48 protein-coding genes, 1 tRNA gene and 1 pseudogene are annotated in these 57671 nt (G+C 57.3%); 26 read left to right on the top strand and 24 right to left on the bottom strand.

Annotation, left to right across the window (positions count from 1 at the left end; all coding sequences use genetic code 11):
• Window positions 1-144: 144 nt before the first annotated feature.
• On the bottom strand, window positions 145-1128 hold the full coding sequence (locus tag AC3ZVB_RS13545) for an alpha/beta hydrolase fold domain-containing protein (protein ID WP_490146783.1): 984 nt from the start codon (window positions 1126-1128) through the stop codon (window positions 145-147).
• Window positions 1125-1568: a tryptophan-rich sensory protein TspO gene (tspO, locus tag AC3ZVB_RS13540; RefSeq protein ID WP_162438450.1), complete on the bottom strand. Its 444-nt coding sequence runs from the start codon at window positions 1566-1568 to the stop codon at window positions 1125-1127. The genes AC3ZVB_RS13545 and tspO overlap by 4 nt, the downstream gene beginning before the upstream one ends.
• A gap of 219 nt (window positions 1569-1787) precedes the next feature.
• Here tspO and AC3ZVB_RS13535 point away from each other — a divergent pair, with 219 nt between their 5' ends.
• Together AC3ZVB_RS13535 and AC3ZVB_RS13530 are read left to right on the top strand one after the other, a co-directional pair.
• Window positions 1788-2258 carry an NUDIX hydrolase gene (locus tag AC3ZVB_RS13535; protein ID WP_490146782.1) on the top strand — a complete coding sequence of 157 codons (471 nt, stop codon included), beginning with the start codon at window positions 1788-1790 and terminating at the stop codon, window positions 2256-2258.
• 297 nt (window positions 2259-2555) lie between these two features.
• Window positions 2556-4901, top strand: a complete 2346-nt coding sequence (locus tag AC3ZVB_RS13530) for a tetratricopeptide repeat protein (RefSeq protein ID WP_490146781.1) — start codon at window positions 2556-2558, stop codon at window positions 4899-4901.
• A gap of 238 nt (window positions 4902-5139) precedes the next feature.
• On the opposite strand, the gene AC3ZVB_RS13525 is transcribed toward AC3ZVB_RS13530, so the two are convergent.
• A complete protein-coding gene (locus AC3ZVB_RS13525; protein ID WP_490146780.1) occupies window positions 5140-7176 on the bottom strand; it encodes an alkyl/aryl-sulfatase in 2037 nt (678 codons plus the stop codon).
• Between the two features lie 169 nt (window positions 7177-7345).
• On the opposite strand from AC3ZVB_RS13525, the gene AC3ZVB_RS13520 reads away from it, so the two are divergent.
• The 4 genes from AC3ZVB_RS13520 (at window position 7346) to AC3ZVB_RS13505 (ending at window position 12100) form a co-directional block, all read left to right on the top strand.
• Window positions 7346-8305, top strand: coding sequence for a LysR family transcriptional regulator (locus AC3ZVB_RS13520; RefSeq protein ID WP_490146779.1), 960 nt, complete (start codon window positions 7346-7348; stop codon window positions 8303-8305).
• 214 nt (window positions 8306-8519) lie between these two features.
• A complete protein-coding gene (locus AC3ZVB_RS13515; RefSeq protein ID WP_162438455.1) occupies window positions 8520-8969 on the top strand; it encodes a hypothetical protein in 450 nt (149 codons plus the stop codon).
• A 325-nt stretch (window positions 8970-9294) separates the two neighbouring features.
• Complete coding sequence (locus tag AC3ZVB_RS13510; RefSeq protein ID WP_490146778.1) at window positions 9295-10953, top strand: arylsulfatase; 1659 nt, start codon at window positions 9295-9297, stop codon at window positions 10951-10953.
• 139 nt (window positions 10954-11092) lie between these two features.
• A complete protein-coding gene (locus tag AC3ZVB_RS13505; protein ID WP_490146777.1) occupies window positions 11093-12100 on the top strand; it encodes an HAD family hydrolase in 1008 nt (335 codons plus the stop codon).
• A gap of 272 nt (window positions 12101-12372) precedes the next feature.
• Here the strand turns inward: AC3ZVB_RS13505 and AC3ZVB_RS13500 are convergent.
• A tRNA-Ser gene (locus AC3ZVB_RS13500) sits at window positions 12373-12460 on the bottom strand.
• Window positions 12461-12582: 122 nt separating this feature from the next.
• Here AC3ZVB_RS13500 and AC3ZVB_RS13495 point away from each other — a divergent pair.
• Window positions 12583-13254: a Bax inhibitor-1/YccA family protein gene (locus AC3ZVB_RS13495; protein WP_008006561.1), complete on the top strand. Its 672-nt coding sequence runs from the start codon at window positions 12583-12585 to the stop codon at window positions 13252-13254.
• 62 nt (window positions 13255-13316) lie between these two features.
• On the opposite strand, the gene AC3ZVB_RS13490 is transcribed toward AC3ZVB_RS13495, so the two are convergent.
• Together AC3ZVB_RS13490 and AC3ZVB_RS13485 are read right to left on the bottom strand one after the other, a co-directional pair.
• Window positions 13317-13643, bottom strand: a complete 327-nt coding sequence (locus tag AC3ZVB_RS13490; RefSeq protein ID WP_162438458.1) for a YceK/YidQ family lipoprotein — start codon at window positions 13641-13643, stop codon at window positions 13317-13319.
• A gap of 57 nt (window positions 13644-13700) precedes the next feature.
• Complete coding sequence (locus AC3ZVB_RS13485; RefSeq protein WP_162438459.1) at window positions 13701-14138, bottom strand: Lrp/AsnC family transcriptional regulator; 438 nt, start codon at window positions 14136-14138, stop codon at window positions 13701-13703.
• Between the two features lie 135 nt (window positions 14139-14273).
• Here AC3ZVB_RS13485 and AC3ZVB_RS13480 point away from each other — a divergent pair, with 135 nt between their 5' ends.
• Window positions 14274-15164: a DMT family transporter gene (locus AC3ZVB_RS13480; protein WP_162438460.1), complete on the top strand. Its 891-nt coding sequence runs from the start codon at window positions 14274-14276 to the stop codon at window positions 15162-15164.
• Between the two features lie 41 nt (window positions 15165-15205).
• Here the strand turns inward: AC3ZVB_RS13480 and AC3ZVB_RS13475 are convergent, their stop codons facing one another.
• Window positions 15206-16276, bottom strand: coding sequence for an FUSC family protein (locus AC3ZVB_RS13475; RefSeq protein ID WP_490146776.1), 1071 nt, complete (start codon window positions 16274-16276; stop codon window positions 15206-15208).
• Window positions 16277-16293: 17 nt separating this feature from the next.
• A complete protein-coding gene (locus AC3ZVB_RS13470) occupies window positions 16294-17919 on the bottom strand; it encodes an NADP-dependent glyceraldehyde-3-phosphate dehydrogenase (RefSeq protein WP_490146775.1) in 1626 nt (541 codons plus the stop codon).
• A gap of 255 nt (window positions 17920-18174) precedes the next feature.
• Between AC3ZVB_RS13470 and AC3ZVB_RS13465 the strand changes: the two genes are divergently transcribed.
• The 3 genes from AC3ZVB_RS13465 to AC3ZVB_RS13455 all read left to right on the top strand — a co-directional run bounded on the left by AC3ZVB_RS13465 (window position 18175) and on the right by AC3ZVB_RS13455 (window position 21254).
• Window positions 18175-18564 carry a c-type cytochrome gene (locus AC3ZVB_RS13465; protein WP_490146774.1) on the top strand — a complete coding sequence of 130 codons (390 nt, stop codon included), beginning with the start codon at window positions 18175-18177 and terminating at the stop codon, window positions 18562-18564.
• 84 nt (window positions 18565-18648) lie between these two features.
• Window positions 18649-19980 (top strand): D-arabinono-1,4-lactone oxidase, encoded by a 1332-nt coding sequence (locus tag AC3ZVB_RS13460; RefSeq protein ID WP_490146852.1) that lies wholly within the window; start codon window positions 18649-18651, stop codon window positions 19978-19980.
• Window positions 19981-20045: 65 nt separating this feature from the next.
• The gene (locus tag AC3ZVB_RS13455; RefSeq protein WP_490146851.1) at window positions 20046-21254 is read left to right on the top strand and encodes a DSD1 family PLP-dependent enzyme; all 1209 of its coding nucleotides are present in this window, start codon (window positions 20046-20048) and stop codon (window positions 21252-21254) included.
• 58 nt (window positions 21255-21312) lie between these two features.
• Here AC3ZVB_RS13455 and AC3ZVB_RS13450 read toward each other — a convergent pair whose 3' ends face one another.
• Window positions 21313-22263 (bottom strand): SphA family protein, encoded by a 951-nt coding sequence (locus AC3ZVB_RS13450; protein ID WP_194693377.1) that lies wholly within the window; start codon window positions 22261-22263, stop codon window positions 21313-21315.
• 221 nt (window positions 22264-22484) lie between these two features.
• Between AC3ZVB_RS13450 and AC3ZVB_RS13445 the strand changes: the two genes are divergently transcribed.
• Together AC3ZVB_RS13445 and AC3ZVB_RS13440 are read left to right on the top strand one after the other, a co-directional pair.
• Window positions 22485-23525, top strand: a complete 1041-nt coding sequence (locus AC3ZVB_RS13445; RefSeq protein ID WP_490146773.1) for an AraC family transcriptional regulator — start codon at window positions 22485-22487, stop codon at window positions 23523-23525.
• A gap of 121 nt (window positions 23526-23646) precedes the next feature.
• Window positions 23647-24684 (top strand): GGDEF domain-containing protein, encoded by a 1038-nt coding sequence (locus tag AC3ZVB_RS13440; protein ID WP_490146772.1) that lies wholly within the window; start codon window positions 23647-23649, stop codon window positions 24682-24684.
• Between the two features lie 142 nt (window positions 24685-24826).
• Here AC3ZVB_RS13440 and AC3ZVB_RS13435 read toward each other — a convergent pair whose 3' ends face one another.
• Entirely contained in the window at window positions 24827-26236 is a 1410-nt protein-coding gene (locus tag AC3ZVB_RS13435) for an MFS transporter (protein WP_490146771.1), read from the bottom strand.
• A 134-nt stretch (window positions 26237-26370) separates the two neighbouring features.
• Here AC3ZVB_RS13435 and AC3ZVB_RS13430 point away from each other — a divergent pair, with 134 nt between their 5' ends.
• Entirely contained in the window at window positions 26371-27261 is an 891-nt protein-coding gene (locus AC3ZVB_RS13430; RefSeq protein ID WP_490146770.1) for a LysR family transcriptional regulator, read from the top strand.
• A 175-nt stretch (window positions 27262-27436) separates the two neighbouring features.
• On the top strand, window positions 27437-28081 hold the full coding sequence (locus tag AC3ZVB_RS13425; protein ID WP_490146769.1) for a peptidoglycan-binding domain-containing protein: 645 nt from the start codon (window positions 27437-27439) through the stop codon (window positions 28079-28081).
• Between the two features lie 14 nt (window positions 28082-28095).
• Here AC3ZVB_RS13425 and AC3ZVB_RS13420 read toward each other — a convergent pair whose 3' ends face one another.
• Window positions 28096-28356, bottom strand: coding sequence for a hypothetical protein (locus tag AC3ZVB_RS13420; RefSeq protein WP_490146768.1), 261 nt, complete (start codon window positions 28354-28356; stop codon window positions 28096-28098).
• A 503-nt stretch (window positions 28357-28859) separates the two neighbouring features.
• Between AC3ZVB_RS13420 and AC3ZVB_RS13415 the strand changes: the two genes are divergently transcribed.
• Both AC3ZVB_RS13415 and AC3ZVB_RS13410 read left to right on the top strand, forming a co-directional pair.
• Window positions 28860-29942 carry a hypothetical protein gene (locus tag AC3ZVB_RS13415; protein ID WP_490146767.1) on the top strand — a complete coding sequence of 361 codons (1083 nt, stop codon included), beginning with the start codon at window positions 28860-28862 and terminating at the stop codon, window positions 29940-29942.
• 2 nt (window positions 29943-29944) lie between these two features.
• A complete protein-coding gene (locus tag AC3ZVB_RS13410) occupies window positions 29945-30298 on the top strand; it encodes a DUF1428 domain-containing protein (RefSeq protein WP_194693373.1) in 354 nt (117 codons plus the stop codon).
• 14 nt (window positions 30299-30312) lie between these two features.
• Here AC3ZVB_RS13410 and AC3ZVB_RS13405 read toward each other — a convergent pair whose 3' ends face one another.
• Window positions 30313-30507, bottom strand: coding sequence for a hypothetical protein (locus AC3ZVB_RS13405; protein WP_194693372.1), 195 nt, complete (start codon window positions 30505-30507; stop codon window positions 30313-30315).
• Between the two features lie 60 nt (window positions 30508-30567).
• Between AC3ZVB_RS13405 and thpR the strand changes: the two genes are divergently transcribed.
• The gene (gene thpR, locus AC3ZVB_RS13400; RefSeq protein WP_490146766.1) at window positions 30568-31104 is read left to right on the top strand and encodes an RNA 2',3'-cyclic phosphodiesterase; all 537 of its coding nucleotides are present in this window, start codon (window positions 30568-30570) and stop codon (window positions 31102-31104) included.
• A 245-nt stretch (window positions 31105-31349) separates the two neighbouring features.
• Here the strand turns inward: thpR and AC3ZVB_RS13395 are convergent, their stop codons facing one another.
• From AC3ZVB_RS13395 to AC3ZVB_RS13375, 5 genes are all read right to left on the bottom strand, one after another.
• Complete coding sequence (locus AC3ZVB_RS13395) at window positions 31350-32447, bottom strand: polyamine ABC transporter substrate-binding protein (RefSeq protein WP_490146765.1); 1098 nt, start codon at window positions 32445-32447, stop codon at window positions 31350-31352.
• Window positions 32448-32724: 277 nt separating this feature from the next.
• Window positions 32725-33606 carry an ABC transporter permease subunit gene (locus AC3ZVB_RS13390; protein ID WP_490146764.1) on the bottom strand — a complete coding sequence of 294 codons (882 nt, stop codon included), beginning with the start codon at window positions 33604-33606 and terminating at the stop codon, window positions 32725-32727.
• The gene (locus AC3ZVB_RS13385) at window positions 33603-34517 is read right to left on the bottom strand and encodes an ABC transporter permease subunit (RefSeq protein WP_162438474.1); all 915 of its coding nucleotides are present in this window, start codon (window positions 34515-34517) and stop codon (window positions 33603-33605) included. The genes AC3ZVB_RS13390 and AC3ZVB_RS13385 overlap by 4 nt, the downstream gene beginning before the upstream one ends.
• Complete coding sequence (gene potA / locus AC3ZVB_RS13380) at window positions 34514-35656, bottom strand: polyamine ABC transporter ATP-binding protein (RefSeq protein WP_194693369.1); 1143 nt, start codon at window positions 35654-35656, stop codon at window positions 34514-34516. Before potA ends, AC3ZVB_RS13385 begins: the two co-directional genes overlap by 4 nt.
• A 316-nt stretch (window positions 35657-35972) precedes the next feature.
• Window positions 35973-36734: a gamma-glutamyl-gamma-aminobutyrate hydrolase family protein gene (locus AC3ZVB_RS13375; protein ID WP_490146763.1), complete on the bottom strand. Its 762-nt coding sequence runs from the start codon at window positions 36732-36734 to the stop codon at window positions 35973-35975.
• Between the two features lie 280 nt (window positions 36735-37014).
• On the opposite strand from AC3ZVB_RS13375, the gene AC3ZVB_RS13370 reads away from it, so the two are divergent.
• From AC3ZVB_RS13370 to AC3ZVB_RS13350, 5 genes are all read left to right on the top strand, one after another.
• A complete protein-coding gene (locus tag AC3ZVB_RS13370) occupies window positions 37015-38391 on the top strand; it encodes a glutamine synthetase family protein (RefSeq protein ID WP_162438477.1) in 1377 nt (458 codons plus the stop codon).
• Between the two features lie 178 nt (window positions 38392-38569).
• Window positions 38570-40060, top strand: a complete 1491-nt coding sequence (locus AC3ZVB_RS13365) for an aldehyde dehydrogenase (protein ID WP_490146762.1) — start codon at window positions 38570-38572, stop codon at window positions 40058-40060.
• A gap of 50 nt (window positions 40061-40110) precedes the next feature.
• Window positions 40111-41394, top strand: a complete 1284-nt coding sequence (locus AC3ZVB_RS13360; protein WP_490146761.1) for an NAD(P)/FAD-dependent oxidoreductase — start codon at window positions 40111-40113, stop codon at window positions 41392-41394.
• Between the two features lie 380 nt (window positions 41395-41774).
• Complete coding sequence (locus tag AC3ZVB_RS13355; RefSeq protein WP_028623608.1) at window positions 41775-42323, top strand: cupin domain-containing protein; 549 nt, start codon at window positions 41775-41777, stop codon at window positions 42321-42323.
• 94 nt (window positions 42324-42417) lie between these two features.
• Window positions 42418-47058, top strand: coding sequence for a P-loop NTPase family protein (locus AC3ZVB_RS13350; RefSeq protein ID WP_490146760.1), 4641 nt, complete (start codon window positions 42418-42420; stop codon window positions 47056-47058).
• 230 nt (window positions 47059-47288) lie between these two features.
• Here AC3ZVB_RS13350 and AC3ZVB_RS13345 read toward each other — a convergent pair whose 3' ends face one another.
• The 3 genes from AC3ZVB_RS13345 to AC3ZVB_RS13335 all read right to left on the bottom strand — a co-directional run bounded on the left by AC3ZVB_RS13345 (window position 47289) and on the right by AC3ZVB_RS13335 (window position 48827).
• The gene (locus AC3ZVB_RS13345; protein ID WP_490146759.1) at window positions 47289-47582 is read right to left on the bottom strand and encodes a fructose-bisphosphate aldolase; all 294 of its coding nucleotides are present in this window, start codon (window positions 47580-47582) and stop codon (window positions 47289-47291) included.
• A 586-nt stretch (window positions 47583-48168) separates the two neighbouring features.
• On the bottom strand, window positions 48169-48387 hold the full coding sequence (locus tag AC3ZVB_RS13340) for a PLD nuclease N-terminal domain-containing protein (RefSeq protein ID WP_490146758.1): 219 nt from the start codon (window positions 48385-48387) through the stop codon (window positions 48169-48171).
• Window positions 48388-48437: 50 nt separating this feature from the next.
• Window positions 48438-48827 (bottom strand): VOC family protein, encoded by a 390-nt coding sequence (locus tag AC3ZVB_RS13335; RefSeq protein ID WP_490146757.1) that lies wholly within the window; start codon window positions 48825-48827, stop codon window positions 48438-48440.
• Between the two features lie 218 nt (window positions 48828-49045).
• Here AC3ZVB_RS13335 and AC3ZVB_RS13330 point away from each other — a divergent pair.
• Both AC3ZVB_RS13330 and AC3ZVB_RS13325 read left to right on the top strand, forming a co-directional pair.
• Window positions 49046-49535, top strand: a pseudogene (locus tag AC3ZVB_RS13330) (Hcp family type VI secretion system effector).
• A gap of 7 nt (window positions 49536-49542) precedes the next feature.
• On the top strand, window positions 49543-50520 hold the full coding sequence (locus tag AC3ZVB_RS13325) for a hypothetical protein (RefSeq protein ID WP_490146756.1): 978 nt from the start codon (window positions 49543-49545) through the stop codon (window positions 50518-50520).
• A gap of 412 nt (window positions 50521-50932) precedes the next feature.
• Here the strand turns inward: AC3ZVB_RS13325 and AC3ZVB_RS13320 are convergent, their stop codons facing one another.
• Window positions 50933-52255 (bottom strand): DUF1329 domain-containing protein, encoded by a 1323-nt coding sequence (locus AC3ZVB_RS13320; RefSeq protein ID WP_490146755.1) that lies wholly within the window; start codon window positions 52253-52255, stop codon window positions 50933-50935.
• Between the two features lie 461 nt (window positions 52256-52716).
• Here AC3ZVB_RS13320 and AC3ZVB_RS13315 point away from each other — a divergent pair, with 461 nt between their 5' ends.
• On the top strand, window positions 52717-53589 hold the full coding sequence (locus AC3ZVB_RS13315; RefSeq protein WP_490146754.1) for a DNA/RNA non-specific endonuclease: 873 nt from the start codon (window positions 52717-52719) through the stop codon (window positions 53587-53589).
• A gap of 304 nt (window positions 53590-53893) precedes the next feature.
• Here AC3ZVB_RS13315 and AC3ZVB_RS13310 read toward each other — a convergent pair whose 3' ends face one another.
• The 3 genes from AC3ZVB_RS13310 to AC3ZVB_RS13300 all read right to left on the bottom strand — a co-directional run bounded on the left by AC3ZVB_RS13310 (window position 53894) and on the right by AC3ZVB_RS13300 (window position 57503).
• Window positions 53894-55309 (bottom strand): purine-cytosine permease family protein, encoded by a 1416-nt coding sequence (locus AC3ZVB_RS13310; protein WP_194693361.1) that lies wholly within the window; start codon window positions 55307-55309, stop codon window positions 53894-53896.
• A 371-nt stretch (window positions 55310-55680) separates the two neighbouring features.
• Window positions 55681-56829 carry an acetylornithine deacetylase gene (gene argE, locus AC3ZVB_RS13305; RefSeq protein ID WP_490146753.1) on the bottom strand — a complete coding sequence of 383 codons (1149 nt, stop codon included), beginning with the start codon at window positions 56827-56829 and terminating at the stop codon, window positions 55681-55683.
• Window positions 56826-57503: a DUF1028 domain-containing protein gene (locus tag AC3ZVB_RS13300; protein ID WP_490146752.1), complete on the bottom strand. Its 678-nt coding sequence runs from the start codon at window positions 57501-57503 to the stop codon at window positions 56826-56828. Before AC3ZVB_RS13300 ends, argE begins: the two co-directional genes overlap by 4 nt.
• Between the last annotated feature and the right edge of the window lie 168 nt (window positions 57504-57671).

The following is a 57671-nucleotide window of genomic DNA, read 5'->3' as shown; positions in this document are numbered from 1 at the left end:
TGCTCCCCCGACTTTTTCTACTGCAGCGATTGGCCTTTCATCAAAAGCGTTCGTCGAATATTGCCGGCAAGGTGAGTTCCTTGACGAAGTTGGCTGAGGACAGACTCAAGACCTGCACGACGTCGTACACGGGATGTTCTTTGATTACTGCTGAGCAATTCGAGCCGAAATCCACTCCCGGCTGTAAGCAAGCACGCTGTCTGCTATGGCCGTCGGAAAGTGAATGAAGCCGTGGGGAGAAGAGGGCAATACGTGCACTTCCACGGGGGCCGATTTCATCCATCGATCAGCGAGTTCGAGCGTGTCGTCCCTCAGGGGATCCAGTTCGCCGGCAAACAATAGCGCGGGGGGGAAGTCCGTAAAGTCACCATACAGCGGTGACAAAGGAGGCTGCCGACGTTGCTGGTCATTGAGACCGGGCGTGAGCATGCGAAACGCTTCAACCATGCCAGGACCATCCAGTACGAGCGTTTCAGCGGACGCTGCCCGGACACTCGCGGTTCCCGTCAAATCGTAAACGCCGTAATACAGCAGCGCGCCGCTCACCCGTTGAAGCAAGTGGGGCCATTGTTTCAGCGCCAGTAACGTCGCCGCAGCAAGGTGCGCCCCGGCTGATTCGCCCACGACGATAACGGGCAGGTCAGCAAACTCATCACAGTCTTCACTCAGCAGCCAACGGGCAGCACACAGGCAGTCCTCCATCAGGCCTTCAATCGGCGTCGTGATGGCAAGCCGGTAGTCGACCGAGACGACGGTGACGTCGCAGGTATTGACCATGGCCACATTGAAGGCGTCATTCATCTGCGCATTGCCGATAACCCATCCACCTCCGTGGAAATCAAGCACGACACCTTTTGCCTTTCCTTTGGGCCTGATGATCCGCACGGGCACTGAAATGTCGCCGACACCTATCGTCTTCCGTTCAGCCTTGAGCCCATGCTTGAGCAATTGAGCGGCGCCGCCTAGTTGGCCGGCACGTAGCAGCGCCTGAATCACCCGAGGCGTAAAGCGATTACGGATTCGAAAGCGCGGCAACCAGGCGAGTTTCCTGTTGAAATCCCGAGCGTGCGCCAAGTCCCGTTCGCTGGCAGGCCAAGGTGTTTTCGTCTCCGCGTTGTAATTGATCATCCGCGGTTATTGCGCAGGATGGAAAAATTCAACGCGGCGGCGACGCACAGCCACACAAGGTAAGGGAACAGGATAAGCCCCGTGATCAGGTCGAGCCGCAACGCCATCACCACCATTGCCGCGACCACAAGCCAAAGCAGCGCCAGGATGATCATCGCGGCGAAAATGCGGTGCGCGCCGAAGAACACCGGTGTCCACAGCGTATTCAGTGCGATCTGCGCCGCCCACAAAGCCAACACCACTTGGCTTCCGGGTATCAGGGACAAGCGATACCCAGCCCAGGCGAGCAGCAGATAGATAATCGACCAGGCCACCGGAAACAGCCAATTGGGGGGTGTGAAGCCAGGTTTGACGAGCGATTCGTACCACTGGCCCGGCTTGAAAAGAAGGCCGGTGCTCGCTGCGGCACCGCAGGCCAGGAGAAAAATAAAAAAGGTCATTAGCTATCCTTGGCTGAAGCCAGCCGTCTGTGGGTGTAAAGCCATGTTGGCGTCGTTAAAGAAAGGACGCCCGGTGACACGAAAAGTTTGGATCGGGTGATGAGATTTTTTCTTTCGCGAAGGGATGCGGTCGCTCCATGACTGCCGCTCCCGCCCCCCGTTTCGCCAACGGCCCAACGCGTATGATGGCGGGCTTTCACTACCGATAAGGAAATCGCCATGCTTCCCGACAAGGCTTGCGCAGTCATTCTGTCTTCCGGGCCGCGCCCGAGGATCCTTTTGTTCCATCATCCTCAGGCAGGGGTGCAACTGGTGAAGGGCAGTATTGAAAGGGGAGAGACGCCAGATCGAGCAGCCCTGCGTGAACTGGCGGAAGAGTCGGGGATTAGCGCCGCCACAATCGAAGATGATCTGGGGTGTTGGAATTCCGGTCATCAGGACCAGATCTGGTCGTTTCAACTGTGCCGGGCGGTTGGCGCCCTGCCTGAACATTGGTCACATCAGACGCTCGATGATTTTGGTCACACCTTCGCGTTTTTCTGGGCTTCGCTCGACGATTTACCTTATGAGAAATGCCACCCGGTTTTTCGTCGTGCGCTGGTCTTTTTGTGCGAGGTTTTGGAAGCGCGTGGGTATTTGACGTTTGGTGAGTCAGCGGGTGCCACTCAGCAGAGTACCTCGACAGGTTGAATCCACAGCCAATAGCGGACGTTGGACCGCGTCCGCTGCCGGTGGAATCGGACATTCATAGGGACTACGCTTGGGCCGGACAGGGCCATGGCGAGACAGAGCTAGAGAAATTTTGGGGATCAATCCAAAGTCTCAGGATTAATCGCGGGAAGGAGTTGAAACTGAGTACGGCATCGCGATCAATAGGATTGATCCGACTATCACATGGATTTTTCACAGTCTCCGGCCATCCGGCAAGGCTGTACTGAACTTGAACGCCCGCTTGATAACAAACGCATCCGGGCTATGGAAGTCGTAATGCCGAAAAATAAAAATAAAACGGTTATCGATTCGCAACCGAAGACGATTAACAACTATCTGTTTCCCGTCACTATCGGCGTTCTGCTCATGGCCGTTGTGGGCATCGGGTGGTTCCTGTTCGGCAGCAAACCTGCTCCTGTGACTTATGCGCCGGTCGTCCAACCGGCCACGCCACAACCTGTTGCCGTAGTGCAGGAAAAAGCGCAGGCAAAAATGGTCGATGAGCAGCAATGTCAGGGTTGCCACAACGCCCAAGTCAAAGACTGGCAAGGCTCCCATCACCAACTGGCGATGCAGGTAGCCAATGCTGAAACCATGCTGGGCGACTTCAACAACGTCACCTTCCATGCGGAAAAAGAAACCACCCATTTCTCTCGCAAAGGTGATGAATTCTGGGTCAACACCCCCGGCATCGATGGCAAGAACGCGGACTTCCAAGTCGCTTACACCTTTGGAATCTCGCCGCTACAGCAATACCTGATCGAGGTTGGCGACGGTCGCTTGCAAGCTCTGGGCGTGGCTTGGGATACCGAAAAAAACCGTTGGTTTCACCTCTATCCAGGCCAGGGCGTGAGCTTCAAGAACCCGATCCACTGGAGCAAACCGAGCCAAAACGCCAATTTCATGTGCGTCGAATGCCACACCACGGGTTACAAGCGCAATTTCGATGCGGCAAAAAATACCTTCGACAGTCACTGGAACAGCCTCGGTGTCGGCTGCCAGGCGTGCCATGGCCCAGCCTCCAATCACCTGGAATGGACGGCGAAAAAAGGTGACTTGATCCACGCCGGGTTTGCCGTCGACCTCAAGGACAAGAATGCCAGCGTCGAAATCGAAACCTGCGCACGCTGCCACTCCCGGCGCGCGCCGCTGGGCGATGGTTTCACCGTCGGCAATCGCCTGATGGATGACTACCTACCGAGTCTTCTGACCCGTGAACTGTATGCCCTGGATGGCAAGATCAAGGATGAAGTATTCGAACATGGCTCCTTCGCCCAGAGCAAAATGTCCGACAAGGGTGTGCGTTGCAGCAATTGCCACAACCCCCATAGCAACGAACTCAAGGCGCCGGGTAACGGCGTATGCCTGCAATGCCACAACACTGCCGGCAGGACCTCGGTGGAAGGTGTTGATGGCAAGGGCCTGCAAGCGAAGAATTACGATTCCATCGAACACACCCGCCACACCATGGGCCAACCAGGCTCGCAGTGCGTGGATTGCCACATGCCCGGCAAGTTCTACATGGGCAACGACTTCCGGCATGACCACAGCTTCAGCATCCCTAACCCGGAACACGCAGCGAAACTCGGCACGCCGGACGCCTGCCTGACCTGTCATCAGGGCAAGGCCGGCAACAAGGTCACCGCACAGTTCAAGCTGTGGAACGTCTCAAACAGCCCGCAAGCGCCGCGCTACGATGAAAGCCTGTGGTTGATCCGCAACGGCCAGCCCGGCGCGGCACAAGCCTTGTACGAGCAACTGCAACGCAGCAACCTGCCGTCAATTCAACGGGCAACCTTGCTGGCGGAACTGGCGCTGTATCCCAGCAGACAAGCGATCAAACTGGCCACCAAGGACTTGAGCAATGCGGCACCGCAAGTACGCGAAAGCGCCGTTCGGGCGATCAGCGCGTTCCTGCCACCCCCGGACCGCGCGCCACTGTTGACGCCGTTGCTGGGTGATCCTGTAAAGGCCGTACGCATCGCCGCAGCCCGAGATTTGTTGAGCGTGGGTCGCACTGGTTTAGAGAGTGCACAGAACAAGTGGAATGCGGCCATTGCCGAATACGAAGCGGTACAAAAGAACCTGGCCGAACGCGCCGAAGCCAATCTCAACCTGGCCATGCTCTACCAGGCCAGCGGCCGTAGCGGCGAAGTCGAAGCTCTGCTGCGCACGGCACTTGAACGTGACCCGGATTTCTACCCGGCACTGGTGACGCTGGTGCAATGGCTGGAAGCGGGCGGACGCAGCCAAGAAGCTCAGACGCTGCTCGCGCAAAGCCTGAAAGAACACCCGACGGCGGCCCTGCTACACCATGCCAAGGGTTTGTCGCTGGTGCGTGCGGGTAAAACGGATCAAGCCATGCTGGCGCTGCGCAAAGCTGCGCAACTGGAGCCCGAGAACGCCCAATACGGCTACGTCCTCGCCGTGGCGCTGCATGACAGCGGCAAGGTTGAGGCGGCGTGTGAGGAATTGGAAAGGCTGTTGAAGGTGCAGCCCGCCAACCGCAATGCGCGGCAGGCGTTGATCCATTACTACCTCAAAGGTGGGCAGGAACCGAAGGCGCAGATGCTCTTGCAGGACTGGAAGAAAATCAACATGGATGATCCGGCGTTGAAATGATCCGTCGCGAAGTCGCAACAACCAATAGGCGACTGGTATGACCGCCAACTTTATTCCTGCATAAAGTTGAAGCAGCATCGAGGGTAATCCATCAATCATGACGCTGATTAAGCGACCAGGAAAAAGTCCACTGCAAAAAATGTTCATGACAGTCCTTCGCAGGTGTTGAATGGGCGCATCCAGATAACGGACGCGCCCAGGTTGCTGACTCTCAGGCGGAATCAAGTGCGCCGTCCCGTTACTGCCGGGTGCCCGGCAGCAGTTCAAAGTCCGTGGTAAACGGCGTCATGGCCGCCATTAGCCGTTTGAACGGTGTGTGATTACCTTCGAAGCGGGCCTTGCCGTCCTTGACGAGCTGATCGAAGCTGGTCTTTCTCGCCATCACGTCTTCAAGCGCAGAGCGATCGAGGGTGATGGTCAGGTCGGCGTTTTTGGCCTGCTGCCCCTTGATGCTGGTCAGTGTCGAGTTGCTCAACTCGACCACGAATTGCTCACCATTGTCCGGCGTCTGGAGATTCAGGATGAAGTGTTCACCCGCGACTTTGCTGCCATCCAGGCTGATGCCGAGGTACTCCAGCCACAATTCAGTGCTCATGGCGCGGATCATGTCAGGTCCACCGGTTTTTGGCGGTACGCCTTTGGGCACGCCGTGGCGCAGTTCGTACGCTGCGGCAAGGAAACTGTTGCGCACGCCGGCACTTTCCTTCTGATAGCCGACCTGCTCATAGACATCCGCCAGTAGGTCCTTGGCCTGGCTGTTTTGCGGTTCTGCATACACCAGTTTATTGAGGATCTCGTAGGCTTCGCGGTATTTGCCCTGGTCGAACAGGGATTTGCCCTTGGCCATGATCTTGTCCGCTCCCCCCATCATTTCGACATACAGCGGTGCCGAATCTTTCGGTGAAAGCGGCATCAGCGTTGCAGGGTTGGCATCCCAATAGCCCAGGTAGCGGTTGATCACGGCACGGCTATTGTGCTCTTCCGAGCCGTGGTAGCTGTGCGTCGCCCAATTGTTTTTCAGGCTTTCGGGCAGCTTGTAGACATTGTGAATCTCGTTGACGGTGACGCCCTGGTTAGCGGCGTGCAGCACGGCATTGTTCAAGTTGGCGTAGGCGTCGCGTTGCGCGCGCATGACGTCCTGAATTCGCTCATTGCCCCAGCGTGGCCAGCTGTGGGATGCAAACATGACATCGGCCTGCTGCCCGTAACGATAAAGAGCGTTGTTGATGTTCTTCGACCAGACAAGAGGATCTCGAACCAGGGCACCGCGCAGGGTATAGATGTTATGGATCGTGCCGGTGATGTTCTCGGCGGCCCAGAACGCTTTGAACTGCGGGAACCAGGTGTTCATTTCCGATGGCGCTTCGGTGCCCGGCGTGTTCTGGAACTCCATCACCACCCCGTCAACGGTCAGGGTCTCGAAATCTTTCTCGATATAGCGATTGGGCTCAATCAGCCCCATGGCGCCAATCGAGGCATTTTTCCCGATGGCCATGTCGACGTGGCCGTATGGGCTGTGCGGCAACATCACACCGTACTGCAAGAAGGCGCGGCGGGTCATGGCAGTACCGGCGTAGACGTTTTCAGCCACGGCATGCTCCATGAAACCTGTCGGTGCTATCAGCGGGACCTTACCGCTGCGCACATCGGCTTCATCGACCACTCCGCGGATACCACCGAAATGGTCGGCATGAGAGTGAGAGATCACTACCGCCACGACCGGGCGTTTGCCGAGTTTTTCATTAATGAAGTCCAGCGCGGCCTTGGCGGTTTCCTTCGACATCAGGGTATCGAACACAATCCAGCCGGTGTCGCCCTTGATAAAAGTGATGTTGGCCAGGTCGAACCCGCGCACTTGGTAAATCTTCTCCGGAACAACCTCATACAGACCGAAGGCCATGTTGAGTACCGCCTGGCGTTGCAGGGACGGATTGATACTGTCGTAGTCCTTACCTTCCAGCAGGAAGTTATAGCTGCCCATGTTCCAGGCGACATTCCCCGCATCGGCCATAATCTTGTGATAGGTCGGTGCAGCGATGAAGCCTCTTTTCGCTTCTTCAACGTCGCGTGTATCGGCAAATGGAAGCGCCTGGCGCACACCCTTTTGCAGCTCGATCGTATAAGGCGAAGGCGCTTTGCCTTTGCTGTCGAAATGCGCGTTTTGTGCTGAGACGAGATCAGAGCTCACAACGTTTGCATCGGTAGCAAAAATGGCCGGGCTGACGCTACCGCCAAGGGTAATTGCCAGTGCCAGATGAAGGGTCTTGTGGGACATAAAAGAGTTCCTGCGCCATAAGGTTTGCCAATGAGCGTCAATGCCGTCGAGTGCTTATAGCGCTTGTTCAGGTGCGTCGTCAGCTTGACCATTACGGCCATGAATAGCATATTCATTTCATTACGAAAAATTCCGTTTTGATGCTTTTCGATAACATAAAGGTTATGAGATGACGCCACGTCGCTTACGTCAATTTTTGGCGTTGATTGAACATGCGCACTTCGGTCGAGCGGCGAAAGCATTGGGGGTTTCACAGCCGGCACTGAGTAAAAGCATTCAGTTACTGGAAAGTGAATTAGGCGTCACGCTGTTCGATCGGCGCACCGAAGGCGTCGTATTGACTGCCTTTGGCCAATTACTTCGTGAAAAGAGTCAGCGCCTGTTGATGGCCGAGGAGGACCTGCGTCGAGACATCGCTTTGCTGGCGGTAGGCGATATTGGAGCACTGAGGGTTGCGTTGGGTCCCTACCCAAGCATCGCCAGCGGTTATGTCAGTCTCGCGCGATTGCATGCCCGGCATCCTCAAATCAAGGTCACTGCACATGTCGCCGGTTGGCGTGAAGTTGCTCATCAGGTCGCTACAGGGGCAGTGGATCTGGGGATAGCCGAAATCAGCACGTTGCAGGGCAGGGAAGAGTTCACCTGCGAGCTGTTGGGTGAGCATGAGGGTCGTCTGTTTTGCCGTCCGGGCCATCCGCTGCTGTCGCGACATCGTTCACTGACGTTGGCGCAAACACTCGATTACCCGTGGGTGGCCTCGCGCATTCCGCTGCGGCTGGCGACCCATTTGCTCCCGGCAACGTTGGGCTGTGCGGGCGCTTATGATGCGGTGACGGGTGATTTTGTGCCGGCGATCGAAATAGACGTGCCGATGCAAATCGTTAGATTCGTCGAGAACAGTAATGCCCTGGCCTTAGGGAATTTATCGACTTTTGAACAGGAAATCATGTCGGGAGAAATCGTACCGTTACCGATCCATAACCTCGCACTGCGCACCCGTTACGGCTTCATATACCTTAAAGAGCGCTCATTGCCGCCTGCGGTAGAGTTTTACATGAAGGAAGTGAGGGCGGTGGAAGAAGAAATCTGTCAGCGGGAAAGCCTTCTAGCGCAAATGAGGGGGGAGTGAATCCACTGCGCGAGCGTGGCCTCGTACAACACCACCCGCTTTACTTGCAGGTGCCCGGCTAGTGCGTATTCGGGTTTACATAGTTTTGTTGATAAATCGGAGGTTCCCGGGATTTTACGACTACAAAAAGTAGTCACTCAAGCGTGCAGCGCCGTACTAATGCGCTATACCCAATAGTCCCCCACCGCACTTCTTCCATTATTGGAGGTTGGCAATGAAATTCTGCGCACCCCTTGCAACGCTATTGATCACCGCAAGTCTCGTTGGCTGCACCAGCTCATCAAACCAATCAATGAACCTTCCTTTGGCAGCGACCCACAAAAACCCGGGTCATATTGCCAATACCACGCTGACCGGCGTGGGAAATCAAACCAATTTTGACTTTTCCATCACAGGCGTTCCGCTCGGAACAATCATGCCGCCGCGCCTGTACACGTTCATCAACAAAGGCAGTTGCAAGCAACCAGGCCCCGTTGCTTATGCAATGAACGACAAGGTCAATACTCAATCCGCCGCTGGCGCCGGTGGTTGGAGCTTCTACAGAAGCGCGCCGATCGCCATGGCAGATCTGCTCTCCGGCCAGTTTTCGGTTGTCGTGAGAACCTCCCCTGAAGATGGCAACGTCGATATTTTCTGCGGCGATATAGCGCAAGTAACCCGATGATGTTTGTTTAGTTCATTTGGAAATAGAGGTAATACCCTACCTGATGAATGGACCCCTGTTTGTCGGAATTATTAATGGGTGTACATACGGTTTGTAAGGCTGGCTTTACAAGACTTCCCAAAAATACTTCGAGCGACAGGTTTAATCGAATAAACCGCACTAAACTCATTTCGCGTCTTAACCCGTGCAAGGCTCAAACTATAAGAAAAAATGATTCTGTACGCACTAACTGGGCGAACACTCGGTGGTAAATGCACTAAGGATCGATGTTGACGTGCACTCATCAACCGGTTGCTAACACCATGAATCAACGAGGAATCCTGGTATGGAACAGCTATTGGATCGTTTCAAGCTATCAGTTGTATTTGCTGCACTTATGTCATTGAACGGACTGGCCCTCGCTGCTCAAACGGAGAAGACCAACATCCTGTTCATCGTCTCCGACGATACCGGCTACGGTGACCTTGGCCCCTACGGTGGTGGGGTCGGTCGAGGAATGCCTACGCCGAGCATTGATGAGCTGGCGGCAGAGGGGGTCACTTTTTATTCTTTTTATGCTCAGCCAAGCTGCACGCCTGGTCGGGCAGCCATGCAAACCGGACGTATCCCCAATCGTAGCGGCATGACCACGGTGGCCTTTCAAGGCCAGGGCGGTGGATTGCCGGCGGCGGAGTGGACGTTGGCCTCGGTTCTCAAAACCGGGGGGTATGACACCTATTTCACAGGTAAGTGGCACTTGGGCGAAGCCGATTATGCGCTGCCCAATGCGCAGGGTTACGACGTGATGAAATACGTCGGTCTGTACCACCTCAATGCCTATACCTACGCAGACCCGACCTGGTTCCCGGACATGGATCCGGAAACCCGTGAGATGTTCCAACGGGTCACCAAGGGTGCATTGTCCGGCAAGGCGGGGGAAAAACCGGTCGAAGAATTCAAGGTCAACGGCCAGTACGTGGACACGCCTGTCGTAGACGGCAAACCCGGCGTGGTCGGCATTCCATACTTTGATAACTACGTCGAAAAAGCCGCCCTGGAGTTTCTCGACACCGCGGCTAAATCGGACAAGCCGTTTTTCATAAACGTCAACTTCATGAAAGTGCACCAGCCCAACATGCCGGCACCGGAGTTCGTTCACAAGTCCATGTCCAAGTCCAAGTACGCCGACTCCGTGGTCGAACTGGACACCCACATTGGCCGGATCATGGACAAGCTCAAGGCGCTCGGCCTGGATAAGAACACCCTGGTGGTCTACACCACCGACAACGGGGCCTGGCAGGATGTTTATCCGGACGCTGGTTACACTCCGTTCCGCGGCACCAAAGGGACGGTGCGTGAGGGTGGCAACCGGGTACCGGCGATTGCCGTCTGGCCAGACAAGATCAAGCCCGACACCAAAAACCACGAAATGCTCGGTGGCCTCGACCTGATGGCAACGTTCGCGTCCGTGGCGGGAGTGAAGTTGCCGGAAAAAGATCGCGAAGGTCAGCCCATCATCTTCGACAGTTACGACATGACGCCCGTGCTCAAGGGCAGTGGCCCTTCACCGCGCAAAGAGTGGTTCTACTTTACCGAGAATGAACTGTCACCAGGCGCGGCCCGTGTCGGTAACTACAAGGCGGTGTTCAACCTGCGCGGTGACGATGGCGCGCAAACCGGCGGCTTGGCAGTGGACACCAATCTGGGTTGGAAAGGCGCCGAAAAATATGTGGCCACCGTTCCGCAAGTCTTCGACTTGTGGCAAGACCCGCAAGAGCGCTATGACCTCTTCATGAACAACTTCACCGAGCGCACCTGGACGATGGTACCGATCACGGGCGCGATCATGAAACTGATGAAAACCTACGTCGAATACCCACCGCGCAAACTGCAAAGTATGGGTTATGACGGACCTGTCACGCTGTCGCAGTACCAGAAATTTCAATCCGTGCGAGAGTCTCTGAAGCAAGAGGGCATCAACTTGCCGATGCCTGCTGGCAATTGATCAATCAGCCGAAAATTGGCGACCTCATCAGCGGTCGCCACTTCGCAAATTGAAGTTGGCGAGTATTCACCACGCTTTAAAGATAAGGCGGTGGATTTTCAAAGGTCCACCTTCTCGCGCGGTTCTAAGGGAGTAGTCCATGAAAGACATCTTGTTGGTTCGTCCGGCAATACGCTGGCTTTGGCTACTTTTATTGTGGCCGCTGCTTTTGCAAGCGGCTGAACCTTTACCCTCTTGGCGTGAGGGCCCTTCCAAACATGCCATCGTTGAATTCGTCCAGGCAGTGACAGCTGATGGTTCCAAGGATTTTGTGCCACCTGCTGAACGCGTTGCAGTGTTCGATAACGACGGCACGCTGTGGAGCGAACAGCCGATGTATTTTCAGATGCTGTTCGCCCTTGAAGAGGTCAAGCGCCTGGCACCACAGCATCCTGAATGGCAACAACAACAGCCGTTCAAGGCAGTCTTGGAAAACGACCAGAAAACGTTGGCCGGCAGCGGTATGGAGGGATTGATGAAGATCATCGATGCTACCCATACAGAGATCAGTACCCAAGAATTTTTGACCAATGTCCGAAAATGGCTCGCCAAGGCCGTGCATCCCACAACCCATAAACCCTACACCGAAATGGTCTACCAGCCGATGCTGGAATTACTCGCCTATCTACGAGCCAACGGGTTCAGAACCTACATCGTTTCCGGAGGCGAAGTGGAGTTCATGCGCGCCTGGGCAGAGGAAGTATATGGCGTTCCACCGGAGCAGGTGATCGGGACTACCTTCACCGCCGAGTATCAATATAACGCCGGCAAGCCGGTAATCATGCGCATGCCCAAGCTCGCTCATAACGACGATGGCCCGGGTAAACCCGTGAGTATTGACGCGGTTATAGGCCGACGACCGATCTTCGCTTTTGGTAACTCCGATGGCGATCAGCAAATGTTGCAATGGACTGCCGCAGGCGACGGCAAACGCTTCATGGGGCTTGTGCACCACACCGACGCGCAGCGTGAGTGGGCGTACGACCGGGAGTCGAAGATAGGCAAGCTGGACAAAGCGTTGGACGAAGCCCTGGCGCAGAACTGGACGGTAGTTGATATGGCTAAAGAGTGGGGGAAAATCTACCCTTTTGATACCGCGGCGCCATGAAACCTAATGATAGAGGCCAGCACGATTGACTGCTTCGCGGCGGCTGTCTGTTTTTAGATGGACCCTAATCTCGCTGATCCTTAGCGCACGACGAAGCCGCACAGGAAAGCGCGCACGAAAATGAGACGAATGAGCGAAAGGCGAGGGTGTCGTGACATGGCAGCAGCTGCGGAGGCTAGGGGCTGTGGTCAAAACTGCGCACACGGATGTGTGCTTCTTGAATTTCAGAAACGACAAAGCCCTGAATAATCAGGGCTTTGTCGTTACAAATATGGCGGAGGCGATGGGATTCGAACTCATGGACCTGTTACAGTCGACGGTTTTCAAGACCGTTGCCTTAAACCACTCGGCCACACCTCCGTTGCGTTGCGGGCGCCATAATACCTGAATGAAACACACTGTCAAACTCTCTGCGTAGCTTGTTACAGAGTGTCTGTTATGATCTTTGCGACTGAACGTTTCAAACCAACAGGAGTGTCGCCATGCGCGAACAGGATTACGCAGTTAATAACAGCGTGCAGGCTGAGCAGCTAGAGGTTAGCCGCGTCCTGCGCAACACTTACGGCTTGCTCGCTCTCACCCTCGCATTCAGCGGCGTGATGGCGTTTGTCGCTCAACAGATGCGTGTCGGTTACCCGAACATTTTCGTGGTTCTGATCGGTTTCTATGGCCTTTTCTTCCTTACCAACAAACTTCGTGATTCGGCGTGGGGTCTGGTGTCGGCTTTTGCCTTGACCGGTTTCATGGGTTTCCTGCTCGGCCCGATCCTCAACCGTTACCTGGGCATGCAGGGCGGTGCCGAGGTCGTCAGTTCGGCTTTCGCGATGACCGCACTGGTGTTCGGTGGCCTTTCGGCCTACGTACTGATCACCCGTAAGGACATGAGCTTCCTCGGTGGTTTCATCACAGCAGGTTTCTTCGTGCTGCTGGGTGCGACACTGGCAAGCTTCTTCTTCCAGATCAGCGGTTTGCAGTTGGCGATCAGCGCAGGTTTCGTGCTGTTCTCCTCGGTCTGCATCCTGTTCCAGACCAGCGCCATCATTCACGGCGGCGAGCGCAACTACATCATGGCGACCATCAGCCTGTATGTATCGATCTACAACTTGTTCGTCAGCCTGTTGCAGCTGTTCGGCATCATGAGCCGCGATGATTAATCGTCGGCCATAACTAAAAAACCCGCTCAGGCGGGTTTTTTATTGCCTGAAAATCCAGGGGGTCAGTTCACGATGATGCTGCCGTCGGCCTGCTGTCGATAAATAGTGTAGGGCAGCATCAAGGTATCGAGTGCGCCGGAAAGGACAATGTCGACCAACACAACAGCCGGCGCAGGACTGTGTTCCCCCGCATCCCGTCCTTTTTCCAGCGGTGCGTTCAAATAGCAGAAATCGTAGGTCACGCCACTGTAGATTCGCGGGACTGCGCCGCAATAGCTTTGCTGTTCCTTGAGGCTTTTGACGGCCACTTCATCGCTTCGCATGACCGTTTGAACCGTACCGCAACCCGCCAGCATCAGCGCCGCCAATGCCATTACCTGAATTTTCATGTTGCCAATCCTTAGCTGGGAAATAGTCAATCTACGGACTTTAAACCAAAACTTCACTCATTCCATTGGCGGCAACCTTCGCTTGACGGGCGTTTTCTTGACGATCGCAGTATTGGTTTCCGCATGTGTGTTTAGGCGGTCAAGCAACGTATCAAGCTGTTCCATGGAGCGCACGTGCAGTCTTGCAATAAAGCAGTCGTCTCCCGTGACCTTGTCGCACTCGGTGAACTGAGGGATCGCCTGAATCTGCCGTTCAACCTCTTGCAGCTGACCTGGCAGCGGGCGGATGCGCACGATGGCCTGCAGCTGATAACCAAAACATTTGGGGTCGATCTCGACGGTATAGCCTTTGAGCACGCCCCGTTCTTCAAGACGCCGCAAACGTTCGGCGACACTAGGCGAAGACAACCCACTGATGTTCGCCAGCGCCTTGAGTGATCGCCGGGAATCCTCCATCAATGCTGTTATCAGCACTTGATCAATATCGTCGGTCATGGCGAAACTTCTCTTAGGCAATTGATCAAATCCGCCTTTATAAAAAAGGCAGATTCGAATTCTAGCCTGCTTTTTGCGCTGGAGAAGCCTGTGGGCGAATAGGCATACTTTGGGCTCAAATACAGGAGTCTGAAGATGGACAAGTCAATCCGTCGCGGTTCATTTGAGATGACCGCCGCCATGCTGATTTCCGGGACCATCGGCTGGTTCGTGCTGGTGTCCGGGCAACCGGTGCTGGACGTGGTGTTCTGGCGTTGCGTGTTCGGTGCCGGCACCTTGCTGCTGATCTGTGCGGCATTCGGCTTTTTACGTCGCAGAATCCTGACCCGAACCACGTTCCTGCTCGCCGTACTCAGCGGTATGGCGATTGTCGGCAATTGGGTCTTGTTGTTTGCGTCGTATTCCCGGGCATCGATAGCCATCGGGACAGCGGTCTACAACGTCCAGCCGTTCATTCTGGTGGGGCTGGCCGCGCTTTTCCTCAACGAGAAAATCACCCTGCAGAAGTTGTTCTGGCTGGGTATCTCGTTTCTGGGAATGCTGGCCATTGTGAGTGCGCACGGCACGCAGGGCGAGAGTGGCAATGACTACTTGTTGGGTATCGCACTGGCGCTGGGCGCTGCGTTTCTCTACGCCATTGCAGCGTTGATCATCAAACGCCTGACCGGCACTGCGCCGCATTTGATTGCACTGATCCAGGTCTGCACCGGCGTACTGGTGCTCGCGCCGTTCGCACACTTTTCGGCGCTGCCACAAGCGCCAAGCGCCTGGGCCAGCCTAGTCACTCTGGGCATCGTCCATACCGGTGTGATGTACGTCTTGTTGTACGGCGCCATCCAGAAACTGCCGACAGCGCTGACCGGCGCGCTGTCATTCATCTACCCGATCGCCGCGATATTTGTGGACTGGTTCGCCTTCGGCCATCGCCTGGAGCTCCTGCAGTGGTTCGGTGTCGCGGCAATCCTGCTGGCTGCGGCCGGCATGCAGCAGGGCTGGAGCCTGAAATTTCGCCGAGTAGCCGCTTGATGCCTGCCTCCAGCGGCTACAGGCTGTGGTTCTACTCAGGATCAAATACTCCAGCGCGGCGCAGTTTTGGCCAGGCGCTGGCGCATTTCTTCAATGTTGGCGACCAGTTGCAAAATCAATAACCGGTAGCCATCCAGAGGGCTGTAAACCGGTGCTTCGAGGCTCGCCTCCCGCGTCGGCTCCACGGGCCGATTGAGTCGCTGGTAGGAACCGGTTTTCAACGCCCGCGCCATGCCCACCAGCTGTACCCGAATCAACCGATGCTCAGCTTTCAAGACCGATTGAAGTTGACCCATGGCTTGAGCGTCGCTGACGTCCGGCCGGGTGTTGGCCAGTATTTCCAGGGTGCTGACACACATCCGCAAGTTGCGTTGGAGGGCATCGAGTTCGGTCATGGAGATCTTCACCTCCTTGGACACCGACGGCATCAATGAACGCAATTGCACCATCACCGTATTCAGCCGGCCCATGAGTTTGAGGTGTTCATCATCGGTGACCGATTGGCCATTGATGATTCGCCCGTAAATCGTCGCGCAATCGCGCAACGAATCCGCCAGGTTGTAGCGCCAGGAAAATACTGCGTACAGCGGAAGGGCGAACGAAAACGCGAGCGCCAGGGCAATCCCGATCAGGATGTCCACCCCGCGCCACAAACCGTCGCTGAGCGGATTGTCGCCATGCCCCGCGACGATAAACACGGTGATACCCGCCAGCAGCGCGGTGTACCCCCCTTTGCCGATGGCGTGATACGAGAAAAACCCGCACACCACCGACATGACGAAATAGGTCAGCCACGGCATCCCGAGCCAGGTCTGTTGCAGCACCAGCAACAACCCGATACCGGCCCCGACCAGGGTGCCGATGGCGCGCTCGGCGGCTTTTTTGCCAATGTTGCCGTGATGCTGCAAGCCGCCGATGACCACCAGCATCGTCACCGACGCCCATTCACCATGGGGCAGGTTGATGCCGGTGGTCAGCATGATCGAAGCCAGTAATCCAAGCGACACACGCACCGCGTGGATCAGTTTGGCGTGTTGATAGCGCCGATACGGATCCAGCAATGGACGCAACAACCGGCGCAACAGCGGTGGCAGTCGATGGGCTTTGATCATGCTCAGACCTGATCTCCTCAGAAGATGTAATCAGTGGTCAGGAAACTGGAACTGCGGCCGCTGATGATCTCGCTGATCAGCTCTTTGTTGGTTTCCTGGAACTTGGTGGCCACCAGCGTGCGGATCGAAAAAACCCTCAGCGCATCATGTACCGACAACGTGCCTTCGGCGGAATTTTTGCGCCCGTTGAACGGGTAAGTGTCCGGGCCGCGCTGACACTGGGCGTTAAGGTTGATCCGGCCGACCTGGTTGGCAAAGGTGTCGACCAGCCTGCCGACTGCCACCGGATTGGTGCCGAAGATGCTCAGTTGCTGGCCGAAGTCAGACTCCAGCACGTAATCGATCACGGTATCCAGGTGACGGTACGGCACGATAGGAACGACCGGGCCGAACTGTTCTTCCTGATAGACACGCATTTGCGGCGTGACCGGGAACAGCACGGCAGGGTAGAAGAACGAGGCGCGGGTTTCACCGCCGTTGGGGTTGACCACCTTCGCACCTTTGCTCTCGGCATCGGCCACCAGCGCGTGCAGGTAATCGACTTTGCCCGACTCCGGCAAAGGCGTCAGGGCCACGCCGCTTTCCCATGGCATGCCCGGTTTGAGCGTGGCGAGCTTGGCGTTGAATTTCTCGATGAACGCGTCGACCACGTCTTCGTGAACAAAGAGGATTTTCAGCGCAGTGCAACGCTGACCATTGAAGGACAACGAGCCGGTGACGGCTTCGTTCACGGCGTTATCCAGATCGACTTCGGGCAACACGATGCCGGGATTCTTCGCGTCCAGCCCCAGCGCCGCGCGCAAACGGTGTGGCTTGGGGTGCAGCTTTTTAAGGTCGCTGGCGGCCTTGTTGGTGCCGATAAACGCAAAGATATCGATCTTGCCACTGGCCATCAGCGCACTGACGGTTTCGCGGCCGCTGCCGTAGATCACGTTGATCACCCCGGCCGGGAAGCTGTCGCGGAAAGCTTCCAGCAGCGGACGGATCAGCAGGACACCGAGCTTGGCCGGTTTGAACACTACGGTGTTACCCATGATCAGTGCCGGAATCAGCGTGGTGAAGGTTTCGTTCAGCGGGTAGTTGTAAGGCCCCATGCACAACGCCACGCCGAGTGGAACGCGGCGGATCTGCCCGAGTGTGTCCTGTTCCAGTTCAAAGCGGCTGGAACGGCGGTCGAGTTCCTTGAGGGCGTTGATGGTGTCAACGATGTAATCGCAGGTGCGGTCGAACTCTTTTTCCGAATCCTTGAGGTTCTTGCCGATCTCCCACATCAGCAACTTGACCACCGCCTCACGCTGTTCGCGCATGTACCCGAGGAAGGTTTCAACGTGCTGAATGCGCTCGGCCACGCGCATGGTCGGCCACAGGCCCTGGCCTCGGTCATAGGCGCGGACGGCGGCGTCGAGGGCAGTCAATGCAGTCTCGGCGTCGAGCAGTGGCGTGCTGCCGAGGATCACCTGTTCATCACCTTGTTCACCGGTCAGGTACACCGGGCTGCGGACTTGAGCGAGCGGCCCCGACCAGATTTTCAGCTCGCCATCGACCAGGTACTCGCGCTGTTCGGTCGGGCCGTCGAGGCGGTATTTTTCCGGGACGCTGGCCGCGTCAGGAAACAGGTTGCCAAGGATATGTGCTGTGGTCATGTCGCTACCCCATCTTGATGATCTGATTCGCTGATGAATCGTTTTAGCAGACCTGCGCTTCGCTTGTCATGACTCATTTTCGTCTCAGTGGCGAACAGGCCGGTTCCTTGGCGCTTGCGGTCATGGCCTCAGAAGCCCCCCTTGTTGGCCCCCAATGCCCTGAACCCTGCGGCACGGGTGCCTTAGTGTTGAGCTTTCCTTGAACACAATAAAAAGGTGTACCCGGCTGACCGGAGCACCAAAGAGAGGGCGGTCATGCGGGCACGTCAATTCACGGGAAAGCCTAGCCTTTGTTTGGCGTTGGTGGGGTGCGCCTTCTTCACGCTGCTCAGCGGTTGTGGTGAAGAGAAGAAAAGCCCGGCGACCCGCAATCAAGCGGCCATCGCCAAACCGGGCGATCCCGCGCTGGCGCAGATCTACGACAACAGTTGCAAGCTCTGCCACGCCAATCCGGCGGCCGGAGCGCCGTTGACCGGCGACAAAAAAGCCTGGGAGCCACGGCTGCTCCAGGGCGCGGACACGCTGCTGGATCACGCCATCAACGGCTACAACGGCATGCCACCCATGGGCCAGTGCGTGGAGTGCTCAGAGGAACAATTCCTCGCGCTGATCAGCTTCATGGCCGGGCAAACCCTCCAACAATAGCAACCCGGGGTGCACTTGATGACGATGGATTTAACACGGCGGCAATTGTTGCAGCGGGCAAGCGTCATTGGCGCTTTCACGGCCCTGGGCAGCAGCCCGGCGCTCGCCGAATGGCTGCGCGCACCGCGGCTGATCCCTTGGCATAATTGGTCCGGCGCCCAGAGTTGCCTGCCGGCGGCGCGGCTGGCACCCAAGCATCTCGATGAATTGACCCAGGTCATCCGTCAGGCGCCTGGCAAGATTCGTCCGGTCGGTTCGGCACACTCCTTCAGCGCGCTGGTGCCCACCGATGGCACGCTGTTGTCGCTGAGTTACTTCACTGGATTGCTCGATCACGATGCTCAGACCCATCAGGCCGAGTTCGCCGCCGGCACGCCGATGTCGCGCATGGGCACGCCGCTCAAGGACATCGGGCAGGCGCTGCAGAACATGGCCGACATCGACTATCAAACCCTCGCCGGCGCCATATCCACCTCGACCCACGGCACCGGCAAGCAGTTTCAATCCTATTCGGCACATGTCTGCGGCCTGCAACTGGTGACCGCCAGCGGCGACGTTCTCGACTGCGACAGCACGCGCCATCCCGAGGTATTCAGCGCCGCCCGGGTGTCCCTCGGTGCATTGGGCGTCGCTACCAGAATCCGCCTGCAAAACCGTCCGGCTTATCGCCTGAGGGAGCGTCAATGGATCGCCAAAACCGAAGAGCTGCTGGAAGACCTGGACAAGAACACCCGTGAAAATCAGCACTGGGAAATGCTCGTGGTGACCCATTCCGACTATGCCCTGTCAATTGCCCTGAACGAGACCACCGACCCGGCCACGCCGCCGATCCCGGCAGACGAGGAGGGCGGTAACGAGTTCGTGAACCTGATCGAGAAGATCGACAAGTACGGCAGCGATTTTCCCGACCTGCGCCGAACCATGCTCAACAACCTGCGCCACCTGGCCAGTTTCGACGATCGGGTGGGCGACTCCTTCGATATCTACGCCAACGTACGCACGGTGCGCTTCAACGAAATGGAATACTCGGTCCCGGCAGAACACGGCCCGGCTTGTCTGCGGGAAATCCTCAAGTTGATTCAGGCCAAGGACCTGCGCACCTGGTTTCCCATCGAGTACCGCTACGTCAAGGCCGACGACATTCCGCTGAGCATGTTCGAAGGCCGGGACAGTTGCTCTATCTCGGTTCACCAGCATTATCAGATGGACCATCACAACTTTTTCGCCGCCATCGAACCGATCTTCTGGAAGTACAACGGCCGGCCGCACTGGGGCAAATTGCACACGCTTAACGCTAAGAACCTGCAGCCGCTGTATCCGCGCTGGCAGGAGTTCATTGAGGTCCGCCAGGCCCTCGACCCCAGCGGCAAATTCCTCAATGCGCACCTGGCATCCATCCTGGGGGTGAACCCATGAATCGGCGTCATTTCGTGATGGGAACGGTGGGTGTCGGAGTCCTGCTGGCGGGTGTCGCCGTGTGGCTGCGACCGGGGGACCGAGGTGGGCCCTACAGCGATTATTTCCGTGCGCTCAATCGCGAACTCAAGGTGCACGGGCCGATGCGGCCGGTGATGCTGATTGACCTGGATCGGCTCGATCACAACATCGATGTGGTGATGCAATCGGTCAAGCGTGGGGGCAAACATCTGCGCCTGGTGGAAAAGTCGTTACCGGCACCGGGTTTGCTGGCATACATCGCCAAGCGCGCTGGCACACAGCGGTTGATGTCGTTTCATCAACCGTTTCTCAACCATGACGCCGTGACATTTCCTGAGGCTGACATCCTGCTGGGCAAGCCGTTGCCGGTGCGCTCGGTGCAGTTGTTTTATCAAACGCACACCGGTCCGTTCGACCCGTCGAAGCAATTGCAGTGGCTGATCGATACGCCGCATCGCTTGCAGGAATACCTGGCGCTGGCTCAGGGATTGGGCACGCGATTGCGGGTGAACATCGAGCTGGATGTCGGCCTGCATCGCGGCGGCATAGGTGATGTAACGGCGCTGGGGCAGATGCTGACGCTGATCAGCGCTAACCCGCAGCATCTGGAGTTTGCGGGTTTCATGGGGTATGACCCGTTCGTGGGCATGGGCGTGCCAGGTATTCTGGGTTCGTCTGAAGAGTTGTTCGCCAAGGTGATGGTGATCTACAACCGTTACGTCGACTTTACCCGTCGCGAGTACCCCGGTCTGTGGCATTCAGGCCTGACGCTCAACACCGCTGGCAGCCCCAGCTATCGCCTGCACGAGCAGGAGAAACTCAGCACCGAAGTGTCGGTGGGAACCGCCATGCTCAAGCCCACGCATTACGATCTGCCGTCGCTGGTGGAACATGTTCCGGCGGCTTACATCGCGACGCCTGTGCTCAAGAGCACCGGAGCGGTAAATATCCCGGCGCTGGATGGCAAGTCGAAGCTGTTTTCGTGGTGGGACATCAATCAGCGCGAGACCTTTTTTATCTACGGCGGCAACTGGATGGCCGAGTTCGAATCGCCCAAGGGGCTGCAGAGCAACGGCGTGTATGGCCGAAGTTCCAACCAGGAGATGGTCAATGGTTCGGCGGCGGTGGGGTTGGCGTTGGAGGATCAAGTGTTTTTGAGACCGACCCAGACCGAGTCGGTGCTGTTGCAGTTTGGGGATCTGCTCGCGGTGCGCGGTGGCAAGATTGTCGACACCTGGCCCGTGTATTCCTGAGCTCGGTAGCCCTCTAATTCCGTGGGCCTCTAAGGAGCCCACGGAACCTGCGCATCACTCAAAACGCATACGGAATACTGACTTTCGCCCACAACATTTCCCCCTCGGGCCGGTTTTCCACGTCAAATTCCTTGGCCCAGCGAATCTCCGCGCTGGCGTATTTGAGGAAGGTCAGGTGCAACGCAGGGCCGATGGCGAACACCTGCCCGCGCACACCGTCATTCACATCTTCGCCATTGAACTGCACGGTTCTGCCGAACTGCTTGTCGTCGGTGGTCTGCTTCAAATAGTAGCCATTCAAGCCGAGCATCAGGTTGTCGGTGAGCTTGTAGCTGGCGGAATAATCGACGTGGAAAATCTGCCCCGATTTGTAGTCGGTGTCCTTGTTCTTCTCGTTGAAGCTGTAAGTCGTCTTCATCGACAACTCGGTTCTCGGCGTCGGCAGCCAGGTGAAGGAAAACAGCGGTTTGTACGTGTAGAAGTTGTTGCTGGTGTTGGCGAGCCGGTCGACGCTGTATTCACCTGTCGGCACGGTGATTTCCACGGCAGCACCGAGGGTCAGGTTCTTGCCCATGTCCCAGAGAATGATCGGCGCGATGGTGGTGTCGCCCATGCCTTCGCGAGTGTCCTGCAAACCGAACACCGAGACTTCCTGTTTCAGCCAAGGCTGCGCAATGTAACCGGCCAGACGGCCCCCGAACACCCGTACCGGGCTGAGGTAATCGATACGCGGAATGACTGCCGTGGATTCAATCTCGACATTGGGCACTTTGCCGCCCAGCGAGCTGATGTTCAGCTTGGTGGCTTTGTAGTGGTTGTAGTAGAGGTTGAAGGCCAGCATGTTGTCCGGGAGGCTGTTCACGTCCAGTGGCAACATGAAAAAGCCGTCGGTGCCTGGGCCAATGTTGTCCACGCCGGCCTCGGTGGCCAACGCCGGTAATTGAATGGCGCAGACACCCGCCAGGCCGACGGCCATTCGCAAGGAAACGTTCATCCGGATCAGGTTCATGTGTGTACTCATTCTTATTGTTAGTGGTCGCGCCGGTGGCATGACGCCGGTGACCAGAGCCCCAGGGCATAGAAATAAGCTGTTAAGGCGAGCGCGGGCAGGGTATTGGCGGCCAGATAGGGGGCTTCTGCGGACAGCCTTCAATGCCTGTGCTAACTTTCGTCGACATAACCGGTAACAAAAAATAAGAATCCAGACACGATCCGGAACGTATAGCGCCCATGCAGATGAAAGTAATCGATCCCACCTTTGAACTGGCGCTGGTGTCGCCGTTTCTGCTGCAAACCCTGGCAGAAGTCGCGCAGCAAAAAGGCGTCAATCCCGAGACCCTTTGCCGAGGACTGGGCTTTGCCCTCGAAGACCTGCAGGATCCGGCGCACCGCATTTCCTACCGCCAGGCCGTGGCGATGATTCAGCGTGCGTTGAAGGCATTGCCTAACCGCGGTTTGGGCCTGTGGGTCGGTGCGCAGAACGTGCTTGGCACCCTCGGGCTTCTCGGCCACGTGCTGTCCCTGTGCAAAACCCTGCGGGATGCGTTCGAGCTGGGTATCCGTCATCAGCACACCTCCGGCGGCATCGCCGTATCGAGTGTCGAAGAAGCGGCGGACCGGGTGTTCGTCGACGTCGAGTGCCGGTTGCCGTTCGCCGACGTGCAGGTGTTCGCGGTCGAGGAGTTTTTCGCCAGTTTGCTGGTGTACGGCCGAGCGCTGGTGGGCGCGGATTTCAAGCCGATGGCGGTGGAGTTTGTGCACGCGGCGCCGGATTACTGTGCCGAGTACCACCATTGGCTGGGGCCGGATGTGCAGTTTGGCTGCCTGCAAAACCGCATGGTCATTGCCGCTCACTGGCTGGATGTGTGCCTGCCCAATCATCATTCCCTGGCATTGCGTCAGGCGGTCAAATTGCTTGAGCTGGAGGCCGCGCAGATTCATCAGAAAATGGACTTGATCCAGGCGGTGGAGCGTGCGATTTCCCGCGACCTGACCGAGGGCAGCCACATCGAAAAAATTGCCGGCGACTTGAACATGAGCAGCCGTACCTTGCGGCGACGGCTCACCGAGCACACGTTGACGTTCGAAACCTTGCTGGAACAAGTACGCCAGGCGCGCACCATGAGCCTGCTGGGCAATCCGGAGATGTCCATCGAGCGCATTACCGAAGAAGTCGGCTACAGCGATGTGCGCAGTTTTCGTCGAGCGTTCAAGCGCTGGACCGGCTTGAGTCCCACGGCATTTCGCAACGAGGGTGCGGTCTTGCAATGAATTCGCCTCGGCGCTCAATAAAAAGGGCCGTATTTGGTGGCAAGTGGCTATCCGTTTTCCAGACGTACGGTTATGCTCCACGCGTTTCCATTTGCCAATGATTACTAACCACAGTGATGTTATGAGCCAATCCGAGACGCGTGCGACTGTTCTAGAGATGTATCCGGAAGATTCCCGCGAGGCGGCGGCCCTGCTCAAGCAGGCCGTCCCATTGATGGTTCGTCATAACATCCCGCCCAACCCCGTGCACTACGCGCTCTGGTACACCTACAGCAAGGGCCAGGTGCCCGAGCTCAATCGGCAACTGGACAAGGTAATCAAGGATTTCGATCGCTTTCCTGCCGAGTCCGCGTCGAAGCTGTTTCGCGACTACATCATTCGCGACGAGCTGGAAGATGCGCGTGCCGGCCAGCAACAGGCGATCAACCTGGTCGACGACATGGCGCGGGACGTTTCGCGCAGTGTCGAAGGTAATCGCAACTTCCAGACCAGTCTCGTTCACTGCCTGGACATGCTCGAAGCGCCTACCCACGAGCGCTTGCCGGACATTTTGAGCGAACTGCAACAAAGCACCCGGCTCATGCAGAGCCAGCAGGAACACTTTCTCTCTCAGCTGCATTCCGCCCAGGACGAAATCAAGACCCTGCGCAGCAAACTCGAGCGCGCGCAACTGGCCGCGACGATCGATGGCCTGACCGAACTGCTCAATCGCGCCGCCTTCACCCGCGTGCTGGAACGGGCGCTGGGCAGACCATCGCGAGGCGTCGCTCTGGTGATGCTCGATATCGATCATTTCAAGCAATTCAATGACCAGTATGGCCATCCCTTGGGCGACCGGGTTCTCCAGCATGTCGCGCAAACCTTGCGCCATTCACTGCCCGACCACGCCAATGCCGCGCGTTACGGCGGAGAAGAATTCTGCGTGGTGCTGGAGCAATGCCCCGACCTCGCCAGCGCCCGGGCTTTCGCCGAGCAACTGCGCCTGAAAATCCAGTCGCTGCGAATCAAGGCGCGTGGCGACGGCAAGGTGCTGGACACCATAACGGCTTCCTTCGGTGTGGCGCTGGCAGTGCCCGACGACACCCTAGACAGCCTGTTGACCCGTGCGGATGACGCGTTGTATCAGGCCAAACGCAACGGCCGAAATCAGGTTATTTAAGCGCTGGCCGTTGCCCGACACTGTAGGAGCAAAGCTTGCTCGCGATGACGGCGGCACATCCAGCATCGATGTAGCCTGACACGGCCCCATCGTCGCAATGCCGCCCGGATCAAGCCCGGCTCCCACCTGGAAGCCTGCGCTTTCATCGCCCATGAGCTTTAAGCCGTCGCAGCGCAATGACCAACGCCATGCCCATCAACATCAACGCTACGGCAAACGTGGTCTGCATCCCGTGTGCAATCGCATCGGGATGCGCGAGATTGCTTTCGACAGACCTTGATGCCAGCGCAAACACTGCGCCCAACGCAGCGGCGCCGGAGACCAGTCCCAGATTGCGCGACAAATTGAGCAAACCCGAAATCACCCCGCGCTGGTCTGCTATAACATCTGCCATCACTGCTGTGTTGTTGGCTGTCTGGAACAGCGCGTAGCCCGATGTGATGACAGCCACGGCCACCACATAGCCGCCGATGCCGAATTCCGCTGGCGTTATGGATAATGCGAAACACCCTATGACCATCGCTGCAAGCCCCGAGACAGTCATACGCCGAGCGCCGAACCGGTCGACAACGCGGCCCGCCGGCACCCCTGTCAGCGCAGCGACCAATGGCCCGACCGACATCACCAGGCCAACCCCGACGGCATCCAGTTCAAGTGCCTCTGACAAGTAAAAAGGCCCGACCACCAGCGTCGCCATCATCACCATGGTCACCAGCGCACTCATCGCCAGGCAGGCGCTCAAGTCTGGATCGCGGAACATTTCCAGGTGAATCAAGGGTGAGGCGACACGCTTCTCGATGGACACAAACATCCAGAGAGCAACGCCTGCGAACACTAGAAGCGCACTGTTGAGCCATCCGAAACTGCCGCGCCCGATCGTCATCGCCAGTCCGTACGCCGTCAACATGACCACTAACATCAACGTGCCCGGCATATCGAATCCACTGCGCCTGGCCCCGGATTTCGCGCTGTCGGCAGGGAGCCAGCGATACGCGAGCCACCCTGTCAGCAGCCCCAGTGGAACAGTGATCAGAAAGATCGCCCGCCAACCGAATCCATAAATCAAAAGACCACCCAATGTAGGCCCCATCGCGGTGCCGATGGCCGACATCGTCCCGAGCATCCCCATGGCCCTGCCGATCCTGGGTTTGGGCACGGCATCGCTGACAAACGCCAGGGTCAGCGCCATCATGATGGCGGCGCCAAGCCCCTGCAGCGCTCGGGCGGTGATCAACAGATTCAGGGTCGGCGCCACTGCGCATAACGCCGACGCCAGGGTAAACAGACCGATGCCGATCAGCAGTAAACGTCGACGCCCCGTGATATCACCAAGCCGTCCGACACTGACAATCAATGCAGTGATGGCGAGAAGATAGGCAATCACGACCCATTGCACCGACTGAAAGGGCGCGTTGAACGCTTCAGACAATGTCGGCAATCCCACGTTGGCAATGCTGGTCCCCAGCGAAGACAGCAACATCGACAGGGAAAGACTGGTGAGCGTCCACCGTGTGGCGCCAGCCGACCGAGCGGCGGCAATCGTAGTCATCATCTGCGTCCTCTTTCTGACCGCTCCCGAAGCGGGGCTGTCAGAAATCTACGCCCAGGCCTAACATGGCGGAAGACGCACGGTTTGCACTGTATTCATGCGCCAAACGCCATCTCCCACCTGCCAGGAGGCGAAGCATGCCTTTCCCCGATCTGAATCTGCTGATCACGCTGGACGTGCTGCTCGCTGAAGGCAGCGTCGCCCGCGCCGCCAAACGCCTGCAGCTCAGCCCCTCGGCGATGAGTCGTTCGCTGGCCCGTTTGCGCGAGACCACGGGCGATCCGCTTCTCGTCAGGGCAGGGCGCGGTTTGGTGCCGACCCCCCGGGCCATCGAATTGCGCGAGCGCGTCGGGCAACTGGTCCAGGACGCCGAAGCCGTCCTTCGACCGGCCGAACAGCCGGATCTGCAGCATCTGAGCCGCACTTTTACCCTGCGCACCAGCGAAGGCTTTGTCGAAAACTTCGGCGCGCCGCTGATAGCATGCATCGCCGCGCAAGCCCCCTGTGTGCGCCTGCGCTTCATGCACAAACCCGATAAGGACAGCACCGCGCTACGGGACGGCACCGTGGATCTGGAAACAGGCGTGGTCGGGAAGGGCGCGGGGCCGGAGCTGCGTACGCAGGGGCTGTTTCGCGACCGCTTCATTGGCGTCATGCGCGAAGATCATCCACTCGGCAAAGGCGACATCACGCCTGCTCGCTTTGCGGCGGGCGGGCACATCAGCATTTCCAGGAGGGGAGTGGATAAAGGACCGATTGATGACGCGCTGGCGGCGCTGCAACTCACACGCGACATCGTGACGACGGTCGCCGGTTTCTCGACCGCGCTGGCGCTCGCCAGGGGCACCGACCTGATCACCTGTGTTCCAGAGCGCCACACGCAAAGCCTGCGTGCCGGGATGCACAGCTTTGCGCTTCCATTCGAGATGCAGCCGTTTACCGTGGCCATGCTCTGGCATCCGCGAATGGATGCCGACCCGGTGCATCGCTGGTTGCGCGGGTGTCTTAAAGAGGTGTGCGCGCCATGAGTCGTGGCCCGATAAATTGATCCGTTTGCTCTTTGAAAAAGAGGAAATGCCTGACAGATAAGTTTTAACAAGAACGCCTTAATTCCCGTGCACCAGTGTCCAGGAAAGGTAATTCGCAGGAACCTGTTGAAGCCGTTGGACACTCGATGAACAGCCAGAATCGAGGAGCTTCACCATGGCAAAACCGTTGAATTTATTGACCCCTTCCCAGGCGCAGACTGCTTTGGAAGGAGATCACACCCTAAAACAACTTAGCGGCCGCTCTTGGGTTTCGGAGTTTCCAACCAGTACGCGTCTTGACGATCTCAGCCCGGCCTTTGGTTCGTCTGCCCATTCCTTCATCAGCGCCCTCCAGGCAGCAGGTGCGAGCGTGAACATCGCCGCTACGTTGCGTCCTGCCCAGCGTGCATTCCTGATGCATTGGGCCTGGAAAATCGTCAATGCCGACGCAGACCCGAAAACCATCCCGACTCGCGAGGGCGTGAACATCGAGTGGAGCCACGTAGACGAAAAGGGCGAATTTTGTAGCGAGCGATCCATCGTCGCCGCCCGCGAAATGGTGGATGCCTATGGCCTGAAAAAACTGAGAGTTGCCCCGGCGCTGAGGTCACGACACATCGAGGGGAATGCCATTGATATGGCCATTTCCTGGACGGGAACGCTTTCCATAACGGACGCCTTGGGCTCGACCATTCACATCACGACAGCGCCCAGGACAGGAATGAATACGGACTTGCACTCGGTGGCTATCACTTACGGCGTTATCAAGTTCAAGGGCGGCGACAAGGACATACCTCATTGGTCTACCGATGGATGCTGAACCCACGCCAGCTCCTAAAACGTGAACCGCCGCGTGGTATCCAGAGCCACTTCCTTGTCCAATAGGTGCTCAACCAACACATCGTTCAGAAACCGAAACTGATCATTCAACCCCACCACTTCATTACTGAAATGGTTGGCGGCGGCCGGCATCAGCAACGCTTCGAAATTTTTGTCGAACACCAGTGAAAGCGCCTGGCGCGGAACAACCTGCTGGGAATAGTAGTTATTGCCAAAAACCGGAAAGCTCACGGAAAGAATGACGGTGTGGATCATAATGGCTGCTCCTCGGTCTGACCGACGTCCAGAACGATCCACGAAAAAAGGGTGAGGGTGACGGCGGTCAGGGCCAGGCAAGTCAGGAGATGAATCAGCATGATGAACCCTTCCGATGCGGGATTTATTGTCGGGATGAGGTTGATCCTACGCTGACGGATTTTTTGCGGAAGGCATTCGGGACGATGGTGGTTATCGATGGGAATGATGGTCAGTGGTTGTGGTGCTTTGGCGGGTGCTTGATGCGCGCAAAGTGGTCTAATCCGACATTGCTATTGCCTGACACAGCCCCATCGCGAGCAGGCTCACTCCTACAGGTTTCGGCGGTGCATGCCAATGCTGTGGCCGACAAATATCCCTGTAGGAGTGAGCCTGCTCGCGATTGCGGCCTACAGATTCGACACCGGACCAAGGACAGACCCGGACCTCCACCTATACTCAAACCAGTACCCTTCGACCGCCGATCCTTACGGTCGGCGTAACACTTTCGGGAAGCTGCGACCTTGAACCTGCGTTCGCTGATCGTCGCCGTGCTGTTGGTCGTGGCGGGTTGCGCCACGACCACGCGTGCGCCTGTTTCCCCGCCACCGGTCATCGTTTCCCAGGCAACCTGGCAGCAAGTGGACCGGGATATTGTGGCGGCATCACGATCGGCCACTGAGCAGGCCAAGGTCTTTGCGCGCGGGTCCATGGAACATTGGCGCACACGCGTTTACGAACAGACCGAAGAGAATTTCATTCCGTGGTTCAGCAGTTATTGGGCCCAGGAATGGATGTCGATGAAAGTCAGCTGGTACACCATCAGCGCCAAAGGTGAGCAGGACGCCTCGGCCAAGCGTCTGGCGGCGTATTTGCTGGAGGAATACCAGGAACGCGTCCTGGCACCGGTGGCGGTGGAAATCGACCCGGACGCGATTCTTCATCAGGCCACCGAGTTTTATGTGCAGCTCATTGGCCAGCAACTGCAGGTCATCTCCCAGCGCTACGGCGTACCGATGGACCAGCTCAATGCCCGCGTCAACAAGATCCCCGCCATCGCGCTGGGCCCGCCCTCTGCCCGGGATGCCTCCCTCTATCAGGTCATCCATACCGACCTGAACATGCTCCCGGCGTTTTCCGCGCTGATCGACAAGATCCACACCGCGGGCGGCGACAAGGGCGTCGGCTCGACCGATACCGCCATGGCGCCCGTGGCCAAGCGCGCCAGTCAGCGAATGGAAGCCGAAATGGCTCCGCGTGGGGCGGCCAGTGCGGTGGCGGCGGCGGCAGGGAGGCTGGCGGGAGGATTGATTACCGTGGGCGTCGCAGGGATTCGCGCGATCATCCAGGCCAGCGACCGGCCTGACAGCGAGGCGCTGATTCGCAGCAGCCTGGGCAATACGTTCGACAAGGCCTGGGTGAAGCTGGTGCAGAACCCGACGACCGGAGTGATGGCCGGGACGTTGTACATGGCGGCGCAAGTTGAAGGGAATCTGGCGGGGGCCGTCGAAGCACCGTCGGTCAGTTCGGGGGGTGGGTCTGTCGACTGGAGCCCGACGGAATCGACTAACCAGCAGATCGACCCTCTACCCCCCGCAGGAGAATGACCATGTCTTACGTTGATGGCTTCATTGCAGCAGTCCCCACCGCCAATCGGGAAAAATTCAAGAAACACGCCGAGTCGGCCGCCGTCATTTTCAAAGAAAACGGTGCCTTGAGCGTCGTTGAATGTTGGGGCGATGACGTGCCCGACGGCAAGGTCACCTCGTTCCCCATGGCGGTCAAGCTCAAGGACGACGAAACCGTGGTGTTTTCCTGGATCGTCTGGCCCGACAAGGCCACCCGCGATGCCGGAATGAACAAGCTCATGTCTGACCCGCGCATGCAGCCGGACGTCAACCCGATGCCCTTCGACGGTCAGCGCATGGTATTCGGTGGATTCAACGTGATCGTGCAAGCCTGACGCCCGTCGCAGGATCACTCCGATGACGGGGTGATCCTGCAACTCTTGCGATTGCGGATCTCACTGTCCGTGGGTCGCTCCCGGATAAATTCGAAACGCGGTTCACCTTCGCTATAGTGAACCAGCCATCCCCAGTCCAGCTCGGACTCATCCTGACCAGGTCGCGGTGGCATTGCCCACCACGGTTCCTTGCTGATGATCTCTCGCATGGTCACCTCCCGTTGATTCGGTTGTCTGAACTATAACTTGCCCACCAGGAGCTGCCAGGCATGAGCGACGAATCCCATGAGCCGTCGAAACGGCTGTTTTTCGCGCTGGACTGCGCACCCGCGCAACGCCGGGCGATAGCGCAATGGCGTAGCGCGCTGCAACTCAGGACCGGCCGCCCGGTGCCTGCGGAAAATTTCCACCTGACGTTGTTGTTTCTCGGCTCGGTCGATGTGGCGCAGATCGCCGATGTCTGCAGTGCTGCTGGCAAGGTTCGCGTGCCCGGTGAGCCATTGCGGGTCGAGCTGGATCGACTGGATGCCTGGCGCAGGGCAGGGGCGCTGGTGCTGGCATCAGAGCAGGCGCCACCCGCGTTGCTACGTCTGGTGTATGCGCTGGAGCAGGCGATGCTGCCGTTCGGATTCGAGGAGACGTCCAAGGAATTTCGGCCGCACCTGACCTTGATGCGCGACTACCGGGCACCGGTGCCCGAATCGACGACGCCCCCGGAGTTTTTCCTGCACGCCGATCACTTCGCCCTGTTCGAATCCCATAAAGGCCGTTATCGGGCACTCGCGCAGTGGCCGTTGATTACATAACGCCAGCCACAAAAAAAGGCGCCCGAGGGCGCCCAAATTCACCTTAACCGAGGAAGCCAGGTGAGGCCGTTCTTCATCAGAGAAAGGCAGCGGTGGTAAGGCGCTGCGGGAACGGAAAACACGTTATCCGAATACCCCCCCTGTAGGAGCTGCCGAAGGCTGCGATCTTTTGATCTTTCTTCAATCGACCCATCAAAAGATCGCAGCCTGCGGCAGCTCCTACGCGAGCAAATTTACAGCGCGGGCTACTTGCCCAATTTCACCCGCGTCCAACCCCGAGTCATCACCCGCTGAATACCAATCGGCAAATCCGGAATCGCATACAACGTCGCGATCACGTTTTGCGGCGGATACGACCCTGGATCATCACGAATCGCCTCATCCACCAAAGGCGTCGCCGCCGCGTTGGCATTGCTGTAGCCAATGTTGTTGGTGATCTCGGCGATGATGTCCGGGCGCATCAGGAAGTTCATGAACAGGTAAGCGTTTTCGACGTTTGCCGCATCGCGGGGGATGGCAACCATGTCATAGAAACTGCCGGCACCTTCTTTCGGAATGCTGTAATCAATCTTCACTTTATCGCCGGCTTCCTTGGCGCGGGCCTTGGCCTGCAGCACGTCGCCGGAGTAACCGACCGCCACGCAGATGTTGCCGTTGGCCAGGTCGGAGATGTACTTCGAGGAATGGAAATACGCCACCGACGGGCGAATCTTCATGAACAGCGCTTCGGCTTCAGCGATTTGAGCCTTGTCCTGGGAATTCACCGCATAACCCAGATAGTGCAGGGCAGCCGGCAGCATTTCCGTTGGCGAATCAAGGAAGCTGATACCGCAGGCTTTGAGTTTTTCGGCGTTTTGCGGTTTGAACAACAGGTCCCAGGAGTTGGTCGGGGCATTTTCGCCGAGCACTTCCTTGACCTTGTCCGGATTGAACCCGATACCAATCGAGCCCCACATGTACGGGAAGGCGTGACCGTTGTCGGGGTCGCTGGCAGAGGCGTTTTTCAGCAACACCGGGTTCAGGTTTTTCCAGTTCGACAGCTTCGACTTGTCCAGTTCCTGATAGACGCCAGCCTTGATCTGCTTGGCCAGAAAACTGTTGGACGGCACGACGATGTCATAGCCGGACTTGCCGGCAAGCAGCCGCGCTTCAAGCGTTTCATTGCTGTCGAACACATCGTAGGTCACACGGATGCCGGTCTCGTCTTCGAACTTTTTGACGGTGTCCGGGGCGATGTAATCCGACCAGTTGTAGACGCGCAGTACCTTGTCATTGGCCTGGGCGCCTGTGGCGATCGCGCCGAATAAGGACAGTGTCAGCAAAGTCCTGCCAAGCATTTTCATCGAGTACAACTCCATTGTTTTTATTCAAAATCACACAGCAAAGGTGCAACACATCAGAACCTGTGCAGCGAACACCAAACCACCGCAGTGAACCCAGAACCTGTGGCGTAAACCCAAAACCTGTGGCGAGGGGATTTATCCCCGTTGGGCTGCGAAGCAGCCCCAAACCTGCAACCTCGGTGCATCAGGTACACCGCGTACACCGCGTTCACTGGTCTGACGACTGCTGCGCAGCCGAACGGGGATAAATCCCCTCACCACAGTTGAGTCATCGACCTCAAACAGTCGCTTCAGCCATTTGCTTGCCAGGCTGCCACGACTCACTGGCCGTCTGATCCATCGCTTCCTGAATCGCACGTTTACGGCTCGCTTCAGCACGACGGCTGAAGTACCAGACCATGAACGTCACAATCGACACCGCCAACAAAATCAGGCTGGCAACCGCGTTGATCTCAGGCTTCACACCCAGACGCACCGCCGAGAACACTTCCATCGGCAGGGTCGTCGACCCCGGCCCCGACACGAAGCTCGCCAGCACCAGATCATCCAGCGACAAGGCAAACGACATCATGCCGCCCGCCGCCAGTGACGGCGCGATCATCGGAATGGTGATCAGGAAAAACACCTTGAAGGGTTTCGCACCGAGGTCCATGGCCGCTTCTTCGATGGACAGGTCCAGCTCGCGAAGGCGGGCGGAGACTACCACCGCGACATAGGCGGCACAAAACGTGGTGTGGGCGATCCAGATCGTGACGATGCCACGCTCCATCGGCCAACCGATCAACTGCGCCATGGCCACGAACAGCAGCAACAGCGACAGACCGGTGATCACTTCCGGCATTACCAGCGGCGCGGTCACCAAACCGCCGAACAACGTGCGGCCCTTGAAGCGTGTCACGCGGGTCAGCACGAACGCTGCCAACGTCCCCAATGCGACCGCCGCCACCGCCGTGTAGCAGGCGATTTCCAGCGAGCGCACCACCGAGCCCATCAGTTGGGTGTTGTCGAGCAGCCCGGCGTACCACTTGAACGACCAGCCGCCCCATACCGTCACCAGTTTGGAGGCGTTGAACGAGTAGATCACCAGAATCAGCATCGGCAGGTAGATAAACGACAAGCCGAAAATCAGCATGAACTTTGAAAATCCGAAGCGTTTCATCCCCGTGCCTCCATCTCTTTGGCCTGGCTGCGGTTAAACAGCAGAATCGGCACAATCAGGATCAACAGCATCACCACCGCCAGGGCAGACGCCACCGGCCAATCGCGATTGTTGAAGAACTCTTGCCACAACACGCGACCGATCATCAGCGTCTCCGGGCCACCGAGCAGCTCGGGAATCACGAACTCACCGACCACCGGAATGAACACCAGCATGCAACCGGCGATGATGCCGTTCTTGGCCAGCGGCACGGTGATTTTCCAGAAGTTGTTGAAGTTGCTCGAACCCAGGTCCTGCGCCGCTTCCAGCAGGCTGCCATCGTGCTTGACCAAGTTGGCGTACAGCGGCAGCACCATGAACGGCAGGTACGCATAGACCACGCCGATATAAACCGCGGTGTTGGTGTTGAGGATCTCGATCGGGTGCGACGTCAGGCCGGTCCACATCAGGAACGCGTTGAGCAAGCCGTTGTTGCTGAGGATGCCCATCCACGCATACACACGGATCAGGATCGCGGTCCAGGTCGGCATCATGATCAGCAGCAGCAAGACGTTCTGCGATTCCTTGCTCGCCTTGGTGATCGCGTAAGCCATCGGGAAACCGATCACCAGGCACATCAACGTGCTGAAAAACGCGACCTTCAACGACCCGAGGTAGGCGGCGATGTACAACTCATCCCCGGCCAGCAGCGCGTAGTTGCCGATGTTGAGCAGCAGGTTGAATTTCTGCTCGGCGAAGGTGTAGATCTCCGAGTACGGCGGAATCGCCAGGGCGGCTTCGGAGAAGCTGATCTTCATCACCAGGAAAAACGGCAACAGGAAGAACAGGCACAGCCACAGGAACGGAATGCCAATGACCAGTTTTCGCCCGCTGGGGACCAGTCTGAGGAATTGCTGATTGAAGGTTCTCATGCGCGCAGTACCACGCCGCTGTCGTCTTCCCACCACACGTAGACCTGGTCGTCCCAGGTTGGACGTGCGCCGCGGCGTTCGGCGTTGGCCATGAACGACTGCACGACTTTGCCGCCTGGCAGTTGCACATAAAACACCGAGTGGCCGCCGAGGTAGGCGATGTCATGCACCTTGCCCACGGACCAGTTGTAGCGGGTGTCTGGCTTGATGGTGCTGACCAGCATCTTTTCCGGGCGGATCGCGTAGGTGATCGACTTGTCCTGCACCGACGTGCTGACGCCGTGACCGACGTAGATCTTCTGCTCAAGGTCCGGGCTGTGGATGATCGCGTGACCTTCAAGGTCTTCAACAACCGTGCCTTCGAAGGCGTTCACGTTGCCGATGAACTCGCAGACCATGCGGCTGACCGGAGCTTCGTAGATGTCGACCGGGCTGCCGATCTGGGCGATCCAGCCCAGGTGCATGATCGCGATGCGCTGGGCCATGGTCATGGCCTCTTCCTGATCGTGGGTCACCATCACGCAGGTCACGCCGACGCGCTCGATGATTTCCACCAGCTCAAGCTGCATCTGCGAACGCAGTTTCTTGTCCAGCGCGCCCATCGGCTCGTCGAGCAGCAACAGCTTCGGACGCTTGGCCAGCGAGCGAGCCAACGCCACACGCTGACGCTGACCGCCGGACAGTTGGTGAGGTTTGCGCTTGGCGTACTGGGTCATGTGCACCAGTCGCAGCATCTCTTCCACACGGGCGTCGATTTCACTGGCGGACAGCCGATCCTGCTTCAGGCCGAAGGCAATGTTCTGCGCCACGGTCATGTGCGGGAACAGGGCGTACGACTGGAACATCATGTTGATCGGCCGCTCATACGGCGGCATGTCGGTGATGTCCACACCGTCGAGCAGGATACGTCCTTCGGTGGGGCGCTCGAACCCTGCGAGCATGCGCAGCAGCGTCGATTTACCGGAGCCGGAACCGCCGAGCAGGGCGAAGATTTCGCCTTGATGGATCTCAAGCGAGACATCATCCACTGCGACGGTTTCGTCGAATTTCTTGGTGACGCGATCGACTTTCACCAGCACCTTTTTCGGTGCCTGGTGACCTTCAAGAGCCTTCCTGTAAATGCTGGAGGCGTTTGCCATGTGAAACTCCCAACAGGTTTCAGTCGTCGGGCCAACGCGGCCTGACTTAATAGTGAATTGCCAACGCGAGCCGTGCGGTGCCAGTCAGAGCGCTGACCCCCTGTAGGACGACTGTGGCGAGGGGATTTATGTCCCACAGGGGATTTGCGTTTGCTGCACTGGCATCGACCGGCCTGGGCTGGGGCGGCGCCGCCGTCCTGGCTGCCTGGGTCGTACTTGTTGTTATTGCAGTGTGTTGTTTTCACAAGTCACGGATGCGCAAAGGCGCACCCGCCAGACTCGCGGGGGCAGTAAACGGGTTGATTGTCTGTTTAAGTCAGCGCGCGTTACGCAGCGCAGCCCGTCGTCGGCACGCATCGCCGAACGCCTGGAAAATACTCAAATAGGGAGGGTTCGAAAGCACCTGCCATTCCGGGTGCCATTGCACACCGACGGCAAAGGTGGGGCTGTGCTCCACCGAAATCGCCTCGATCAAACCGTCCGGCGCAATCGCCTCGCAGCGCAGGCCAGGCCCCAGTCGGTCGATGCCCTGGCTGTGAATCGAATTGACCATGAACTCGCCAGGCAACTTCAGCGCTTCAAATACACCCCCAGGCTGAACCGTCACGGCATGGGCCGGTGCGTACTGCACGGTCAGTTCCGGGTGATCCGCCTCGCGGTGATCGAGCATGCCCGGCAGCTCATGCACCTTCTGATGCAGGCTGCCACCAAACGCGACGTTCATTTCCTGAAAGCCACGGCAGATGCCGAGCACCGGAACGCCTGCCGCGATGGCTGCACGTAATAAGGGGAGGGTGGTGGCATCCCGGGCCGGATCGTGATCCGTGCCGGGCGCACTGGCCGTGCCTTGATAGTGGAAAGGTTCCACATTCGAAGGTGAGCCGGTCAGCAACAGACCGTCGAGCTGCGCGAGCAGATCCTCGATTTCAGTCAGTTCGCCTAAGGAAGGAATGACCACGGGCAACCCCAAAGCCGCGACGCTGACAGCACGCAAGTACTTGTCGCCGCTGACGTGGTAGGGGTGCAGGCCAATCTGTTTGACGCATGCAGTAACGCCGATCAATGGCTTGAATGCCATTTTTATCACCTCGAAGTTTCACACTTGAACGAGCTTTTCCGGAGCTTAGCCTTGTTGATTTTAATTAACAACTCTCATGTAAAAAATTCTAAACGCCGTGTGTCCGATCCTTAGGATTTACGCGGTGTGCGGGACTGATTTGGCACTCTCGTCCCCATTAAAGGCCCGAAAATAAAGGTTGAAAGGCCAAGTGTTCGCTATTGACTTCACTTTGCCTTTCGGATTGACTGAGCTCGCAACAAGGCAGTGAACATAATAATTAACAGCTAATAGGTGCATCATGTCGGTCCCTCTGCGTACCGTTCAACTCAACGAAGCAAACGCATTCCTTAAGAAATATCCTGAGGTTTTGTACGTCGACCTTCTGATTGCGGATATGAACGGTGTGGTGCGCGGCAAGCGCATCGAACGCACCAGTCTTCATAAGGTTTACGAAAAAGGCATCAACCTTCCGGCGTCGCTCTTCGCCCTGGACATCAACGGTTCAACGGTGGAAAGCACCGGCCTGGGTCTGGACATCGGCGACTCCGATCGAATCTGCTACCCCATCCCCAATACCCTCAGCATCGAGCCTTGGCAGAAGCGCCCAACCGCGCAACTGTTAATGACCATGCACGAACTGGAAGGCCAACCGTTCTTCGCCGACCCTCGCGAAGTACTGCGTCAGGTCGTGAGCAAGTTCGATGACATGGGCCTGACCATCTGCGCCGCGTTTGAACTCGAGTTCTATCTGATCGACCAGGACAATGTGAACGGTCGTCCGCAATCGCCACGTTCGCCGGTGTCGGGCAAGCGTCCGATGTCGACTCAGGTGTACCTGATCGACGACCTGGACGAATACGTCGACTGCCTGCAAGACATCCTCGAAGGCGCAAAAGAGCAGGGTATTCCTGCGGACGCCATCGTCAAGGAAAGCGCCCCGGCGCAATTCGAAGTGAACCTGCACCACGTCTCCGACCCTATAAAGGCCTGCGACTACGCGGTGTTGCTCAAGCGTCTGGTGAAGAACATCGCCTACGACCACGAGATGGACACCACCTTCATGGCCAAGCCGTATCCGGGCCAGGCGGGCAATGGTCTGCACGTGCACATTTCGATTCTCGACAAAGAAGGCAACAACATCTTCGCCAGCGAGGATCCCGAGCAGAACGCCGCGCTGCGACACGCGATCGGCGGTGTGCTCGAGACCCTGCCGGCGCAGATGGCGTTCCTGTGCCCGAACGTCAACTCGTACCGCCGCTTTGGCGCGCAGTTCTACGTGCCGAACTCGCCAAGCTGGGGCATCGATAACCGGACCGTGGCCGTGCGCGTGCCAAACGGTTCGCCGGACGCCGTGCGCATCGAACACCGCGTTGCCGGTGCCGACGCCAACCCGTACTTGCTGATGGCGTCGGTCCTGGCCGGTATTCACCACGGCTTGACCAACGAAATCGAGCCGGGCCCACCGGTGGAAGGCAACAGCTACGAGCAGAACGAGCAGAGCCTGCCAAACAACCTGCGCGACGCACTGCGCGAGCTGGACGACAGCGAAGTCATGGCCAAATACATCGACCCGCTGTACATCGACGTGTTCGTCGCGTGCAAGGAAAGCGAGCTGGCCGAGTTCGAGAACTCCATCTCGGACCTTGAGTACAACTGGTACTTGCACACCGTTTAACGACGGGCGATAAACCCTGTAGGAGCTGCCGAAGGCTGCGATCTTTTGATCTTGATCTCAAAAAGCAAAATCAAAAGATCGCAGCCTTCGGCAGCTCCTACAGGGGGATTGCATTCCAGGTTTTAAAAAACAGGCGCCAGCCTGATGACCACCTATTCCCCTGCGTCGAGTCACAACAATGACAAACACTCGCAGCGACTGGGAGCAACGCTTCCAGTCCCTAACCATAGAAAGCCGCGCCTTCATCGACGGCCAATACCGCCCGGCACTCAGCGGTGACACTTTCGAATGCACCAGCCCGGTCGATGGCCGATTCCTGGCCAACGTCGCGAGCACTGACGAAGCCGACGCCAACGCAGCAGTCGCCGTCGCACGCCGCACCTTCGAATCCGGCATTTGGGCCAATCTCGCCCCGGCCGAACGCAAGCGCATCCTGATTCGCTTCGCCGACCTCATCCTGGCCAACCAGGAAGAACTCGCCTTGCTCGAAACCCTCGACATGGGCAAGCCGATCAACGACTCGATGAACATCGACATCCCGGCGACCGCCAACGCGATCCGCTGGAGCGCCGAAGCCATCGACAAGATCTACGACGAAGTCGCCGCCACGCCCCACGATCAGCTCGGCCTGATCACCCGCGAGCCGGCGGGTGTGGTCGCCGCCATCGTGCCGTGGAACTTCCCGCTGATCATGGCCAGCTGGAAGTTCGCCCCAGCCCTCGCGGCCGGCAACTCGTTCATCCTAAAACCTTCGGAAAAGTCGCCACTGACGGCCATCCGCATCGCCCAGCTTGCGCTGGATGCGGGCATCCCGAAAGGCGTGTTCAACGTACTGCCAGGCTTCGGTCACACCGTCGGCAAGGCACTGGCGTTGCACATGGACGTGGATGTACTGGCGTTCACCGGCTCGACCGCGATTGCCAAGCAACTGCTGATCTACGCCGGCCAAAGCAACATGAAACGCGTCTGGCTCGAAGCAGGGGGGAAGAGTCCGAACGTGGTGTTCGCCGACGCGCCGGATTTGCGCGCGGCGGCACAAGCCGCCGCTGGCGCCATCGCCTTCAACCAGGGCGAAGTCTGCACCGCCGGCTCGCGTTTGCTGGTGGAGCGTTCGATTCGCGAGCAGTTCATTCCGCTTCTGGTGGAAGCGTTGCAAGTCTGGAAACCGGGGCACGCTCTGGACCCGGACACCACGGTCGGTGCAGTCGTCGATCAGCGTCAGCTGGACAACGTGTTGCGTTATATCCAGGTCGGCAAAGACCAGGGCGCGCAACTGATCGCGGGCGGCAGCCGAACCCTCGAAGACACCGGCGGCCTGTACGTGGAACCGGCCATTTTCGACGGCGTGACCAACGCCATGACCATCGCCCGTGAAGAAATTTTCGGCCCTGTGTTGTCGCTGATCACCTTCGACACGGTTGAAGAAGCCCTGGCCATCGCCAACGACAGCATCTTCGGTCTGGCCGCCGGCGTCTGGACCAGCAACCTGAGCAAGGCTCACACCTTCGCACGTGGTTTGCGCGCCGGCAGTGTCTGGGTCAACCAGTACGACGGCGGCGACATGACCGCGCCGTTCGGCGGGTACAAGCAGTCGGGTAACGGACGGGACAAATCGCTGCACGCGTTCGATAAATACACCGAACTCAAAGCGACCTGGATCAAGCTCTAATACTTCTACAACGGCGGTCGCAGGCGTGCCTGCGACCTTCGGAGAAACCTATGAAACAAACCCATGTAAACAGCTACTACGCCGCCACCCGCAACTTCACCGGTGATTTTCCGGTGCTGGAACAGGCTGTGGACTGCGACGTCTGCATCATCGGCGCTGGCTACACTGGCCTGTCCTCGGCCCTGTTCCTGGCCGAAGCTGGCTACAGCGTCACCGTACTCGAAGCCGCCAAAGTCGGTTTCGGTGCCAGCGGTCGCAACGGCGGTCAACTGGTCAACTCCTATAGCCGCGACGTCGATGTGATCGAAGAGCGCTACGGCGACAAAACCGCCGAAGTACTCGGCAGCATGATCTTCGAAGGCGCGGACATCATTCGTCAGCGCATACAGCACTACGACATTCAGTGCGACTACAAGCCCGGTGGCATTTTTGCTGCGCTGAACAAAAAGCAGCTCAAAGGCCTGGCCGAGCAGAAAAGCAGCTGGGAACGCTACGGCAACAAGAACCTTAGAATGCTCGACGCGACCGACATCAAGCGCGAAGTTGGTTGCGACAACTACGTCGGCGGCCTGCTCGACATGCAGGGCGGCCACATCCATCCGCTGAACCTGGCCCTCGGTGAGGCCTCGGCCATCATCGGCCTGGGTGGCAAGATCTACGAACAATCGGCCGCAGTGGAAATCACCTACGGCGAGCCGATTACCGTACGCACCGCCAAAGGCGTGGTCCGCGCCAAATACCTGCTGATCGCCGGAAACGCCTACCTGCCGCAAGACCTCGACAGCCGCGTCACGCGTAAAAGCATGCCGTGCGGTTCGCAGATCGTCGTCACCGAACCGTTGTCCGAAAAGGTTGCGCGCAGCCTGATCAAAAACAACTACTGCGTCGAAGACTGCAACTACCTGCTCGACTACTACCGCCTAACCGCTGACAACCGCCTGCTGTACGGCGGCGGCGTGGTCTATGGCGCCCGCGAACCGGACGACATCGAACAACTGATCAAGCCGAAGATCCTCAAGACCTTCCCGCAACTCAAAGACGTGAAGATTGACTACCGCTGGACCGGCAACTTCCTGCTGACCATGTCGCGCATGCCGCAATTCGGGCGTATCGAGAAAAACGCCTACTACATGCAAGGCTACAGCGGCCACGGCGTCACCTGCTCGCACCTGGCCGGCAAACTGATCAGCGAAATGATCCGCGGCGACGCCGAACGCTTCGATGCTTTCGCATCGTTGCCGCACATGCCGATGATCGGCGGCCGCACCTTCCAGGCCCCGCTCACCGCCATGGGCGCCGCGTACTACGCGCTGCGCGATCGATTCGGGATCTAAGCGACACAATCCCTGTAGGAGCGAGCCTGCTCGCGATGAGGCCCTGTCAGTCGCCAAGAATGTCGCCTGACACTCCGCCATCGCTAGCAGGCTAGCTCCCACAGAGATCCAGTTTGAGCAAAAAATCCACGGCCAACCGGGACCAAACTGTAGGAGTGAGCCTGCTCGCGAAGAGGCCATACCAGCCTCCATCAATCCCGACTGACACCCAGTGACAGCCATTTCACCCACCCATTCATCGAACCTGCTGAGCAACTCCACCAAACGTGATTTAATACCCGACTTTCAAATTTCCGGGACAGGGAAGCGGTACTTTCGCGGCCAAAAGTCGCCCGCCATCCACCCCCATAACCCTTAAGTTTTCCTCACATAAGGCTGTCATGGACACGGGCTCACGACTCAAACTAGTACGCGAAAGCTACAAACTCTCCCAGCGCGAGCTGGCCCGGCGTAGCGGCGTCACCAATGCCACCATCTCCCTGATCGAGCAAAATCGCGTCAGTCCCTCCGTCAGTTCCCTGAAAAAACTGCTCGAAGGCATTCCCATGTCTTTGGCCGATTTCTTCACCTTCGATCAGCCGCCCCGTGAACATCAATACGTGTTCCGCGCTAACGAACAGCCGGACCTCGGTCGCCATGGCCTGCGGTTGCTACTGATCGGGGCTTCGGTGCCAAGCCGGCAGATGCGGCTTCTGCGCGAGCAATACGCACCGGGAGCGAGTTCAGGGGAAGAGCCGATCGTGCACTCCGAAGGCGAGGAGTGTGGGCTGGTTACGCGAGGCACTGTGGAACTGACGGTTGATGGCCAGATTAGTGTGCTCAATGCGGGTGACGGCTACTACTTCCCGACAACGTTGCCGCATCGGTTTCGCAACATCGGCCAGGACGAAGCAGAAATCATCAGCGCGAATACGCCGGCGAATTTTTGAGAATTGAAGATGCGTGGTGGTGTTTTTGGTGGGGGCATATAGATTCCGCTTTTAGCACCTATCAGATACACATTGTTTCTATTAACATCTGATCATGAGCCTATCTGATCTCCGCCAACTTAAAGACGCTTGGCAAGCCAAGTACCCCGACCAAGCGAGCGGCGGCGAAACAGCGCTGCAAGGGTTTGCCTTCCAGTTTTATCAAGTGCTGTATGACAGCGTGCGAGCTTGGTTTGCGATGGATGTTGAGCAACGGAATGATCCTCGGGTGTATGGGGAGTATTTGTCAGATATTGCAGAGTTGAGGGGCTCTGGGGTGCTATTGGTTACTCAGGTCAAGTTCACCCAAAGCTCGGGAATGGTCATCAGCGCTTTGGCTGATCTATATCGCGTATACCAAGTTGCTGCTAAGGAAGTGCCGGGCCTGCTGTCGAGGTTGGATTTTCGAATTCTCTCGGCACGGCCACATCTCAAGAACGTCTGCACTACGATTGAGCGTTGGCGACCAAAGGATGCTTCGATAGACGAAGCATTATTGGCTGCCTTTCGAGCTAAGGTAAAGGCAGAGATTAATGCCGATCCGCATGATGAATTGCTAGCACTTTTGGCAAACAAGCTTCAAGCAGAGGCGCCATTGACCCTTGTTCGTGCTTGGCTAGGAAAGTTAGTTGAGGCTTCGGGAGAAGGAAAAGGGTATCTCGGATTTGCTCGCGAGCTCTGCAATGATCTGATATCGCTAGATGGCGCTCGTGCGGCAAAGAAGGGATCATCTATTTATGTTTGGACGGCGAACGATCAACCTCCAAGCAGCACCGTTGTAGGCAGCGTGTTAACAGGTCAGCAGCCTCAGGTTCACCATCTACGTGAAGGTTTTTTCGCTCCAAGAAATGCACTTTCTTCCAGCATTGCTGGCAGGATTTCTGACTGGGCGTTGTTGAGTCACAGCGGCGTTGAAAACTCACTGCGCTTGCCGCTTTTTTGGATTGGTGGGAGATCCGGTGCTGGGAAAAGTGTTGTCCTGCTTCAGGTGATGGCGCAGCTTCATGAAAGTGGTGAGTTTGTCATTCTGTTCCCTCCCAGTGTTGCGCACCTACCAGCAACGATCCGATGGTCGAACGAGGTGCGGCGCTCCGGAAGACGTGTCGTAATTGCATTGGATGATCCTTATGCTCCGGCAGCGCAGGGAGATGCTGATGCGTTATGGCGAGATGCGCTCGACGAGTTGCACACCCTGCGGCAAGACGGTAACGCCTCAGCGATGCCACTGGTCGTTTGTTGTGGCCCCACGGAACAGGCTGACCGACTGCGCGATGATTTACCTGATGACATTGTCCTCACGTTGCACTCACTTCCTCGAGAGGATCGTGACGACTTTTCGAATTTGCGTCAGTGGTATCAGGAGCGAACCGGCAAGCAGCCACCACCAGTGGGCAACGAAAACGTACTGCTTGTGCAAGTTTTTTTCGAGTGGCGTGTAGGGCATACCTTGCCCGAGTTCGCTAAGCGGTTTAAAAGGCGCATTGAGACGGCCGACCCTTCAGGCTTGATCTTGGGTGCATTAGCGAGTGTACTTGCGCTTAACCGGCTCTATGCCGGAGCTTGTCGGCGTTCAGTTGTTGCTACGCTTACTCCGGTTTTAATTGATTTATTGGATCGACTGCGCACTGAAGATCATCTGATAGATGATGGCGACCAAGGGCGTCCAGGTCTGTGGTTATCCCATCCTCATCTCGCTGAAGCGATTTATTCCAGTTGGTTTCCCGTATCTGGTGCGAATGTGCGTCGTGGACACCTCACGACTGCCATAATGGGAGCAATCGTCTATGGCACAACGCCAATAGAACAAACAGCACCGCTTTGGGCTGTCTCGCGCGTACTTGGTACGCGCACGATCGACTCAGATGTTTCGCAACGATTGGATATATCGTCTGCTTACAAGATCCTTTCCGAAACGTATATGCAGTTGTGCTCCGAGCAACGCATGACGTTGCCATTACTGCCTGTATGGATTCAGGTGCGTATGTTGGCACCTGATCTACCATTAACCCCAGACCCAATCGAAGATTCAATTGCGCGGCTGGATTTGGCGGTGGGTGATGAGCAAGGCTTAAGACTCAATTGCCACAAATTGCTGGAGTTTGCATTACACCAAGTTGATGGCCGGTATGCAGAGGCAACCACGGCGGTTATTCGCCTGCTGGAAAGAATCCAAGATTGGCGTGAGTGGTCGCCTGTTGCACATCACGCAATGCGCTGCACCAAAGATCCCAGGCTATGGTCCTTCGTCGCTGATTGGACAGAGCAGCATGTTCGAAGAGTATCTGCACAACAGCTTCTATTATTAGCACTTCGCATCAATGGTACGGATGACCGTTTTTTGCAAATTGCGTTGACAATGCTGCCCGAAGCGAAACTGACGAACGAATGGTCACGTATTGCCGAAGTATTGCTTGCATCCACGGATGTGGCCTACGAACTCATATACTTTTGGATTGGTCGCTATCGGTACGAGGTAGGTGCTGTTTATCTCCTTAGGTTGTTCCTCAATCGACGAGAAGCAAGTGCAAAAAAATGGGCTTTGGATTGGTGTCGCAACTGGCACTTGCATGTTTCAGCGGATCGTTTGCTGGTACCCCTTTGCGCTGCTGAACCCACTGCGGACGTCGTTCGTTACTGTTGCGCTTGGTTGATGCAGCGGCATGAGCGCTCGGGCTTTATGATGGAGCAACTGCTAAATAGCGCAGGTCAGAACCCTGCAGTCCAAGAGCTGGCCTCTGAGTGGTTAAATTCGAACCCCTCTAACTCCGGTGAGTGGGGTCATGTTTGGGAAGCGTTTTGGAAAACGATACCGGGTGATGAGGGGCTGACAAACCTGGGCAAAACTTGGCTGAATGACGCGCCGCCAGAACACGGCGCGTGGGGCTACATTTGGGAGAAGTTGTGGAGAGCGACTCCTAGTAATGAGGTATTGGCTGTACTTGCCCGGACTTGGCTTGCTGAAGCGCCTAGTGATAATGGGTCGTGGCGATATGTCTGGGCAGTTCTGCATCAAGAAAATCCAGACGATGAAGTACTGGTAGAGCTGGCTTATATTTGGCTTCGCGAAGCGCCAGTGGAGCTTGGGTCATGGAGCTACGTCTGGAAGGCATTGTGGGAGAAAAATCCGGCCAACGACGCATTGGTGGCGCTGGCAAAAATGTGGCTGGGTAGGGCACCAGCGGAACATGGTTCTTGGAGTTACGTTTGGCAGGCATTGTGGGTCAAAAATCCGGGCGAAGAAAGTATGGTTGAGCTCGCCCTGACATGGCTAAACGCCGCGCCTGCTGAACACGGTTCGTGGCAGTTCGTTTGGGGGGCGTTGTGGCAAGCAAATCCAAGTAATGATGAACTGTTGAAGCTGGGCCGCGCTTGGCTGGTCCAAGCACCAGTAGAACATGGATCGTGGCAGTTCGCCTGGGCGGCGCTATGGCAGGTAAGCCCAAGCGATGATGAACTGGTGAAGCTGGGGCGAGCCTGGCTTGTCAAAGCACCAGTAGAACATGGTTCGTGGAGATATGTCTGGGAGACTCTGTGGCGGGAAAACTCGGAAAATGATGTGCTGATAGAGCTCGCTCTCAACTGGTTGATAACGGTCCCAGCAGAACATGGATCTTGGCAGTTCGTTTGGACAGCTTTATGGGAAACGAACTCCAGCGAATCGTCATTGGAGGAGTTGGCCTGTAACTGGTTGGATAAGGCACCTCCAGAACATGGATCTTGGAGGTATGTCTGGTCGGCACTGTGGAAAAAAAGCCCTGGCAACAAGAAACTCACAGAGCTCGCTCGAAATTGGCTTATTCAAGAGCCAGTGGACTTTTTAGAATGGAAAAACGTCTGGGAAAAAATCAGCAAAAAGAATCTAGGTGACGAAGTGCCAGAGGACGTCGCGCGCAGCTGGTTACGTGACGCGGCTTTGGGACACCAATCTTGGCAATACGTATGGGCGACTGCCTGGAAAATATGCCCGCATGATGAGAGGTTGATGGAACTGGCTCGAGAGTGGCTAGTTGAGTCACCAGCGGAGCAAGGACGGTGGGGCTTCGTATGGTTGGCAATGTGGGAGGAAAGACTAGGTGACGAGTCATTGGCGGGGCTGGCCCAAACTTGGCTTGGTGAAGTACATATGACGGATAGCGCGTGGGGGCATGTATGGTCGGCGCTTTGGGAGAGAAAAAGGGGCGACAAAGTGCTGACGGAATTGGCCCGAACTTGGCTGGATAGGGCATCAGCACAGCACGGGGCTTGGGGTGTTCTCTGGAAGGGTTTGTGGGAGGTAGACCCGGGTGACCTCGTACTGATGGAGCTAGCCAAAGTATGGCTTATCGATGCTCCAGTTGAACATGGGGCGAGAGGACACGTCTGGTCGGTGCTTTGGGAGAGCAAGCCAGGTGACAAAATGTTAATGGAACAGGCACGAACCTGGCTGGGGGAAGTGTCATCAAAGCATGGGGCATGGGGGTATATTTGGACCGCGCTTTGGAAGAAAAGTCCAGGCGACAAAGCACTGGCGACGCGGGCTTTCATTTGGCTAGATGAAGTGCCCTCCAACCATCGTTCATGGCACTTTGTCTGGAGAGAACTTTGGAACAGTCGTATTGATAGAGTAACTGTAGTAACTGCCGCGCAAAAGTGGTTGGGGTCTGCACCTGTCGGGCACAAGGGAAGGGCAATGGTTAGTCGCTTGCTTGCTAAATGACTTGAGCTTACTAAGCTACAAAATTTCAGCGAAAAATTGTATGTAGAGGTAGTGGAGGCGCGGCACGCTCAGGAGACTCACCCTGGATGTGACAGCGACACAGTAATAAATACCTTTCAACGGTTTTAGCTTACTGGCGTAAAGTTAATAAAGGAGCCCATCGCTTTTAAAAATATCGAAATAGACAAAAAAACCGCATCGATACGGTTTTTTTGACCATTGTTATGCGTTTATTTCCCCTCAGGCATATCAAGCCCACGCTGCTTGATCACCCTAAACACATCACTCACATCCTGGACCAGGATCCGGGCGATGTTGGTCACGGTGTTGATGTCGTCTTCGGCAGCGTCGGGGTGGCTGGTGCAGGCCATCAGGTGGAGGTATTTGAGGACGGCGTTGAGGCGTTCGCTGACGCAGTTGTGAAGTTCGCGCAGCGGGGCGTCGCTGTCGAGGAGGAGGACGGGGTAGTCGGTGGCGAATTGGGACATGGGGGTGACGCGGCGCGGCGGGTTTTGGTTTGTCATGATTTTTAGTCCTAGAAAGATGAATCACAACCGTCATATCCAATTCACAGACGAACAACGACTATGTCGAGGAAGTGACGATACTCGGTGTCTTCTTTTAGGGCTGCGAAACCCCGCCACTAACGACTGTCGGCGACGGGGCGAACTATATGTGGCAGTTTTTCCGTCTGAAAACGGGTATGTAGGACGTCAGGTGGTTCTTGCGGTGATGGTCGAGACTGCAATTCGATGCTTAGCAATTGTAGTGTCAGAATTCGTTTTTGTCAGATGAACCTTGCATACTGGATTGATGGCTGCTGTGCAGCCGAACGTAGGCTTCGCTAACTGCTACAGGATGTGGGCACGTTTAGGATTTCGGCGGGGTTGGGGCGGCTTCTGTGCCCAGCGGAAGCGAGTTCCCTCACCGACATGTGTAATTTCCTACGCGATTTTCGGACGTCAAAATCAAAAGATCGCAGCCTTCGGCAGCTCCTACATTGATTGGCTGCATACCTGTGGCTGCCCGGAACAACATAGCCCCGAGTTTTCGGGGCTTTGTTTTATAAAGATTTCGAAATCTTAGAATTAAGTTAAGTCCCGTCCTGCGCTACTGCCTGGCCTGCGGCGAATGCGGATTCTGAGCCGTGTGCTTCGGCCCTGCCAGCGCCCACGCTATCAGCCCAAACAGCGGTACAAACACGATCACCACTATCCATACCAGCTTGTTGCTCGATTTCCCCTCGGCTTTACGCACCCGATTAATCGCCCACAACTCGACCAGCACAAGAATTGCCGCGAGTACGATCCAGATCGTTTCGATTTGCATTAGCCACCTCCTGATAGTCAATTCGTTAGGTGGGCAAAGGCGCGCGGGGTTCATTTTATCGGTGTGCAAAGTTCCACTAGCGTGCCATCCGGGCATCGGACGTAGGACACGGTTTGACCCCAGGGTTTGACCAGCGGGGCGGATATTTCCGTGGCGCCGACACTCAGCGCTTTGGCGTGAGCGGTGGTGACGTCTTCGGTGACAAGGCCGACTTCCATGCCCAGCGGTTTGACCGAGCTGTGGGCCGAGACGTGACCCCCGCTGAAGTTCATGGCGGCGAGCTCATCGGCGGCGAAGGCCAAGGCGGTTTCACCGGTTTCGAGTTCGCCGTAGGTGTTGGATTCGTGGAGAAAGCGCGTGGTGAGGCCGAATGCGGTTTCGAAGAATTGCAGTGAGGCGGGAACGTCGGAGACGTAGATGATCAGGTAGCCGAATTTCATGGACGAACATTCCTTGTTGAGAAATTGGGGCATGAATGTAGCAGATTGCGTCGCAAGTCTGGTTTCTAGGAAACGTCTTACAGGCTGGGTCGGAAGCGGGATGGGAACGGTCTGATTCTGCGTTTCTGAAGCCATTCAATAAGCCCATCGCCTGTTTGAAGCGCCGTACATTCACTCCTCAAGAGATGAAAGCAATTCCATCACCAAGGAGAGGAAGCATGGCGTTTGACGCATTTGTGAAAATCGAAGGTATCCCCGGCGAGGCACTGGATGAACAGTACCGCGACTGGATCGAGGTCAACGGCTACAGCTTCGGCGCCCATCAAAGCACTTCCGCAACAGCCAGTTCCAGTGGGGGGCGCGGGTTCTGGCCGGACGACGTTGAGCAACTTCACGTTCACCAAGTTACTGGACAAATCCAGCTGCAAGTTGATGGAGGCCAGTTGTGCCGGCGAGCATCTGAAGGAGGTCAGTCTGGTGCTGAGTCGTGCCGGGGGCGACAAGGTCAAATACTTCGAGATCATCCTCGAAGAAGTCATCATTTCCGACTACACGCAAAATGCCTCTGCCGGCATTCCCGTAGAAGTCGTGCAACTGAATTACGGCCGCATCAAAACCATCTACACCCAGCAAAAACGCAGCGACGGTGCCGGTGGCGGCAACATCGCGGGTGGCTGGGATCGCATCAGCAATAAAAAATATTCGTGAGGCTGAAATGGCTGAGCCTCTAGCGTTTATCAATTCCCAGACACAAACCTATCAAGCGCTGAAAACTCAATTGCGGCTGATGGGCGCCTCTAACAGCAAATTCGATGTACTCAATGGGCATATTGCCCACACTGTAGTGTTGGCCGGCGAGCTCGTGATCATCGGCGATTCGTCCACTGCATCTTGTACGAGCCAGGAAGCGTACTTGATGGCAAAGGCACGGGACATCCACATTGGTTTGTTGATCAATCAGGTCGATGCAGACGACTTTTTTCTGGACAACTTCGAGCTGCTGAAGGAGGTGCTCAAATACAGCTCAATTGGCGCGGGTGTCGTCAGTGACGGGTGGAGCAAGCACATGGCGGCCATCGGAAAAACGCTGGAGGAAATTGAGGTCCTGCATAAGGAGTTTTTGCGCACAGAATCATTGGCTGCCAGGAAAAAATTCATCGCTGAGCGCGCCATTGTGTTTGGCAAGCTGGATCAGCAGCTTGCAAGAGCAGCGTCGTATGGCTCAGGACTTCGTTATCAAAGCTCGATAAAACGAATGCTGGGAATTTCGACCAAGCGCTTTTTGCATACCGGGGAGATTGCCGGCTATGCGGAAAAAGTCGACGGCGTGGCCAAGGCTGCGAAATTAATTAAAAGCGGTACTTATATCGGCACTGCACTAGCGGTTGCTTCCTCCGGCCTAGAGATCAGAAATGCCTGTATGACCGGGCGGGAAAATGAATGTACAAAGGCCAAGTATGTAAGCGGTGGCTCATTAGTTGGAGGTCTAATGGGTAGCGCTATGGGCGGCTCCATTGGAGGCGCGATTGCTCTTGGGGGTTGTTTTGTGGCATTAGGGATTGTTACCGGAGGGCCGGGGGCTCTAGTCTGTGTTGTCGTAGGTGGGGCGATAGGTGGATATGTGGGTGGCGAACAGGGCGGGGCCGGTGGAGAAAAATTTGGTGAGTATCTATACAGGGCAGTAGAACAGTGAGTCATGAGGAACCAGGTCTGATATTAATAGTTATATTTTTACCAATGGCATTTTCGTTGTTTTTTGTTTTCTATCTCGCGCACGCGTACACCTCACGAATCGAATCTCTCCTATCGAATAGCCCTTTCGTAAAACATCATAGAGATACATTATCGGGCTTGGGTTTTATAGGTAAGGTAATTAGGACAGGTTTTATTGTGTTTGTATTGCTGATGCCTGAACTGATGGCCAGGAAAGGCGGAGTCGACGTTGATCAGGTAAAAAGCTTTCCGAAACCTTTGAAAAGGATCTTGGTAAGTGCATGGATGATGCTTCTTTTGTCTGCTGTAGCATTGATGCTCTTTGATCCTAGAGGCTGAGCAAACACTGAGGAATCAGTTTCAGTAAAAGCCATCCTCCCACCAACTGAAACCTACCGAACACCAGCCCCCGCCATCGACTCCGGCACCCATTGCGCCGTCGACAGCGGCTCGATATACCGAATCCCGCCATGCGGACCAACCACGCCATTGATGTTGTAGCTGCCGCGCGACAGGTCGTAGGTCATGAACGGGGTGGCATCCGGGACTTGCTGGTCATAGCTTTGGCTAAGGAACGCGAAGGAGCCACGGTAGAGCTGACCGCTCGCGTCGTACTGATCGGACGCCAGCGCGGCCCAGCTGTCTTCATCCAGGTAAAAGCGGCGCTTCTGGTAGATGTGCTTTGAGCCCGACTTGAGGTTGCCCTCGACCACATAAACACGGTGTTTTTCCCAGCGCACGAAGTCCGGCGAGAGGTAATTGGGCGTGGTCAGCGACTTGGCATCCCGCGCGTAGGTCAGCTTGTAGGTGTTGTAGGGCACGATCATTTCCTGCTTGCCCACCAGCGTCCAGTCATACAGTTCCAGCGCGCGGGCGGTGCCGGGGTTGGGGGTGTCGTAGGCCAGGACCGAAATCTGTTTGACGCGGCGCTGGGCCGGCAGGTACTGCCAGGCGCGGCCGGGAAAGTGCAGCGGGTTGGTGGCGTTCTTGAGCATGATCGACTCGCCGGCTCGCCGCGCCGGTCCGGTATAGGACAGTTTCATCTGATGGTAGATGTCAGAGTTGTTGAAGGGCTTTGACAGGTTTTCGTAAATCGGGAAGGAGATGAAAGCCTCGCCGGTGATCGCCAGGCTTGCCACGCCGGCCGAGTCGACGTTCCAGGAATCGTACTTGGAATGGATGTTCACACCCTGGTAGCGCAGCAGGAAATTCCACATCGCCTCTGCGCCCGATTTCGGGATGGGGAACGGCACGCCGGGCAATACGTTGTCGATGGCTAAACCGCCTTCGAGGGATTGGGCGTCGGTGGCATTGCGGCGGCTGTTGTTGAGCACCGATTGAGGCAGCGCGGCGGTGCGGTGGGTCGGGTATACGTCGATGCGGTAACCGGGGAAGCGCTTGGCCAACGCCACCGAGGTGGCCGAGAGCAGGTTCTTGTACTGATCGACGTTCTTGCCATTGATTACCAGCAGCGGCTTTTCGTCGGCGTAAGGATCCGGGCGCATGGTGTCGCCGGCTTTGAAACTGGAAGGGGCAGTGATCAAGCCACCGCTGTAGGGCGGAATGGAGCCGTCGGCGTTACCGGCTTTTTCAGCGCCCACCAAAGTGAGGTTGGTGCCCAGTTGTGCGGCTTCCTGACTCGATACGGAGGCCTGGGCATCGATGGCAAGCGTCATAAGCATTGACGCAGCGAGAAGACTTTTCACGAATTTCATATTGTTATTCTCTTGCTTGGGCACTCGCAGACGCGTCACTCAGATGCAGCAGACGCGTTCGTTGGTTCAAGTGCGGCTGGCTGAATCGCCAGAAGCTTTTTTATTGCTGACATTAAAGAGCCCATAAATCATGGGTGCTTTTCATTCGACGACAGTCGCTTCGCTATTGATGACAATGCTTCCTGCCCCAAGACCCACGCGGGACCAGAAACGGTGAAGCGTCAAACTTGGCGAACAACGTGCAGATGCGCCTCAGCACTAAAGTGGCTTGTCACGGTCAATAATTCCCGCACATCGTCAGCGGTTCTCCGACCTGGAGCCGACCGGTTCTACTTCGATGGTTTGATCAAGGAAAGTGAAAGGATGCTCGCCGCAATGTAACTAGCCACTGCCTCAATGAGTCTCCGTAAATCGAGACCCTCCGCACGTTTTTCCTCTATTCAATACAAAGAATTTAAAGCATGAACCTTCGCAAAATTGCAGTAGGGCTGTCGGCCCTTGTTTTGCTCTCGAACGGCGCGCAAGCCCGCAGCCTGTTTGATCTCCTTAAACCGCCCGCCGAGCACCAGCAACACACATCCCGTTCGGGTTCGATCAACAAGAACTCGGCGCTGGACCTCTATTCAAGCAAACAGAAACAGGCCTCGTTTGATGGCTGTGCAGACCTGTTTCCGGCGGCGAAACCGATCAATCTCGCCACTGTGCCTGCCACCATGAAACCCCTGGCTCTGTGTTCCGACAACTTCGCGGTGCTGTACTCGCAAACCAGCAAGACGCCGATGGTCGTTGTCGAACGCCTCAATTCAGCCCTGTTGCAGGACGCCAAAGGCGAGGAGCGCACCAACCAGTTCTACCCGGACCCGCGCATCCCCAAGAGTGGGCGGGCAGAGTTGAGCGACTATCGCAGCCAGCACCCGGCCGTGGACCGTGGGCACCAATCGCCGGCGGCCGATGCACCGAGCCCTAATGCCATGGCCCAATCCTTCGCGCTGTCGAACATGGTGCCGCAGGACCCGACCAACAATCGGAAGATCTGGAGCAAGGTCGAAGCGGACGTCAGAAAGTTTGCGAAGCGCGCCGATGGCAATGTGTTTGTCTTTACCGGCCCGTTGTTTGACCAAGGCCACACCACCATCGGCAACAACAAGGTGTGGGTCCCAACCCGCCTGTTCAAGCTGGTTTACGACGCATCGTCCCAACGTGCCTGGGCCTACGTGTTGCCGAACGCTGAAACCCGTATCGAAAAACCGATGGACTACGCCACGTTCGTGAAGAGTACCGGGCTCAAATTGCTGGGCAATCTGCCGGTCACCGGTTCCGTCGGGCGCACTTGATGGCTTGATGGGGGACACTCCCAGTTTGGAAGCAAAAAAAAACCCCGCATCATCATGCGTAACGCAGTCCACTCAATCGGCACGCATACATCTGTGGCGAGGGGATTTATCCCCGTCCGGCTGCGCAGCAGTCGTAAAACCGCCATACGCTGTATGCCTGATACACCTAGGTTGCAGCATTCGGGGCTGCTTCGCAGCCCAACGGGGATAAATCCCCTCGCCACAGGTAGAGTGTCGCGCTCAAGTGAACAGCATTAGCATCATCCTGCGGGTTTTTTTGCGCCGGAAAACGACGTGCGCTTCCTTACAAAGCGTTAGCCAGTTTCCCGCTCGACAGGCGACGTTTGTACGCCGTGTCGCGGTTTGCCAGCCAATAGTAGAGCGGCGAAGTGATCAACAAACCCACCAACCAGGACAAGTCAGCCCCGTTGATGTGCTCCGAAATCGGCCCGACATACAGCGGTGTATTCATGAATGGAATCTGCACCACAATCCCGATCGCATAGGCCAACAGCGCCTGGGGGTTGTATCGGCCATAGATTCCGCCATCGACCTGAAAGATCGAGTTGATGTCGTACTTGCCTTTGTGAATCGCGTAGAAGTCGATCAGGTTGATCGCGGTCCACGGCACCAGGACCACGAGCAACACCAGCACCATGTCGACGAAGTGGCCGATGAAATCCGCCGAGGCACCGACAGCGGCGAAGCAGCAGCCGGCGAGGACGATGATCGAGATGACGGCGCGGCTTTTGGCCGTGGGGATCCAGCGGTAGGCGAACGTTTGGACCAAGGTGATCAGCGACAACACGGCGCCGTAGAGGTTAAGCGCGTTGTGGCTGATGACGCTGAGCAGAAACAGCACCAGCATCAACGGGCCGATGGAGCCGGTGGCGAGTTTGACGGCGTCCATGGTGTCCATGCCGACCGGCGTGGCGAGGACCGCGACGGCGCCGAAAATGAACGAGAGACTGGAGCCGAGCACAGTGCCCAGGTAAGTGGTCCAGAAGGTCGAGGCGACGGGTACATCCGCCGGCAGGTAGCGCGAGTAGTCGCTGACATAGGGCGCGAAGGCGATCTGCCAGAGCGCGGCGAGGGATACGGTGGCCAGCCAGCCTGAGATGTTGAAGCTGCCGCGGGTAAGGAAGTCGGCGGTCTGCACGTGGGTAAAGATGTAGCCAAAACCCAGCACGATGCCGGCGCCGAGTACCCAGGTACCGATGCGGTTGAGCACGTGGATGAAGCGGTAGCCGATGATGCCGATGATGCCCGATCCCACGGCGCCGATGACGATGCCCACCGGTACCGGAATGGTATCGACCACACCGTGCAGGGACTTGCCGGCAAGGACGATGTTGGACGCGAAGAAGCCGATGTACATGATGCCGGCGATCAGCACCACCAGCAGCGCGCCGAGTGAGCCGAACTGCGCACGGCTCTGGATCATTTGCGGGATGCCCATCTGCGGGCCTTGGGCCGAGTGCAGCGCCATCAGCACTCCGCCGACCAGGTGACCCACGAGGATAGCGACGATGCCCCACACCAGGTTCAGGTGGAACAGCTGCACGCCGAGGGCGCCGGTGACGATGGGCAGCGGGGCGATGTTGCCGCCGAACCAGAGGGTGAACAGGTCCCTTGTCTTTCCATGGCGATCTTCGGGCGGCACGTAGCCTATCGTGTGTTTTTCGATGAGCGGGGCGGACGTTGTTGCGGAGGTGACCATGACGAACTCCAAGGCAATGTGAGTACGTTTTCGTACTTCGGTGAGCGCCGCGCGAACGACGCTTTTCTTGTTGGAGTGATGATGTGCGGTGGGGGAAGAGAGATAAATTAGTAAGTTTGTTGGTATAGACGTTAAAAAAACTGGCTCGGCGGGTAGCCGAAAAACCTGTGGGAGCGGGCGATTCAGGTCTTACCGGAAAGTTAAAACACCGCACAACGTGTAGCAGCTGGCGACCTGTGGTGAGGGGATTTAGCGAAACGTCGCACCGCCCCGTTCGGCTGCGCAGCAGTCGTAAAGACTTTGGGGCCGCTGCGCGACCCAACGGGGATGAATCCCCTCACCACGGGTCGCCAGCTGCTACAGGGATTGGGTTAGCTGATCGATCGCAGCATCCGTTGCAGCAGCGCGTCGCAGCCATTCAATTGTTCAAGGCTGACAAACTCGTCCGGTTTATGCCCCTGATCCATGCTGCCGGGGCCGCAGACGACGGTGGGTATGCCTGCCGCGTCGAATAGACCACCCTCTGTCCCGAACGCCACGGTGCCGAACTCTCGGGAACCGGAGAATGCAGCAATCAACTCAGCCGCTTCACTGTGCGCATCAGTTGCCAAGCCGGGATAGGCCGACAACTCGCTGAAACGTATGTCGCTTTGCTCACTCACCGCGCGCATGCGAGGCAGCACTTGCTGTTCGGCAAAGGCCTGCAATTGCTGCGCAACTTCGCTGGGATCATGGGAAGGCAGGGCGCGAATTTCAAAGTCGAATCGGCAATCGGCGGGCACGATGTTCAGCGCTTTCCCGCCGGAAATGACACCGGTCTGCACCGTACTGAACGGCGGATCGAAACGAACGTCGTGATGCTCGGGCGCCTTGAGGCGATGGCCAATCCGGCCCAGTTCACTGATCAACTCAGCGGCGTGTTCAATCGCATTGACCCCGAGCGGCGCATACGCGGAATGACAGGCCTCGCCATGAACATCGCAGCGCATCGCGAGCTTGCCTTTGTGGCCCAGCACCGGCTTCAGCTCGGTCGGCTCACCGATGATGCAGAGCATCGGTTTGACCGGGCGCTTTGCCAATTCCGACAGCAGCGATCGAACGCCCAGACAACCCACTTCTTCATCGTACGACAGCGCAATGTGCACCGGCTTTTTCAGGTCGGCCCGCACCAGCGATGGCACCAGGGCGAGCACACAGGCGATATAGCCTTTCATATCCGCCGTGCCACGCCCGTACAACTTGCCGTCACGCTCGGTCAGCTTGAAGGGCGGCAGGGTCCACGGCTGGCCATCGACCGGCACCACATCGGTGTGCCCGGACAAGACAATGCCCGGCCGTTGCGCCGGGCCGATGGTCGCGAACAGATTGGCCTTGCTGCACTGTTCGTTGTAGATCAGTTCACAGGGCACATCGAAACCCGCAAGGTAATCGCGCACGAATTCGATCAGCTGCAGGTTTGATTCGCGGCTGGTGGTATCGAACGCCACCAGGGTCTTCAGCAAGTCGAGACTGGTGCTCATCGATCGTCTCCGGCGACTCCGTAGCCTGGGGATTTGTCGGGCGCGAGGGCGCGGTCGATGTAGTCCTGTACCTGTGGGCGATAGGCGTCCCAAAGTTTTTCCAGCTCGGCGATCGGGTTTTCATCAGCCCAGTCGACCCGCAGGTTGATGATCGGCCACGTCAGCTCGCCGACTACCACCATCGCGGCGGAATGCACCGGTCCGGCTTCACCGCCTGCTGCAATAGCGGCTTGCATGGCGGCGAGCAAGCGGTCGGCCAGCTGACCTTCGCCCTGCTCGAACGCGTGGACCATCGCTTCGATGACGGTGCGGTCCGCGAGCATGTTTCCCGCCGCGACACACTGCTCACCGGATACGGCATTGTGATTGCCCAGGGTCTCACTGCCGCTGAAATGCGCGGTGCGGCCGAGATGGTCGATAGCGATGATCTGTCGGTACTGGCTGTAACCGTTTCGCGTCAGCACCTTATCCAGCGCCTCGGCAGGTGCCAGGCCTTGTTCCATCAGGGCGAGGGTTTCCGGGCCGAGGGAGGGCAGGGTGATGTTCTGCGTCGAGACCGCGCCGACACCGGGCAGCAGCCACGGGCAGCGGGCACCGACGGCGATGCTGGAGGAACTGATGGCGATGCCGAACTGGCCGGTTTCGGGGCAACGGGCGGCGATGGAGAAGGTCATGGTTTGATTCCTTGGTTAGCCTTGACGGGTGCGTGTCTGAAAGGGCGCCATCGCGGGCAAGCCCGCTCCCACAGGGATTGGCAGCGGCCACAAAATGTGTGCACGACGACTTGCCCTGTGGGAGATTCTATGTTGCCCAGCAACTCTAAATTCTTAGGCTGACAGGTA

This window comes from Pseudomonas sp. MDV22-iso1 (assembly GCF_058145095.1).
This window is presented reverse-complemented; position numbering and strand designations above follow the sequence as displayed.

Bases quoted from the DNA above. Each gene is read 5' to 3' on its own strand.
- AC3ZVB_RS13545 (WP_490146783.1), bottom strand. From the start codon at position 1,128: ATGATCAATTACAACGCGGAGACGAAAACACCTTGGCCTGCCAGCGAA.
- tspO (WP_162438450.1), bottom strand. From the start codon at position 1,568: ATGACCTTTTTTATTTTTCTCCTGGCCTGCGGTGCCGCAGCGAGCACC.
- AC3ZVB_RS13535 (WP_490146782.1), top strand. From the start codon at position 1,788: ATGCTTCCCGACAAGGCTTGCGCAGTCATTCTGTCTTCCGGGCCGCGC.
- AC3ZVB_RS13530 (WP_490146781.1), top strand. From the start codon at position 2,556: ATGCCGAAAAATAAAAATAAAACGGTTATCGATTCGCAACCGAAGACG.
- AC3ZVB_RS13525 (WP_490146780.1), bottom strand. From the start codon at position 7,176: ATGTCCCACAAGACCCTTCATCTGGCACTGGCAATTACCCTTGGCGGT.
- AC3ZVB_RS13520 (WP_490146779.1), top strand. From the start codon at position 7,346: ATGACGCCACGTCGCTTACGTCAATTTTTGGCGTTGATTGAACATGCG.
- AC3ZVB_RS13515 (WP_162438455.1), top strand. From the start codon at position 8,520: ATGAAATTCTGCGCACCCCTTGCAACGCTATTGATCACCGCAAGTCTC.
- AC3ZVB_RS13510 (WP_490146778.1), top strand. From the start codon at position 9,295: ATGGAACAGCTATTGGATCGTTTCAAGCTATCAGTTGTATTTGCTGCA.
- AC3ZVB_RS13505 (WP_490146777.1), top strand. From the start codon at position 11,093: ATGAAAGACATCTTGTTGGTTCGTCCGGCAATACGCTGGCTTTGGCTA.
- AC3ZVB_RS13495 (WP_008006561.1), top strand. From the start codon at position 12,583: ATGCGCGAACAGGATTACGCAGTTAATAACAGCGTGCAGGCTGAGCAG.
- AC3ZVB_RS13490 (WP_162438458.1), bottom strand. From the start codon at position 13,643: ATGAAAATTCAGGTAATGGCATTGGCGGCGCTGATGCTGGCGGGTTGC.
- AC3ZVB_RS13485 (WP_162438459.1), bottom strand. From the start codon at position 14,138: ATGACCGACGATATTGATCAAGTGCTGATAACAGCATTGATGGAGGAT.
- AC3ZVB_RS13480 (WP_162438460.1), top strand. From the start codon at position 14,274: ATGGACAAGTCAATCCGTCGCGGTTCATTTGAGATGACCGCCGCCATG.
- AC3ZVB_RS13475 (WP_490146776.1), bottom strand. From the start codon at position 16,276: ATGATCAAAGCCCATCGACTGCCACCGCTGTTGCGCCGGTTGTTGCGT.
- AC3ZVB_RS13470 (WP_490146775.1), bottom strand. From the start codon at position 17,919: ATGACCACAGCACATATCCTTGGCAACCTGTTTCCTGACGCGGCCAGC.
- AC3ZVB_RS13465 (WP_490146774.1), top strand. From the start codon at position 18,175: ATGCGGGCACGTCAATTCACGGGAAAGCCTAGCCTTTGTTTGGCGTTG.
- AC3ZVB_RS13450 (WP_194693377.1), bottom strand. From the start codon at position 22,263: ATGAACCTGATCCGGATGAACGTTTCCTTGCGAATGGCCGTCGGCCTG.
- AC3ZVB_RS13445 (WP_490146773.1), top strand. From the start codon at position 22,485: ATGCAGATGAAAGTAATCGATCCCACCTTTGAACTGGCGCTGGTGTCG.
- AC3ZVB_RS13440 (WP_490146772.1), top strand. From the start codon at position 23,647: ATGAGCCAATCCGAGACGCGTGCGACTGTTCTAGAGATGTATCCGGAA.
- AC3ZVB_RS13435 (WP_490146771.1), bottom strand. From the start codon at position 26,236: ATGATGACTACGATTGCCGCCGCTCGGTCGGCTGGCGCCACACGGTGG.
- AC3ZVB_RS13430 (WP_490146770.1), top strand. From the start codon at position 26,371: ATGCCTTTCCCCGATCTGAATCTGCTGATCACGCTGGACGTGCTGCTC.
- AC3ZVB_RS13425 (WP_490146769.1), top strand. From the start codon at position 27,437: ATGGCAAAACCGTTGAATTTATTGACCCCTTCCCAGGCGCAGACTGCT.
- AC3ZVB_RS13420 (WP_490146768.1), bottom strand. From the start codon at position 28,356: ATGATCCACACCGTCATTCTTTCCGTGAGCTTTCCGGTTTTTGGCAAT.
- AC3ZVB_RS13410 (WP_194693373.1), top strand. From the start codon at position 29,945: ATGTCTTACGTTGATGGCTTCATTGCAGCAGTCCCCACCGCCAATCGG.
- AC3ZVB_RS13405 (WP_194693372.1), bottom strand. From the start codon at position 30,507: ATGCGAGAGATCATCAGCAAGGAACCGTGGTGGGCAATGCCACCGCGA.
- thpR (WP_490146766.1), top strand. From the start codon at position 30,568: ATGAGCGACGAATCCCATGAGCCGTCGAAACGGCTGTTTTTCGCGCTG.
- AC3ZVB_RS13395 (WP_490146765.1), bottom strand. From the start codon at position 32,447: ATGAAAATGCTTGGCAGGACTTTGCTGACACTGTCCTTATTCGGCGCG.
- AC3ZVB_RS13390 (WP_490146764.1), bottom strand. From the start codon at position 33,606: ATGAAACGCTTCGGATTTTCAAAGTTCATGCTGATTTTCGGCTTGTCG.
- AC3ZVB_RS13385 (WP_162438474.1), bottom strand. From the start codon at position 34,517: ATGAGAACCTTCAATCAGCAATTCCTCAGACTGGTCCCCAGCGGGCGA.
- potA (WP_194693369.1), bottom strand. From the start codon at position 35,656: ATGGCAAACGCCTCCAGCATTTACAGGAAGGCTCTTGAAGGTCACCAG.
- AC3ZVB_RS13375 (WP_490146763.1), bottom strand. From the start codon at position 36,734: ATGGCATTCAAGCCATTGATCGGCGTTACTGCATGCGTCAAACAGATT.
- AC3ZVB_RS13370 (WP_162438477.1), top strand. From the start codon at position 37,015: ATGTCGGTCCCTCTGCGTACCGTTCAACTCAACGAAGCAAACGCATTC.
- AC3ZVB_RS13365 (WP_490146762.1), top strand. From the start codon at position 38,570: ATGACAAACACTCGCAGCGACTGGGAGCAACGCTTCCAGTCCCTAACC.
- AC3ZVB_RS13360 (WP_490146761.1), top strand. From the start codon at position 40,111: ATGAAACAAACCCATGTAAACAGCTACTACGCCGCCACCCGCAACTTC.
- AC3ZVB_RS13355 (WP_028623608.1), top strand. From the start codon at position 41,775: ATGGACACGGGCTCACGACTCAAACTAGTACGCGAAAGCTACAAACTC.
- AC3ZVB_RS13350 (WP_490146760.1), top strand. From the start codon at position 42,418: ATGAGCCTATCTGATCTCCGCCAACTTAAAGACGCTTGGCAAGCCAAG.
- AC3ZVB_RS13345 (WP_490146759.1), bottom strand. From the start codon at position 47,582: ATGACAAACCAAAACCCGCCGCGCCGCGTCACCCCCATGTCCCAATTC.
- AC3ZVB_RS13340 (WP_490146758.1), bottom strand. From the start codon at position 48,387: ATGCAAATCGAAACGATCTGGATCGTACTCGCGGCAATTCTTGTGCTG.
- AC3ZVB_RS13335 (WP_490146757.1), bottom strand. From the start codon at position 48,827: ATGAAATTCGGCTACCTGATCATCTACGTCTCCGACGTTCCCGCCTCA.
- AC3ZVB_RS13325 (WP_490146756.1), top strand. From the start codon at position 49,543: ATGGCTGAGCCTCTAGCGTTTATCAATTCCCAGACACAAACCTATCAA.
- AC3ZVB_RS13320 (WP_490146755.1), bottom strand. From the start codon at position 52,255: ATGAAATTCGTGAAAAGTCTTCTCGCTGCGTCAATGCTTATGACGCTT.
- AC3ZVB_RS13315 (WP_490146754.1), top strand. From the start codon at position 52,717: ATGAACCTTCGCAAAATTGCAGTAGGGCTGTCGGCCCTTGTTTTGCTC.
- AC3ZVB_RS13310 (WP_194693361.1), bottom strand. From the start codon at position 55,309: ATGGTCACCTCCGCAACAACGTCCGCCCCGCTCATCGAAAAACACACG.
- argE (WP_490146753.1), bottom strand. From the start codon at position 56,829: ATGAGCACCAGTCTCGACTTGCTGAAGACCCTGGTGGCGTTCGATACC.
- AC3ZVB_RS13300 (WP_490146752.1), bottom strand. From the start codon at position 57,503: ATGACCTTCTCCATCGCCGCCCGTTGCCCCGAAACCGGCCAGTTCGGC.